Genomic DNA, 56988 nt, shown 5'->3' on the forward strand with positions numbered 1-56988 from the left:
CAGCGGCATCTCGAGGGTCATGTCGGGTGTCGGAACACCCACCAGGACAACGGTTCCGGCCAGATCGCGGGCGTAGAACGCCTGCTTCCAGGTCTCGGGCCGGCCGACCGCGTCGATCACGACGTCGGCGCCGAAGCCGTCGGTCAGGTCCTGGATGGTCTCGACGGCGTCGAGGTCGCGGGCGTTGATGGTGTGGGTGGCGCCGAACTCGCGCGCCCAGTGCAGTTTCTGGTTGTCGGTGTCGACGGCGATGATCCGCTTGGCGCCGACCAGGGCCGCGCCGGCGATGGCCGCATCGCCCACGCCGCCGCAGCCGATGACCGCGACGGTGTCGTCACGCGTCACGCCGCCGGTATTGATGGCGGCGCCGATGCCGGCCATCACGCCGCAGCCCAGCAGTCCGGCAACGGCCGGGTCGGCTTCGGAATCGACCTTGGTGCACTGGCGTTCGTGCACGAGGGTCTTGTCGGCGAAGGCGCCGATGCCCAGGGCGGGGGTGAGTTCGGTGCCGTCGGTCAGCGTCATCTTCTGGGTGGCGTTGAACGTGTCGAAGCACAGGTGCGGGCGGCCGCGCTTGCAGGCGCGGCACTCGCCGCAGACGGCGCGCCAGTTGAGGATGACGAAGTCGCCGGGGGCGACGTGGGTGACGCCCTCTCCGACCGACTCGACGGTGCCGGCGGCTTCGTGGCCGAGCAGGAACGGATACTCGTCGTTGATGCCGCCCTCGCGGTAGGTGAGGTCGGTGTGGCACACGCCGCAGGCGATGATGTCGACGACGACTTCACCGGGTCCGGGATCGGGGATGACGATGTCGACGAGCTCGACGGGCTGCTTCTTGGCCCGGGAAATCACACCACGCACTGTCTGACTCATGGCTATAACCTAATGCCTCCGGGAAGTGTTGGAATGGTGTCCATACAAATGTCTGGTTAACGGTGGCTCGGCCCGTGCCCATCGGCCCTGCGATCTGTGACAGGGTCGTGGGCGTGACCGCTCTCGAGCTGCTGGATTCCTGGCCGGTGCCGAACGCCGCGGCGGCGGTGGTGTCGCCCGCCGGTGTGCTCGCCACGCACGGACCCGTCGACCGCGCGTTCCGGCTCGCGTCGGTGACCAAGCCACTGGTGGCCCGCGCCGCGCAGGTCGCCATCGAAGAGGGCGTCGTCGAGTTGGACAGCCCGGCCGGCCCGCCCGGGTCGACGGTCCGCCACCTGCTCGCGCACACCTCGGGTCTCGCCATGCAGACGCCCGACGCCATCGCGGCGCCCGGCACGCGGCGCATCTACTCGAACGTCGGGTTCGCGGTGCTGGCCCAGACGCTGCAGCACGAGTCCGGAATCGAGTTCGCGCAGTATCTGCGCGAAGCGGTTTTCGAGCCGCTGGGGATGAGCGATTCCGATCTGCCTGGGGCAGCCGAAACCGCGGGCTACGGCGCCTGGTCCACGGTGACAGACCTGGCGGTGTTCGCCGGTGACCTGCTGCGTCCGGCCCTGGTGTCGACGCCCATGCACGCCGATGCGATCTCGGTGCAATTCCCGGGTCTCGATGGGGTACTACCGGGATTCGGATCGCAGCGCCCGAACGACTGGGGCTTGGGCTTCGAGATCCGGGACGGCAAGCATCCGCACTGGACGGCCGCGGGCAACTCGGGACGGACGTTCGGCCACTTCGGTCAGTCGGGGACGTTCCTCTGGGTGGACCCGGAGGTGGACCTGGCGCTCGTCGTGCTGACGGACCGCGATTTCGGGGACTGGACGCACACCGTCTGGCCGGAGGTGTCGGCCGCGGTCCTGCGGGAGTTCGCCTAGCGGACGACCCCGATCATGCTGTCGATCCAGCCGCGTGCGAAGAACAGCAGGAACCCGGCGGCGACGATCCACAGCAGTGGGCTGATCTCCCTGATGCGTCCCGACGCCGCGCGCAGCACGGCCCAGGCGATGAAGCCGACGCCGATGCCGTTGGCGATCGAGTAGGACAGCGGCATGACGGCCACCGTCAGCACCACCGGCAGGGCCACCGAGAAGTCGGAGAAGTCGATCTCGCGGAGCACCGAGACCATCAGGGTGCCGACGATCACGAGCGCGGCGGCCGCGACCTCGGTGGGCACGATCTCCGTCAGCGGCGTCAAGAACATGGCGGCCAGGAACAAGCCGCCGGTCACGAGGCTGGCCAGGCCGGTGCGGGCGCCTTCGCCGATGCCGGTGCCCGATTCGACGAAGACGGTGTTGGACGATGCCGACACCGCGCCGCCGACGACCGCGCCGGTGCCCTCGATGACCAGCGCGGACTGCAGGCGCGGGAAGTTGCCGTGCTCGTCGGCCAGGCCGGCCTGCCGGGACAGGCCCGTCATGGTGCCCATGGCGTCGAAGAAGTTGGTGAACAGCAGCGTGAACACCAGCATGAGCGCGGCGATGGCGCCGATCCGGCCGAAGCTGCCGAAGTCCACGTGACCGATCAGCGACAGGTTGGGCACCGCGAACGGCGAGCCGGACAGCGTCGGGACGGACAGGCTCCAGCCGCCGGCCTTCTCCGTTGCCGAGCCCAGGTGCCAGATCGCCTCGATGATGGCGGCCAGCACAGTGCCCGATATGAGTCCGATGAGGATGCCGCCGCGCACCTTGCGGGCCACCAGGACACCCGAGGTCAGCAGGGTGAACACGAAGACCAGGGTGGGGATCGCGCGGACCGAGCCGGTGCCGCCGGCGCCCAGACCCAGCGGCGGCGACGGATGTCCCGTCGACGCGACGAAGCCGGCGTTGACCAGGCCGATGAACATGATGAACAGCCCGATGCCGGCGGTGATGGCCAGTTTCAGCGGCATGGGCACGGCGTCGAAGATCATGCGCCGCAGGCCGGTGACGGCCATCGCGACGATGATGAGGCCTTCGACGACCACCAGGCCCATGGCTTCCGGCCACGTCAGGACGCCCACCACCGAGCTGGCCAGGAACGAGTTGATGCCGAGCCCGGCGGCGAACGCGAAGGGGAGCCGGGCGACGACGCCGAACAGGATCGTCATGGCGCCGGCCGCCAGTGATGTCACCGCGGAGACTTGGCCGAACGGGAGCTTGTGCCCGGCGATGTCTGCCGTGCTCGACAGGATGATGGGGTTCAGCACGATGATGTACGCCATCGCGATGAAGGTCACCGCGCCGCCGCGCAGTTCAGCGGCGACGGTGGAGCCGCGCGCGGAGATCTCGAAGAACCGGTCCAGGGCAGTCACGGCTTAGAAGATAGATGGCGCGCTGGTGCTCCGTGCGGGGGTTGGCCTGTGTCCGAGAATTGGCTGGGTCGTTGGCCAAATGTCGACAACGAGCCTGATCGCGGTGCGATTCTGTGGCCGTCCTGAGAGATTGCGCGACAGACTAGCGCAACAGGGGTCTCACGCGGCACAATAGACACGCACTAAACAACTGCAACATTTCAGCAACACCAGGTCGTTGGGGAAGACGTCCCTCGTGTAGCTGAAGGAGCAGATGATGCGTGCGTCGAACCAACTCGCCGACGCGACGACGGGCGTGGTGTATATCCATGCCTCTCCCGCGGCGGTGTGCCCGCATGTGGAGTGGGCGCTTTCGTCGACTCTGTCGGCCCGGGCGAACCTCAAGTGGACGCCCCAACCCGCCATGCCCGGTCAGCTGCGTGCCATCACCAACTGGATGGGACCCGTCGGCACCGGAGCCCAGCTCGCCAGCGCACTGCGCTCGTGGTCGGTGCTGCGCTTCGAGGTGACCGAGGACCCGAGCGCCGGCGTCGACGGACACCGCTGGTGCCACACCCCGACCCTGGGGCTGTGGAGCGGATCGATGAGCGCCAACGGCGACATCATGGTCGGCGAGCAGCGTCTGCGCACGTTGATGGAGGGCGGCGCCGACATGCTCGCCGCCGAACTCGACACCGTGCTCGGCACCGCCTGGGACGAGGCGCTCGAGCCGTATCGAGGCGGCGGCGCCGAGGTCGGCGAAGTCAGCTGGTTGAACCGGGGCGTGGGGTAGTTCCAGCGGTCTCCCTTGGCATGTTTGGCCCAGAGCCGTCAACTTTCCTTGACGTCAAGGAAAGTTGACGGCCCCAGATCGAATGTGTCACCCGGTTGGGCGCTGCCCGGAAGTACTGATCGTTCCGATCAACTCACCCGGTAGTGCTCGGGCTCCGGCTCGCTCAGCATGCTGGTGATCGTGGCGACGTCGAACGGCCACAGGTCGATGGTGCCGCCTTCGCTGAAGTACCAGGAGTTGCAGCCGGTGTTCCACACCGTCGGCTCCATGGCCTCGACAGCCGCGGCGTTGAACTCGTCGGTGGCCTCCTCGGTCACCTCGACCTCGTTGATCTCGCCACGCTCGAATCGCTTGAGCCACTTCACGATGTACCGCGCGGTGAGTTCCGCCGTGTACTGCAAAGAAATGGACCCCGTCGGCGAGTTCGGGCCCAGCACGGTGAACAGGTTCGGGAAGCCGGGAATCGCGGTCATGCGGTAGGCCCGCGGGCCCTTGACCCACGCGTCGTCGAGCGTGACGCCGTCGCGGCCCACCACCTGCATCGGGCGCATGTAGTTGTGCGCCTGAAAACCGGTGGCCAGCACGGCGATGTCGATCCGGTGGTGCTCACCCTCCGTGGTGCTGATGCCGGTGGGCGTGAACGCGGCGATGCGATCGGTGACCAGCTGGGCGTTGGGGGCCTTGATCGCCTGGTAGTACGTACCCGACAGCACCTGCCGCTTGCACAGTGGCTGGTAGTCGGGCGTCAGCTCGGCACGCAGCTTCGGATCGCGGACCTGGGCCCGCAGGCTCAGCCGGGCGTACTGCTGCACCAGCTTGCGGCGCCACGTCGGCTTGGTCACGATGTCGACGAGGACGCTCGAGCCCCACAGCGGAATGCGTTCGGCGACGGCCTGATACAGCTGCGGCATGGCGCGCAGCAACGCGGTGACGGCACTCAGCTGCGGCAATTTCATCGGTGCCCACAGCATCCACTGCGGGGAACGGGCGAAGTGCAGCAGCTTGCCGGCCGTGGGCTGCAGTGCCGAAACCACCTGCACGCCGGTCGATCCGGTGCCGATCACGGCGATGCGCTTGCCCGCGGTCTCGAGTTCGGGGTCCCACCGGGCGGTGTGCACGACGGTGCCCTCGAAGGAGTCCATGCCGGGGATGTCGGGGGTGAAGGGGTGGTGCAGCACCCCGGTGGCGCAGATGACGAAATCGGCGGTGAGCGTCTCGTGCTCGGTCGTGACGGTCCAGGTGTGTTCATCCTGGTCGTAGTGCAGCGACGTGACTTCGGTGTTGAGTCGAAGGTGGTTGTCGAGGCCGAACCGCGCGACGACGTCGCGGTGATACTCCTGAATCTCCTGGCCGCCCGCCCAGATATGGCTCCAGTCGGGCTTGGGGGCGAAGGCGAACTGGTAGATGTGCGACGGCACGTCACACGTCAGGCCTGGGTAGCGGTTCCAGTGCCAGACCCCGCCGACGTCCGAACCCTTCTCCAGGATGGTGAAGTTGGTGAACCCGGCCTGCTGAAAGGTGTATGCCGAGGCGATCCCGGCGACGCCGGCACCGATGATGACGATGCGCGGATCACGTGTGCTCATCAGGACTCCCAAGCTCGGCGCACCGTGTTCGGTGCGGTGGTCATGGCGGATTCGAACGCGGCGCGCCGTCGGCTGCGCAGCATGAAATTGGCACCCAGGCCGGCCAGATCGGCGGCGTCGGGCTGGATCAGGACCACCTCGATGCCGCGGGCCCGGGCCGTGGCCACCTCGGCGTCCAGCACGGTGGACATCGGGCGGCGGAGCAACCGGTGCTCCAGGAAGCCACCGAATCCCGGTGCGCGCACGCCGCTTTCGGAAGCCATCGGCGTGATGACGTAGATGAGGTCGGCGTCGTCATGGCTGATGAGGTCGACCGACGCCGTGGACGCGGCACCGCCGTCGACGAATTTGCGGTCACCGATGCTGACCGGCGGCATCCAGCCCGGGACTCCCCAGGACGCCCGAAGTGCTTCGCCCGCCGTGGCTTTCGGCGCACCAGGCGCGCCGAAAGCGACCCGCTCTCCGCGTTGGTAGTCGAACGCCACCATGCGGGCTCCCGGATGATCAAGCCACCCCGACTTGTTGGCGAAGCCGGATGCCAAGCGCTGCAGCCATGTTGCGTCGGCGCGCCCCGTGGGTGCGATACCCGTGACCGCGGCCAGGCCGTTCTGACTGCGCAGGAGCGATGGATTCAGCAAGCGCGGTGCCGGCAGGGGCGGCAGGCTCGGCGGGGTCGCCTCAATGTGCCGGCTCAGGCGTTCGTCGGTGCTGGTGCCGCGGTGCATCGCCACCAGGTCGTCGACGGACGCGCCGCCGCCGAGCATCGTGACGATTTCGGCGCCCGCCGAGGTGCCCTGCAACACCGAGGCTTCCCGCGGGTCCCAGCCCGTCTGCTCCTGCAATGCGTGCAGGGCCGCGACGATCCATGCGCCGCCGATCGTCCCGCCGCAGCCGATGACCAGTGCCCGCTTCATCGTCGCGGTTCCGAGTTCGACTCGGCGTCATGGTCTTTCGACTGCCGCTCGATCCGTTCCAGGTAGGCTGAACGGCCGACGGGGTCCAGGGCCGTCAGGGCGCGGCGGTCATCGATGAGCGAGCGCCCCGCGCGCTGGATGAACTCGGGGACCAGCGCGTCGATCAGTGCCCAGCCGGGCGCCACCCATTCGGGTACCGAGGTGCGGGCGGCCTTGGTGCGCAATGTCTTCAGGATGGCTTGCGCGACATCCTCTGGGTCGACAGTCGGCATGCCACCGCCGAGTTGGACGCCGGAGGAGAGTTCGGTGCGTACTGCCGAGGGCAGCACCGCGCACACCGTGACGCCCGTTCCGGCGTATTCGGTGCGCGCCGCCAGTGATGCGCCGACCGCGGCGAACTTGCTGGCGTTGTAGGTGACCATGCCCGGGACGGGGATCATGCCGGCCATCGATGCCACGTTCACCACGTGGCCGCTGCCGCGCGTGATCATAAAGGGGATCACGGCCCGCATGCCGTTCAGTACGCCGCGGACGTTGACGTCGAGGATCAGGTCGGTCGTCGCCTCGGCTTCGGTCTCGAAGGCACCGAGGGGCATGACGCCGGCGTTGTTGATGAGGACGTCGATGCGGCCGGAGTCCTTGAGGACCTGCCCGACGAACTGGTCCCAGGAGTCGCGCCGGGTGACGTCGAGGCGCGCGCTGCGACAGCGGGGGATTTTGCGGGCCGTCTGCTCGGCGATGTCGGCGTCGACGTCGCCGATCCACACGTTGGCGCCGTGCTGTGAGAACAGCTCGGCGGTCTTGGCGCCGATGCCCCTGGCGCCTCCGGTGATGATGACTGTGGCGCCGTCGAGTGACATGGCGCGTCGTGCTAGCTGCATCGATAGCCTCGTATCTGCTGGTAGGAGCCTTTCCGGCTCATTCGAATACTCACGGTATCCGAATTCTCCGAGTAAAGCTAGTACTCCCGGTATCGCAAACCACTAATATCAACGCATGCCGCGATTGACCAGGGTGCAGCGTCAGGAACAGACGCGTGCCGAGCTGCTCGACGCGGCCAAGGCCCGGTTTCTCAAGCACGGCTATGCCTCCACGAGCCTCGAGGACATCGCCGACGACGCCGGCTACAGCAAGGGCGCGGTGTATTCGAACTTCGGTAGCAAGCCGGTCCTGTGCCGGGAGGTGCTCGAGGCCATCCACCGCGAGAAGTTCGCCGAGATGTCAGAGCTGGCGATGTCGGATGCCGATGTGCCGAGCCGCGTCGAGGCGGTGAACGCCTGGCTGGAACGGACCGCCGGCGACGTGGGCTGGACGATGCTCGAACTCGAATTCGTGGTGCTGTCGCGCAACGATCCCGAGCTGGGGCAGATGGTCACGGACCTCCGCAACGAAGCCGCTCAGATGGTCGTCGATGTATTGCGTTCGCTCGCGGTCGATTTGGGGCTCGGCGAAGAGCAGATGGTCGCCGCCGGGGTGATCGACAGCTTCGACGACATCGGCAACCTCTTTCTCAGCGCCGGCATCGGGCTCGGGATCCAACGTGCCGTCGATCCGACATTGCCGGCCCGACCGGTCACCGGCGCCATCACCCGGTTGATGAATCTGCTTGCGCTGCTTGCGGCTACGCAGGACTGAAGGTCGTCGCCAGGCTACGGAACCAGGACCCGCAGCGCGTTCGGCACCGCGGACACCGTCACCGGCAGCGGGCAGACGAATTCGCCGTCGGCATAGGCGTTTATGCCCGGCACGTCGATCGTGACAGTGCGGGCCCGCCTCGTGGACACCTCGTCGAGGTGGACATGCGTGCCCTTGAACACCGTGGGGAACAGCCGGATCAACTTGGTGCGCGACGCCGAGGCCGCCATCGTGACATCGAGCAGGCCGTCGTTGAGGTCGGCGCCCGGGCAGATCAGCATGCCGCCGCCATAGCTCTTGCCATTGCCGAAAGTCGCCAGTGTCACGGGGATTTCCTGCTCGGGACCACCGTCGAAACTGACCCGCGCCGTGTGCAGCCGCAACTGCGACAGCTCGACCAGCATGGCCGCGTTGTAGCGCATCCGGCCCCGCGGCCACGTCATCCGGTTGGCGCGGTCGGTGACCAGCGAGTCGAAGCCCGCCGACATCACTGTGCCGAACCAGCGGACGGTGCCGTCGGCGCCCTCGATCCGGCCGAGGTCGATGGTGCGGGTGCGGCGCGTCGCGATGATGTCCGCGGCGGCTTCCGGGTCGTCCCGCGGAATCCCGAACTCGCGGGCGTGGTCATTGCCGGTGCCGGCGGGGATGATGCCGAGCGGCACGTCGCCCTGCGCAAGCGCCTGCAGCGCAAGGGAAATGATGCCGTCACCGCCGGACACCACGACCGCATCGGTGCCGTGGTCGAGCGCCTCGTCGAGTAATTGGCGGGCATGGGCGGCGTCGGACCCGATCAGTTCGACCACGTCGACACCGCGCCTCTGCAGCCGCACGACGGCGCGCTGCGCTGCCGCCGAGCCCCGACCCTGGCCCGAGGCGGGGTTGGTCAGGAGGGTGACTCTCATGGGATCAGCTTGCCCGGGTTGAGGATTCCACCGGGATCGAGCACGTTCTTGACGGCGCGCAGCACCTCGACACCCAGGTCACCGACCTCGGCCGTCATCCACGGCTTGTGGTCGGCGCCGACGGCGTGGTGGTGGGTGATGGTGGCGCCGCAGCGCACCATCGCCTCGGACGCAGCGGTTTTCGCCGCGCGCCACTGCTCGATGGGGTTGCCGCGCTGGCCGGCCACGACCGTGAAGTACAGCGAGGCGCCCGTGGGGTAGACGTGCGAGATGTGGCACATCACCAAAGCCGGTGTCCCGCTTTCCTGTAGCGAGCTGGTGAGAGCCTCGGTGACGGCCGCCTTCAGCGCCGGCACGTTGGACCACGTCGTCGCGGTCTCCAAGGTCTCACACAGGGCGCCGGCCGTCAGCAGCGAGTCGCGCAGGTACGGGGCGCCGAACCGGCCGTGCTGCCAGGCGCGGGCCGGGGCTTCGCCGAGCGACGTGCCACCTTGAGCGGCCAGCAGCGCACGCGTCTCGTCATGGCGGCTCTCGGTGTGCGCGGCCGAGCCCTCGAACAGGGTGATGGCCAGGCAGCCACCGGTGATGGTCTGCTCGCCGATGCTGTCGGTGGTGGCCAGGTTGATGCCGGTCTCCACCTCATCGGACAGGCGGATGACCGTCGGACCGGTGCCTGTCTGCACGACCGCGCGCAAAGCCGCTGCGCCGGTGGCGAAGTCGGGGAAGGACCAGGCCTCATAGCGGGTGGTCTCGGGCACCGGATGCACGCGCAGCCGCACCCGGGTGATGACGCCGAAGGTGCCCTCCGAGCCGACGATCAGCTGACGCAGGTCGGGCCCGGCCGCCGACGCCGGGGCGCGGCCCAGGTCGAGGACGCCGGCCGGGGTGACGACGGTGAGCCCGCGCACCATGTCGTCGAACCGGTTGTAGCCGGCCGAGTTCTGCCCCGACGACCGCGTCGCGGCGAACCCGCCGATGGTGGCGAATTCGAAGCTCTGCGGGAAGTGGCCGAGCGAAAAGCCCTCGGCGCCAAGGAGTTCCTCGGCCTGCGGGCCGGTGACGCCGGCCTCGAGTTCGGCCTCGCCGGATTCCTTGTCGAGCCCGACCAGCCGGTCCAGCCGGCGCAGGTCCAGCGACACGACGGCGCTGAAGCCGTTCCGGATCGGGTCGAGTCCGCCGACCACACTGGTGCCGCCGCCGAACGGGACGACCGCGATGCGGTGTTCGGTGCAGTAGCTCAGGATGGCCGCGATCTGTTCTTCGTTGCCCGGCAACAGGACCGCGTCCGGTGCATCCTGCTCGCCGGTGTCCTTGCGGCGCAACAGGTCCAGCGTCGACTTGCCGCCGGCCCGCAGCAGGCGGTCGTGATCGTCCGTACGGCAGAACTCGTCGCCGACGATCGCCGCGAGTGCGACGCGGTCGGCGTCTGCCAGGGCGGACGGACGCAACGTGACCTGGTCGGCCTCGAGTTCGTCCGCCGGAGCCGCGTCGATGCCCAGGGCCGCGGTCAGCAGGCCGCGGATGCCGTCGGACAGGGGCTTGGCTGCAGCGGGGTCGCCCCAGGCGTTCCACTTCATCGGCGGTTCGAGGTGGTCACGTGTCGCGGTCATGCGTTACAGTATTACACATGATGTCAATCAGTAACGATGAAGCTCGGGATTCCCTCGATGCCCGAATCATCGACGCTGCGGCTGACTGCGTGATCGCCTTCGGCGTGGATCGCGTGACGTTGGCCGAGATCGCACGTCGCGCCGGCGTCAGCCGGCCGACGGTGTACCGGCGCTGGCCGGACACCCAGGCGATCCTCGCAGCACTGCTGACGGCACGAATCACCAACGCGCTCAATGAGGTTGCCGTCACTGGCGACGACCGCGACGCGATCGTCCAGCGCATGGTCGGCATGGCCGAGCGGCTGCGCGACGACGAAGTCATCATGTCCGTCCTGAGCAGCGCACCCGCTCTGGCGATGGTCTACATCTCCCAGCGCATGGGTACGAGCCAGCAGATCCTGCTGGAAGTGCTGGCCGGCGCGCTGGCCACGGCGCAGGCCGACGGCAGCGTCCGCCCCAGCGACCCCAGGCAACTCGCCGCCATGTGCCTGCTGATCGTCCAGTCCGCCATCCAGTCCGCACAGATGGTCGCGCCCGTCCTCGACGTCGCCGCGCTGGACATCGAACTTGCTCACTCCCTGAACGGATACCTCAAGCCATGACCACCAGTGCCCTCAATGCCGCCCGCCGCAGCGCCGAGCTGACGGCCCTGGCCGACGGCGAGACCGTCGACGTCGTCGTCATCGGCGGCGGGATCACCGGCGTGGGCATCGCGCTGGACGCCGCGACCCGCGGACTGTCGACGGTGCTCGTCGAGAAACACGACCTGGCGTTCGGCACCAGCCGGTGGAGTTCCAAACTCGTGCACGGCGGCCTGCGCTACCTGGCCACCGGAAACGTGGGTATCGCCCGGCGCAGCGCCATCGAGCGCGGCATTCTGATGAGCCGCAACGCCCCGCACCTCGTGCACGCCATGCCGCAACTCGTGCCGCTGCTGCCCGAGATGAACCGGGCCTCAAGGGCTTTGGTCCGTACGGGATTCATCGCCGGCGACGGCCTGCGCCGGCTGGCCGGCACGTCGGCGTCGATCCTGCCGCGGTCGGGCCGGGTCGACGCGGCCCGCGCGGCGGAGTTGGTGCCCGCGGTCCGTCGCGACGGACTCGACGGCGCGCTGCTCGCCTACGACGGCCAACTGATCGACGACGCCCGTCTGGTCACCGCGGTGGCACGCACCGCCGCCCAGCATGGCGCCCGAATCCTGACCCGGGTGGCGGCATCCGATGCCACCGGCACCTCGGTGCGGCTGACCGACCAACTCACCGGGGAGTCCTTCGATCTGACGGCGCGCGCGGTGATCAACGCCGCCGGCGTATGGGCCGGTGAGCTCGACGCCGCGATCAAGCTGCGGCCCAGCCGCGGCACCCACCTGGTCTTCGACGCCGCGGCGTTCGGCAATCCGACTGCGGCCCTGACGGTTCCGATCCCGGGCGAGCTCAACCGGTTCATCTTCGCCATGCCCGAACAGCTCGGCCGCGTCTACCTCGGCCTCACCGACGAGGACGCGCCCGGCCCCATTCCCGATGTGCCGCAACCGACTCCGGCCGAGATCACGTTTCTGCTGGACACCGTCAACACCGCGCTGGCGACAAGCCTGGGGCCGGACGACGTGCGCGGCGCCTATGCCGGGCTGCGGCCGCTGATCGACACTGGTGAGGGCAACACCGCCGACGTCTCGCGCGATCACGCTGTCGTCGAGTCCGGCAGTGGTGTGCTCAGCGTCATCGGCGGCAAGCTCACCGAATACCGGTACATGGCCGAGGATGTGCTGAACCGGGCGGTGTCGCTGCGCGACCTGGGCGCAGGGGAGTGCCGGACGCGGAATCTGCCCCTGGTCGGGGCTCCGGAGAACCCGGTGTCGGTGGATCGTGTTGCGGCGCTGCCGGAGTCGCTCGTGGCGCGCTACGGCGCCGAGGCGCCGAACGTGTTCGCCGCCGCCACCTGTGACCGTCCCACCGAGCCGGTGGCCGACGGAATCGACGTCACGCGGGCCGAATTCGAATACGCCGTCACGCACGAAGGCGCGCTGAGCGCCGACGACATCCTGGACCGCCGGACCCGGATCGGGCTCGTCGGCGCCGACCGCGACCGCGTCGCCGCCGTGGCACAGGAATTCATCTAACTGCCGGATCGGGCGTTTGGAATCAGCATGATTCTGACCGAATAGCAGCCACGTCCGGTGGTCACGCCTGCCGCGGCAGCGTGAGCCGATTCAGCGGCAGTACCCGGAGGCAGTGCTTGCCTCTACATTTCGGAGAGAAGTCTGCATTCGCCACTGCGCTTTCTCTTGTGGTGGCATCACGTTCCCGGGAGTTGAGCCATGCCTGTTCTGACCACGACCACTCGCAACGGCAGTCGCGTCGAGTTCTCGCGGTAGACCGATGGCAATCACGTTGCACTGGTTCCTGCCGACCAACGGTGACTCGCGCACCGACCTGAGTCTCGGCAACGCGGTCGGTGGCGCAGGCAGCCGGGCGGACGCCTTCGGTGCCGATCGGGCTCCCGACATCGACTACCTCAGCCTGGTGGCCGGTGCCGCGGAGAAGCTCGGGTTCACCGGGGCGCTGACCCCCACCAGTAGCTGGTGTGAGGACGCCTGGGTGTTCACGGCAGCACTGACGCAGCGAACCGAACACTTCAAGTACCTGGTGGCCTTCCGGCCGGGCCTGCAGGCCCCGACCCTGGTTGCCCAGGCCGCCGCCACCTATCAGCGAATCTCGCGGAATCGACTGCTGCTCAACGTCGTCACCGGTGGCGATGACGTCGAGCAGCGCCGCTTCGGCGACTACCTCGGCAAGTCTGAGCGCTATGAGCGGGCCGCGGAGTTCCTCACGATCTTCCGGCAGCTGTGGTCCGGCGAGCCCGTCACCTTCACCGGCAAGCACCTGTCGGTGGAGAACGCGACGATCATCCCCGCCGACACCTGGCCGGACATCTACCTGGGCGGCTCGTCGGCCGAAGCGCTGGAAGTGGCCGCCGAACATGCCGACGTGTACCTGACCTGGGGTGAGCCACCGGCTCAGGTCGCTGAGAAGCTCGATGCCGTGCGGCACCAGGTCAAGAACCTGGGCCGAGCGCGGCGGGCGGCCGGGGACCTGCGGTTCGGCATCCGCCTGCACGTCATCAGCCGTCCCACCGAAGAAGAGGCGTGGGCACAGGCCGACAAACTGCTGGCGGGCCTCGATCCCGAGAGCATCAAGCGCGCCCAGCAGGTGCAGCGCAACTCCCAGTCGGAGGGGCAGCGGCGGATGTCCGCCCTTCACGGCGGCCGGACCGACAACTTGGAGGTGTCGCCCAACTTGTGGGCCGGCATCGGTCTGGTCCGTGGCGGCGCCGGCACTGCCCTGGTCGGCAGCCACGAGCAGGTCGCCGACCGCATCGCCGAGTACCACGAGCTGGGCCTCGACGAGTTCATCCTGTCCGGGTACCCGCACCTGGAAGAGGCCTTCGCCTTCGGTGAGGGCGTCATTCCGATCCTGGCCGAGCGTGGCCTGCTCGCTGATCGGCACGCCTGACCATGGTCCGCAGCCGGGCTCCCAGGACCCACGCCCAAGTCGTCGCAGTCGCGGAGGAGTTCGCGGTGTCGGTGAAGCCCGGTGCGGCAGAACGTGATCGGGCCGGCGCGGTACCCCGCGCTGAAGTGGCCGAGTTCGACAACCTGGGCCTGCCGGCCGTCACGGTGCCGATCGACGACGGCGGAGACGGGCTCGGGCCGCGAACGCTGGCCGAGGTCATCCGGATCGTCGCGGCCGCCGACCCGGCGCTCGCGCAGACGCCGCAGGGGCACTACCTGGCCGTCGACATCCTGCGCCTGCTCGGCACACCACTGCAGCGGGCCCGAATCCTGCCCGCTGTCGTCGACGGCGCGCGCATCGCCCCGGTGCTCGCCGAGCGCGGTGGCCACCATGCCCAAGACCTCAAGACCCGCCTCATCAAAGATGGCGCGCGGTGGCGACTCGACGGCACCAAGTACTACTGCACCGGTGCCATCACGTCGCGGTGGCTGGCGGTCAGCGCGCTCGATCCCGCCGACCGTCTCGTGCTGGCGTTCGTCGAACGTGACGCACCCGGGGTGACCATCGACGAAGACTGGGCCGCCATGGGTCAGCGCTCGACCGTGAGCGGCACCACGACGCTGGACGGCGTCGCCATCGACGGCGACCTGGTGGTGCCGTACTGGTCGGCATTCGAGAAGCCGCAACTGCTCGGTGCCCGCGCCCAGCTGGTCCACACCGCCATCGAAGCCGGTATCGCGGAAGGCGCCCTGGCCGATGCCGCCGAGTTCGTCCGCACCCGCAGCCGGCCGTTCTTCGAGGCGGTGCGATACGGCGGCGCCAACGCTGCGAGCGACGATCCGCACGTCCTGCTGCGGTTCGGCCAGCTCGCCACCCGGACGCGCGCGTCGACCCAGCTACTGCGTTGGGCCGCAGGCGAACTCGAGGACATCGGGCTCGACGTCGCCGATCCCGATGCGGCCGCGCGCGGCTCGATAGCGGTCGCACAGGCCAAGGCCTTCGCCAGTGACGTGGCCGTCGACGTTGCCAGTCAGCTCTTCGCGTTGACCGGCGCGAGCGGTACCGACCGCCGCCACGATCTCGACCGGCACTGGCGCAACGCGCGGACCCACAGCGTGCACGACCCCGTCGACTGGAAGTACCACCACATCGGCGCGTGGGAACTGTCCGGCGTGGCACCGCCGAATCACGGGCAGATCTGAACGCACTTGTGATCCGGGCGATTCTGAATGTTCAGGCGACGTCCGGTGCCCGATACCGTCGTCAGATGGCCGCGAATCTGGAAGAGGCACAGGTCGATTCGCCCCCGCGAAAGTCGCAGCCGTTCAAGCCGGCGTTGTTCGTGGCGGTGACGGCGGGGCTGGGATACGGCTTCGACTCCTACGCCGTGAACATCTACGGCCTGGTCCTGCCCGAGATCAAGAAGACCCTGCAGATCACCGAGGCCCAGGCCGGGTACATCGGGTCGATCTTCCTCGTCGGCTACACCATCGGCACCATCGGTTTCGGGATCGCCGCCGACCGGTGGGGACGCAAGACCACGCTCGGTGCGTCGATCCTGCTGTACGGCATCACCACGGCACTGGCCGGCATCACCACCAATCTGGCCGCGTTCACCGGCCTGCGCTTCCTCACCGGTGTGGGCGGCGCCGGCGAGCTGGCGGTGGGCGCCCCCTATACCGCCGAGGTGTGGCCGACCAAGACCCGGGCGATCGGTGTGGGCGGGGTGATCTTCTCGTTGTTCTCGCTCGGCTACGTCCTCGCGGCCGCTGTCGCGCTGGTGCTGGTGCCGCGGTATGGCTGGCAGGCGTCGTTCATCGTGGCGATCGTCCCGGCCATCATCTTGTTCCTTGTCCGCCAGGGCATTACGGAATCGCCCCGCTACACCGAGGTCAAAGAGGCGCGCCAGCGAGACGGCATCCCGCGGGCGAAGCTGTGGCAGCTGCCCGGCGTCCGGCGGCGGCTGATCGTGGGCTGGCTGATCTACACGGCCAACGCGGTCGGCTACTGGGGTTCGACCCTGTTCCTGACCACCTACATCGTCAAGAGATTCCATGCGTCCACCACCGACGCGATTCGCTACGCGCTGGTCTTCTTCCTGCTGCAGGTCGTCTTCGTCTTCATCGGTACCGCATTGGCCGACCGCTTCGGGCGTCGTCCCTCGGCAATTCTCGGCGCCGTCATCGAGGCCGGTTCCGCGATCCTGGCGGCCACCTCGGATTCACTGGCCGAATACCAGGTCTACGGCGCCATCTCCATCGCCACCCTCGGCTGGCTGTGGGGCGTCGGGGACGCGTACATCTCCGAGTTGTTCCCAACCGTGCTGCGCGGCACCGGGTTTGGTGTCGCCGTCGGCGGCGGCCGCATCGTGTCGATCGCCGCGCCGACCGTCGTCGGCTGGGCCATCGGACATTACGGTGTGCAGACGCCGTATCTGGCGCTGTCGGGCATCTGGCTCCTGACCGTGATCGGTTACCTGTTCGGGCCCGAGACCAAGGGCAAGGAGCTCGACGACCTCGCCGACGAGGCGCTGCTGGCACGCGCCTGACTACCCCTGCTGGGCGAGCAGCAGGTCGCGGATGGGCGAGCGGGTGTGCCGCTGCCACATGGCCTGCACGGGCACCAGCAGCGGCGGCTGGAGGTCGACGACCGTCACCCGGCCGCCCAGTACCGGCCCCACCGGGTGCGTCACGAACGCCACGGCCCCCGTCGTCAACGGCGCGGCCACCGTCGCCGCGCCCTGTACGCGGCTGACGACGTAGTCCGGCTCGAATCCGGCTCGGCGGCAGGCGCCGAGCAGGAGGTCGCTGTAGTACGACGCGCCCGGCGGTGCCCAGAGCGCGATGCGTTCGTCGGTCAGGTCGGTGAGGTCGACGGCGTCGCGCCCCGCCAGCGGGTGCGAACTCAGCACCGCCACCCGCACCGCGTGATAGCCCAGCACCGCGGTGGCGAGGTCGCGGTCGGGCACCACACCGCGGCGCAGTGCGAGCTGGATCGATCCGTCGAGAAGCGCAGGCGACAGCTGATCCGGAAACATCTGGCGGAACGTGAAGGACACGTCGGCGTAGGCGTCGATCACCGGCTCCAGAAGCGCGTACGCCTCGACGCTCTCGAGCGCGGGGGTGTGCCCGACGACGTAGTTCTCCCGCGCGGCGCTGGCCGCGCGCTGCACGTGATCGGTGACGGTGTGGGCGGCGGCGAGCAGGCTCCGGGCATCGCTGTGCAGTTGCCGGCCCGCCGGCGTCAAGGTGACCCGGCGGCCGTCGCGGTCGAAAAGCGGTGCGCCCAGCTCTTTTTCGAGCTGGCGGATCGAGCTGCTGAGGGCCTGCTGGCTCAGGTGCAGCTGGTCCGCGGCGCGGGTGAAACCACCGGCGTCGGCGACCGCGAGAAAGTGCTGCAGTCGACGCAGATCGGGATAGGGCCTGGTCATGCCGCCAACCCTATCTACAACTGCTGCTTGTGGATAGGTAGAAAAGTTTCGTTTCTATTTGTGGTTGGCCGTGGCTAGCGTGGGCGGCATGAGCAATCTCGAAGGTAAAACAGCAGTCGTCGCCGCCGGAGCCAAGAACCTGGGCGGCCTGATCAGCACGACCCTCGGCGCGCGCGGCGTCAACGTCGCGGTGCACTACAACAGCGCCGCCACCGAGGCCGACGCCGACCAGACCGTCGCCGCCATCGAGTCCGCCGGTGCCAAGGCCATCAAGGTCCAGGGCGACCTGACCGTTCCCGGCAACGTGGAGAAGCTGTTCGACGCGGCGGTCGAGGCGTTCGGCGGCGTCGACATCGCGATCAACACCGTCGGCAAGGTGCTGCGCAAGCCGATCGTGGAAACGACTGAGGCCGAATACGATTCGATGTTCGACATCAACGCCAAGGCCGCGTACTTCTTCCTGCAGCAGGCCGGCCGCCGCCTGAACGACGGCGGATCGGTGATCACCATCGTGACGGCGCTGCTGGCGGCCTTCACCGATGGCTACAGCACCTACGCCGGCGCCAAGAGCCCCGTCGAGCACTTCACCCGCGCCGCCGCGAAAGAGTTCGCGGCCCGCGGGATCAACGTCAACAACGTCGGTCCGGGGCCCATGGACACGCCGTTCTTCTACGGCCAGGAGACCCCGGAACGCGTGGCGTTCCACAAGTCGCAGGCGATGGGCGACCGGCTGACCCTCATCGAGGACATCGCCCCGCTGGTCGTGTTCCTCGCCGACGAGGGCCACTGGATCACCGGCCAGACCATCTTCGCCAACGGCGGCTACACCACGCGGTAGCCATTGCCGAGCAGACGTAAAACTGTCGTTTTCGGGCGAAAAGCGACAGTTTTACGTTCCCCCACAAGCGGGAGGTACCCCCAGCTCGCGAGTGAAGTCAGCGGCGCCAGAACAAGTGGTGGATGACGCCGCTGGAGCTGGGCACCACGTCGCAGTGGTACCGGTCGAGCAGCTCGTCGGGGGACTCCCAGAGTCGTGAGCCCTCGCCGAGCGTCACGGTGGGGGACACCACGATGTGCAGGGTGTCGATCAGGTCGGCGTCGAGGAACTCGCGGACCGTCGTCGCCCCGCCACCGATGCGGATGTCCTTGCCCTGCGCGGCTTCCCGCGCCAGTTCCAGCACCTCGGCCGGTCCCGCGTCGACGAAGTGGAAGGTCGTGTTCGACAATGTGAACGACGGCCGCAGGTGGTGCGTCATCACGAAAACCGGGGTGTGGAACGGCGGTTCGTCGCCCCACCAGCCCTGCCAGTCGAGCCGGGCCGGTCCGCGGTAGGGGCTGAACTTGTTGGCGCCCATGATCTCTGCGCCGATGTTGTGGTGGAAGTCGCGCACGAGGTGGTCGTCGAGCCCGCGGGTGCCGCCCGGATCGGTGCGGTTGGGCCAGCTGGCGGTCGCGCCGGCCCAGGCGAACATGCTGCCGGGGTCGGCGTGGCCGAAGGGCCGCTCGAAGCTCTGTCCGACACCGGCGCCGAAGCCGTCTGCCGAGACGTTGAAGTTCTGCACTTTCACCAGCTGCGTCATGTGCGTGTTGACCTCCGCGGTTGCCGAAATTCATCGCGATAAGACAAAACTGCCCCTCGTCCGAAGGCGAGGGGCAGTTTTGTGGTTGTTCGCGTGATTACAGCGCGATGTTCTTGTGGCGACCGCGGCGGGCCGGGGCCTCGGCGAGGGCCTGGGTGATCTTCGACCGGGTGTGGGCCGGGTCGATCTTCTCGTCCACCACGCCGATCTCGATGGCGGAGTCGACGCCACCGGCAATCCTTTCGTGTTCCAGCGCGAGTTCCTCATGGAGGGCCTCACGCTCGGCCGCGTCCTCGACGGCGGCCAGCTTGCGCTTGTGCAGGATGCCGACGGCGGCCTTGGCGCCCATGACGGCGACCTCGGCGTCCGGCCAGGCGAACACCTTCGTCGCACCGAGCGACCGCGAGTTCATGGCGATGTACGCGCCGCCGTAGATCTTGCGAGTCACCAGCGTGACGCGGGGGACCACGGCCTCACCGAACGCGTGCAGCAGCTTGGCGCCACGGCGCACGACGCCGCCCCACTCCTGGTCCACACCGGGCAGGTAGCCGGGGACGTCGACCAGAACGATCAGCGGGATACCGAAAGCGTCGCACAGGCGCACGAAACGTGCTGCCTTCTCGGCGCTTTCGGAGTTCAGGCAGCCACCCAGACGCAGCGGGTTGTTGGCGATGACGCCGACGGAGCGACCGGCGAGGCGGCCCAGGCCGACCACGATGGACGGCGCCCACTTGGACTGGAACTCTTCGAACGGCACGCCCTCGTCGAGCAGGGCCTCCACGATCGGGTGCACGTCGTAGGCACGACGTGCCGACTCGGGCATGAGGGCCTTGATGTCGGTGTCGCCGGCCTCCGCCTTGGTGCGGTCGAAGTGGCCCTGCTGGCTGAACAGGCCGACCAGGCGACGGCCGCGCTCGTAGCAGTCGAGTTCGTCGTCGGCGACGATGTGGCACACACCGGACTTCTTGTGGTGGGTGTCGGGGCCACCGAGCGAGACCATGTCGACGTCCTCGCCGGTGACGCTGCGGACGACGTCCGGGCCGGTGACGAAGACGCGGCCCTCGGGGGCCATGACGATGACGTCGGTCAGGGCGGGGCCGTACGCGGCACCGCCGGCGGCGAAGCCGACGACCAACGAGATCTGCGGGATGTAGCCCGAGGCCCGGATCATGGCCTCGAAGACCTGGCCGACCGCGTGCAGCGCGCGCACACCCTCGGCGAGGCGGGCACCACCGGAGTGCCAGATACCCACGATGGGGGCCTGCTCGTCGATGGCGGTGTCGTAGGCGCGGACGATGTGCGCGCAGCCGTCGACGCCCATGGCACCACCCATGACGGTGCCGTCGGTGGCGAACGCGATGGTGTGCACGCCGTTGACGGTGCCGGAGGCGGCCAGGACGCCCGACTTGTCGCGCTCGTGCAGCGGCTTGACGCTGCCCGGGTCGAAGAAGGTCGAGAGCCGCAGCAGCGGGTCGCGAGGATCAAGTGATTCGGCGGCCGTCGCCTCAGGTGCCAGGGTCGTCATTCTCTAATCTCCTTGATCTCGCGGTATGCGCTTCGTCGCTCAGTACCGGCCGAATACGAGTGCGACGTTGTGTCCGCCGAACCCGAACGAGTTGTTGATCGCGTACTTGTAGTCGCCCTGCCGCGGAGCCTTGGAGACCACATCCAGATCGATCTCCGGATCCAGGTTTTCCAGGTTCAGTGTGGGCGGTATGACGCCGTCGCGCAGCGCGAGCACGGTGAGGATGGACTCCACCGCACCAACCGCGCCCACCGAGTGGCCCAGAGCGGACTTGGGGGCGTACACCGCGGGGCGGTGGCCCTTCATGGCGTTGTTGATGGCCACGCCCTCGGCGACGTCACCGACGCTGGTGCCGGTCGCGTGCGCGTTGACGTGGTCGATGTCGGAAGGAACGAGCCCTGCCAGTTCTATGGCCCGGGTCATGGCGTAGCCGGCCTGTTCACCGTTGGGGTCCGGGGCCACGATGTGGTAGCCGTCCGAGGTGACGCTGGCGCCCATCAGGCGGGCCAGGATGTTGGCGCCGCGAGCTTTGGCGTGTTCCTCGGTCTCGAGCACCAGCATGGCGCCACCCTCACCGAACACGAAGCCGTTGCGGTCGCGGTCGAAGGGGCGGCAGGCGCCGGCCGGGTTGTCGTTGGTGTTGGACAGCACGATGCGCATCTGGGCGAACCCGGCGATCGGCACTGCCTCGATCTTGGTTTCGACGCCACCGGCGATGGCGACGTCGGCCTCGCCCAGCACCAGCTGGCGCCAGGCGTTGGCGATGGCTTCGGACCCGGAGGCGCAGGCCGAGATCAGGGTGGACACCCCGGCCTTGGCCTTGCGCTCCAGTCCGACAGCGGCCGCCGCCCCGTTGGGCATGTACATCTGCACGACCAGCGGCGAAACCGCTCGCAGGCCGCGCTCGCGCATACCGTCGTAGGCGAAGACCAGTTCCTCGGTCGAGCCGAGGCCGGTGCCGATAGACACCATCAGTCGTCGGGGATCAACGTCCGGCGAGCCTGCGTTTTCCCAGACTCGCCGGCCGATGACCGTCGACATTTTCTGCAGGTATGACAGCCGACGCAGTTCGACCCGCGTCAGTTCACTTTCGAAATCCTCGTGCAGATGGCCACCGATCCGGACGGGGAGGTCGTACTTCTCGATGAAGTCATCTTCGAGAAGGCGAATCCCACTCTGTCCGTCAAGGAGCTTCTGCCACGTGGTTTCGGCATCGGTCGCCAGGGCGGTCGACATGGCGACGCCAGTCACGACCACATTGGGGAGACCATTCCCCGTTGACAACCTGTTAGCGGTTACCCCTGCCATTACTGCTCAATGTCCCTTCGACTTAATAACGCCCAAAGGCCAGGGCGACATTGTGTCCACCGAACCCGAACGAGTTGTTGATGGCGTACTTGTAGTCGCCATAACGAGGCTCGCCCGCAACAACATCGAGATCGATGGCGGGATCCGGCGTCTCGTAGTTGAGCGTCGGGGGAATGACCCCGTCGCGCAACGCGAGCACCGTCAACACGGACTCCAGCGCACCGACCGCACCGATGGAGTGGCCGAGCGCCGACTTCGGCGCGTACACCGCGGCGCCCTGACATCCGGCAACGCGGATGGCATTGGCCTCGGCGGTATCACCGATCGGGGTGGCCGTGCCGTGGGCATTGACGTGGTCAATGTCCTTGGCGTCCAGGCCTGCGGTCTCCAGTGCACGCTTCATCGCGGCACCGGCGCGCACGCCGCCGTCGGCCGGAGCCACCATGTGGAACGCGTCCGAGGTGATGCCGGCGCCCATGAGCCGGGCCAGCGGCTTGGCGCCACGGGCCAGGGCGTGCTCTTCGGTCTCGATGATCATCAACGCGCCGGCCTCGCCGAACACGAAGCCGTCACGATCCTTGTCGAACGGCCGCGACGCAGCCGCCGGATCGTCGTTGCGGGTCGACATGGCGCGCATCATCGAGAACGCCGCGATGGGCAGCGCTTCGATGGCACCTTCGACACCGCCGACGACGGCGAAGTCCGCGTCGCCCATGACGATCTGACGCCAGCCGTGGGCGATGGCCTCAGAACCCGACGAACACGCCGACACCGGCGTGATGACCCCGGCGCGGGCGCCGAGCTCCAAGCCGGCGACCGCGGCCGCACCGTTGGGCATGATCATCTGAACGGCGAGCGGGCTGACCTTGCGGATGCCGCCCTCGTTCATGGCGTCGTAGGTTTCGACGATCTTCTCGCCGCCACCCAGACCGGTGCCGATCACGACGGCGAAACGGTCCGGATCGACCTCGGGCGCACCCGCGTTCTTCCACAACCGTCGCGCCAGTACGAGCGACATGCGCTGCACATAGGAGTTGCGGCGCAGCTCGACGCGGGTCAGCTGGCTTTCCAGGTCATCGACCAGGTGGCCACCGATACGCACCGGAAGGTCCCACTTCTCGACCCAGTCGTCCTCGAGAGTGCGGATGCCGCTCTCGCCTGCCAGGAGGCCCTTCCACGTGCTCTCGATGTCAGCAGCGAGCGCCGTGGTTGCCTCCACGGCGGTCACCACTACGTTCGGGAAGCCTCCGTTAGCAGTGGAAGGCCTGGTCACTTGCTGAACTTATCGCGCAGCGCGGCAGCAGCCTCGGGGTTCTCTTCCTCGAGCTTCTGGATGTAGGAGACGACGTCACCAACGGTGCGCAGGCCGGCCAGGTCCTCGTCCGGGATCTTCACGCCGTACTTGTCCTCGGTCTGGACGGCGATCTCGACCATTGACAGCGAGTCGATGTCCAGGTCGTCGACGAAGGACTTCTCGGGGGTCACCTCAGACGGCTCGATGCCGGTGACCTCTTCGATGATCTCGGCGAGGCCGGCGATGATTTCTTCTTGACTGGCAGCCACGATGGCTCCTTCTTTTTGTTGTGTCGGCACACCGGATTTGGTGTGCCGGGTTGGTTGTTTCGGCAAGCGGGCCTGTCAGAACTCGGCGAGTCCGTCCAGGTCTGCGGGGGTCTTGATGGCGAAGGTGGGCACGCCCTTGACTTCGCGCTTGGCGATACCGGCGAGGGTGCCGGCCGGCGGGAACTCGATGATGCCGGTGACCTCCTGGCCTTCCTGAGCGGCACTGAAGCGCTTCCGCATCGTTTCCGAGCACAGGTCCCAGCGGACCGGACGGGTCATCTGGGCGACCAGCTTGGCCATGGCGTCCGCGGCGCCGGCGACCGGCTGGCCGTCGGCGTTCGACAGCAGCGTGGTGGTCGGCTCGCTGGGGGTGACGGTCGCCGCGGCAGCCGCGTACGGCTCCTGCGCCGAACCCATGAAGTGCGTGTGGAAGGCGCCGGCGGTGGCCAGCACGCGGACCCGGGCCTTGGCCGGCGGATCCTCTGCCAGCTTCTCCAGCGCCGAGACGGCACCGGCGGCGACGATCTGACCCGCCGCGTTGCGGTTGGCCGGGACCAGTTCCAGAGCTTCGAGACGGGCCAGGACCTCGGCCTCGTCGCCACCGAGCACCGCGGCCATGCCGGTGGGCTCCAGTGCGCAGGCTTTGGCCATCTCGGCGCCGCGGGTGGCGGCGAGCTTGATGGCCTCGTCGGCGGAGATGACGCCCGCGATGGCGTAGGCGGCGATCTCGCCGACGGAGTGGCCGGCCACGATCGTGGTGGCGCCGGCCAGGAGGCCGCGCTTGGTCAGCTCTTCGTGTGCGAGCAGCGTGGCCGCGACGACCAGGGGCTGGGTCACCGCGGTGTCGGTGATCTCCTCGGCGGTCGCCGTGGTGCCCAGCTGGGCCAGATCCAGGCCGCTGATCTCCGACCAGGTGGCCAGACGGTCAGCAGCACCGGCCAGCTCCAACCAAGGGGTGAGCATGCCGGGCGTCTGAGATCCCTGCCCGGGGGCAAGCAGCGCAAGCACAGGTGTTTGAGGCACGGATTAAGAAAACACTGTGAAGCGGGTTTTATGCCGTGTAAGAGATTATGAACCTCGTCTTAAAGTTTTGTGGAATGTCTACAAAAACGCACGTTATGCAACGTTGGCGAGACCTCGCTGCGATGTGGATCACAATCGTATGTCGCAAGCTACCGGTGGGTAGGGTTGCTGTAACTGTGCTGATCAGGCCATTTACTGATTGGCCTGAGCGGGCGTACGGCTCAATCGGCCCACTGTGGAGGCCACACGGAGCACATACGCATCCCTGGGCACCATCGGATCGCGGCCGGTGAAGTCCGCGATCCGGCGCAGCCGGTACCGGACGGTGTTTGGATGAACGAACAATTTGCGGGCGCACGCTTCTATGGCGCCGCCCGCGTCGAGGTAGGCGTCGAGCGTCTCCGTCAGCGCCGGACCTGCGTCTGCCAGCGGCCGGACGACCTCGAGTTCCAGGGCCGCGATGGCCGACCGATCCCCGAGCAGTGCACGTTCCGGCAGCAGTTCACGCGCCGGAACCGGCCGGGGCGCACCCGTCCACCCGCTCACCGCATTCATCCCCGCGATGGCTTCGGTGGCGCTGTAGTGCGCGGCCGCCAGCGTGGCGGCCGTCGGCCCGATGACCACCGGGGCGTCGGCGAACACGCCCATCAGCTCACCCAGGAATCGGTCGGTGGGGGAGATCTGCCCGGACACGATGGCCACCAGCCAGGTGCCGTGGACGTCGGACAGTGCGACGCGGCCGTTGCGGGTGACGACGTCGTGCACGTCCTCACTCGCCAGATCGGCCCGGTCGGGGCGCGGGTAGCCCACGACGACGGTCGCGGGCGCGGTGGCGTCCCAGTTCAGTGCCGCGGCCTGCGACTGCAGGCCGGGCCCCACGTCGCCGCGCACGACGGCGTCGACGACGTTGGCCTCCATCCGGGTGTCCCAGGCGCCGCGGGCCTCGGCCTGGTCGGCGTATGCGCTGGCGGCGGCGAAGGCCAGGTCGCGGCTGTAGCGCAGGATGCCGGCGGTCAGTGCCGTCAACTGTTCCTCGGTGCGGGCCAGCAGCGGCACCACTTCCTCGAAGAACTCCATGGTGGTCCGCACCATCTCCACCGACTGCCGCAGCGCGATACGGCGCCGCAGGTCCTGGGGCACGACCTCGAAGGCCTCCGCGGTGTAGCTGACGTCGCTGTTGGGGTCGCGCATCCACTCGACGAAGTTGACGACCGCGGTCTGCACCACCAGATGCACGCTGGCCCGCTGCGAGGCCTCCAGTTCGGCGAAGAACGGCAGCCGCTCTTCGAGGGCGTGCACCGCCTGCGTCGCCAACGTGCCGGAGTACTGCTTGAGGCGACGCAGCACCGTCTCTGGGACGTTCTCGAGCACTTCGAGTGTCGACTTGGGCGGCACGAACCGCTTGCCGCTGGTCGCGTTGTCGGGCATGACTAAAAGCTACGCCTGATTTCTGGAGACTTCTGCCAATCCGGCCGCGCTGAGATGACGGTTTCTGACAGAAACCGTCATCTCAGCGTGCGCGGGCTCTACGCGCTGCCGGTGTCGGCGTACGACACCTCGGCGGCCGAGACGTCGTCGATCCGGTACTGCTTGGCGGCCGCGACGGCCACCGACGGGTCGATCTCGCCGTCGCGAGCCAGGGCCTCCAGCACCGCCACCACCACCGACTCCGCGTCGGTGTTGAAGAAGCGGCGGGCGGCCGGGCGGGTGTCGGAGAAGCCGAACCCGTCCGTGCCCAGCGTGACGTAGGTGTTCGGTACCCACGGGCGGATCTGCTCGGGCACCGCGCGCATCCAGTCGGATACCGCGACCACGGGGCCCGCGGTCTTCGCGAGCTGGGCGGTCACGTACGGCACGCCGGCCTGCTGGTCCGGGTGGCGCAGCGCGTGCCGGTCGATGTCCACGCCGTCGCGGTTCAGCTCGCCCCAGCTGGTCACCGACCACACGTCGGCGGCTACGTCCCAGTTCGCGGCCAGCAGGTCCGCCGCCCGCAGCGCCTCGGGCATCGAGACGCCCGACGCCAGGATCTGCGCCGTGCTGGAGCGCTTCTCCGGCGCGACGCGGTAGCGGTACATGCCGCGCAGGACGCCTTCGGGGTCGAAGTTCTCGGGCTCGGCCGGCTGGACGTACGGCTCGTTGTAGATGGTGATGTAGAAGTAGACGTTCTCGGAGTTCTCGCCGTACATGCGCTCGAGGCCGCTCTCGATGATGTACGCGATCTCGTAGGCGAACGCCGGGTCGTACGACACCACCGCGGGGTTGGTCGAGGCCAGCAGCAGCGAGTGACCGTCCGCGTGCTGCAGGCCCTCGCCGGTGAGCGTCGTGCGTCCGGCCGTGGCGCCCAGCACGAAGCCGCGGCCCATCTGGTCGGCCGCCGCCCAGAACCCGTCGCCGGTGCGCTGGAACCCGAACATCGAATAGAAGATGTAGATCGGGATCATCGGCAGGTCGTGCGTGGCGTACGACGTCGCGACCGCGGTGAACGACGCCGTCGACCCGGCTTCGTTGATGCCCTCGTGCAGGATCTGGCCGACTTCGGATTCCTTGTACGCCAACATCAGATCGGCATCCACGGCGGTGTAGAGCTGGCCGTTGCGGTTGTAGATCTTCAGGCTCGGGAACCACGAGTCCATGCCGAACGTGCGGGCCTCGTCGGGGATGATCGGGACGATGCGCGGCCCGATGTTCTTGTCCCGCAACAGTTCTTTGAAGGTGCGCACCGTTGCCATGGTGGTGGCGACGGCCTGGTTGCCCGAGCCCTTCTTGAGTGACTTGTAGACGTCGCGGGGCGGCAGCGGTAGCGGCTTGGACTTGGTGCGCCGCTCCGGCAGGAAGCCGCCGAGCGCACGGCGCCGGTCGAGCATGTACCGGATTTCCGGTGACTCGGAGCCCGGGTGGTAGTACGGCGGCAGGTACGGGTTCTCCTCGAGCTGGGCGTCGGTGATCGGCACCCGCGTCGCGTCGCGGAACTTCTTGAGGTCGTCGAGCGCCAGCTTCTTCATCTGGTGCGTCGCGTTGCGGCCCTCGAAGTGGCTGCCCAGGGTGTAGCCCTTGATGGTCTTGGCCAGGATGACCGTCGGCTGGCCCTTGTGCTCCATGGCCGCGCGGTAGGCGGCGTACAGCTTGCGGTAGTCGTGGCCGCCGCGCTTGAGGTTCCAGATCTCCTGGTCGGTCATCGGGTCGACCAGCGCCTTGGTGCGCGGGTCGCGGCCGAAGAAGTGGTCGCGCACGTACGCGCCGTCGTTGGCCTTGTAGGTCTGGTAGTCACCGTCGGGGGTGACGTTCATCAGGTTCACCAGCGCGCCGTCCTTGTCGGCATGAAGCAGGGCGTCCCATTCGCGGCCCCACACCACCTTGATGACGTTCCAGCCGGCGCCGCGGAAGAACGACTCCAGTTCCTGGATGATCTTGCCGTTGCCGCGGACCGGGCCGTCGAGCCGCTGCAGGTTGCAGTTGACGACGAACGTCAGGTTGTCGAGCGCCTCGTTGGCGGCGACCTGGATCAGGCCGCGGCTCTCGGGCTCGTCCATCTCGCCGTCGCCGAGGAAGGCCCACACGTGCTGATCGCTGGTGTCCTTGAGGCCCCGGTCGTGCAGGTAGTGGTTGAAGCGCGCCTGGTAGATGGCGTTCATCGGGCCCAAACCCATTGACACCGTGGGGAATTCCCAGAAATCGGGCATCAGGCGGGGGTGCGGGTACGACGGCAGGCCGCCGCCGAGCCCGGCATGCGAGTGCTCCTGACGGAAGCCGTCCAGGCGGTGTTCGTCGATGCGGCCCTCGAGGAAGGCGCGGGCGTAGATGCCGGGGGAGGCGTGGCCCTGGATGAAGATCTGGTCGCCGCCGCCCGGGTGGTTCTTGCCGCGGAAGAAGTGGTTGAAGCCGACCTCATAGAGCGAAGCCGACGACGCATACGTCGAAATGTGGCCGCCCACACCGACTCCCGGCCGCTGCGCGCGGTGCACCATGATCGCGGCGTTCCAGCGGATCCAGCGGCGGAAGCGGCGCTCGACCTCTTCGTCACCGGGGAACCACGGCTCCAGGTCGGTGGGGATGGTGTTGACGTAGTCGGTGGACGTCAGCGCGGGGATGGACACGCGCATCTCCCGCGAGCGCTCCAACAGCCGGAGCATCAGGTAGCGGGCACGAGCCGGCCCCGACCGGCCCAACAGGTCGTCGAACGACTCCAGCCATTCGGCGGTCTCGTCCGGGTCGATGTCGGGAAGATACGACGCGACGCCATCACGAATCACCCGGACCCGGTCGGGTTCGGCTGAGGTACTGGAGTTTTGAGCCAGGTCTTGGCGCACGAACTCAGTGGTCAACTGCCACTCCTTGGTATGCGATTTTGGGGATGCTTTTGGCACTGCCCATGGTCCCCCCATCGTTCCGCAGATTAGGCGTTGGGGTGGGCTACCGGCGAGTACGCGTTCGGATGCCTGTGATTGGCGCATCCACCCTGTACGGTCAGCTGATGATGACCAGCGCGGCTAGTGTGTCGCGGCTTCGCGCAGCCGCTTTGGTATCCGGAGGCGTGGCGGTATCCGCCATGTTGATCGTCGGCTGCAGTAAGTCCGTCGAAGGAAGTTCCACGGTCGACCAGCCCGGCGCCGCGGCGTACCGCACGTCGGTGTCGCTGTCCGCGGCAGCGTCGGCCAGTTCCAGTTCGTCGAGCGCCTCCAAGGCGGCGACGGAGGCCGCGTGCCAGACGTTCGTCGACACCGGCAAACCGGCGATGCAGGCGGTCAATGCCTACGTCGACGCCGAGAACGCCGGTGGCACCGACGCCGCCAAGCTGCAGGCCGCGGTCGACGCGCTCCACCACGCCGCGGACGCGGTGACCAAGAGCGCCACGACCGTGCAGTCCGACACCCTCAAGGCGGCGCTCGCCGGCTGGTCGGCGGCGGCCCAGTCGCTGGCGACGGCGATCAGCACCAACGCGTCGACCTCTGATTTCAATGCGGCGGTCGACTCGTTCAATAACGCCAAGTCGGCCACCGAGACCGCATGCGGGTAGCTGTCGCACATCAAAGATGTGTCTTGCGTCGAATGAATCGTCGTCGCGTGCGACTATTGGGTTCCACACACACAGACTGCAAACAAGCAGGTTAGAGGAGGACACCGGTGGCCGCGGCGGACGCGCCGAACTACGCCCAGAGACTGGGCATTCACAAAGATCAGATCGTCCAGGAGCTGGGTTGGGACGAGGACACCGACGACGACATCCGCGCTGACATCGAAGATGCGTGCGGCGGAGAGCTTCTCGACGAGGATTCCGACGAAGTCGTGGACGTCGTACTGCTGTGGTGGCGCGATGACGACGGCGACCTGGTGGACCGTCTGATGGACGCCATCACTCCGCTGGCCGACGACGGCGTGATCTGGGTGGTGACTCCGAAGACCGGCAAGGGTGGCCACGTGCAGCCTGCTGAGATCGCCGAGTCGGCGCCCACCGCCGGACTGGTCGTCACCTCTTCGGCCAACCTCGGGGACTGGATCGCCAGCCGCCTGGTGCAGCCCAAGTCGAAGGCCGCGGGCCGGCACTAGTGCGGTTGGGATTGCTCCCGCAGGTGTCGTGTACCGCGAGCCTGACTGGGTGGCGGAATTTTGGCGCCTTTTTTGCCCTGTGGTCAGGTTCGCGATCGTGATCGACGTCGGGTCCGTCGCCCCGGACTTCACTCTCAAAGACCAGCACGGTCGTGCGGTGACGCTGTCGGCGTTGCGCGGCCGGAACGTGCTGCTGGTGTTCTTCCCGCTGGCGTTCACCCCGGTGTGTGCGGGGGAGCTCGGCGAGATTCAGGAAAACCTGGCCCGGTACCGCAGTGATTCGGTGGAGACGCTGACCATCTCGGTCGGGCCGCCGGCCACCCACAAGGTGTGGGCCCGGGAATCGGGTTTCGAGTTCCCGATCCTGTGCGACTTCTGGCCGCACGGCGCGGTGTCCCAGCTGTACGGGGTTTTCAACGAGGTTTCGGGCTACCCGGACCGGGGCACATTCCTGGTCGATCGGGAGGGCGTTGTGCGGTTCGCGGAGTGCACATCGCCGGGCGAGGCGCGGGACCAGCAGGTCTGGGTCGACGCCCTGGCGGCCTTGGACTGATTTTCCCTGACCCGCCATCGGCGTGTAGCGTGCCCGGGGCGGGGCGCGTAGCTCAGTGGTAGAGCTCTGGTTTTACACACCAGCGGTCGGCGGTTCGATACCGTCCGCGCCCACCAACAAACGACCGATCAGAGGCGATTTCAGCCAGGTCACAATCGATAGCCGACCCCCGCCGGACCAGTAGCAGGTCAACGGGATAAGGCCCGGGCGGAGAGGGGGGAGCCTTGACGCTTCCGCTTTGGGACAAAGTTGACGTGTCGGTACTGGAACTTAAAGCTGAGGATTCGTCTGAGGCTAGCGGTAAGCCGCGCAAGCGGGGCTGGCGTCGTCTTTCCCTTGTTGGAGGTGTTCTCGGCGCAGTCTTTTGGGGACTTGGGCTGACTAAGTTGTTCATCTTCGACTTCGACCGCTATGTCGCAGACAAGGTTGGCCCGCCGTTCGACCTGATCGTGCAATTCCGATTCTTGGTGGTCCTCGGCCTAGTCGCCCTGCTAATTGCGGTATTCAGCAAGGCGTGGGCTTTATTGATCTATATTGTGCTCTTCCCGCTCATTTTCCTATTCTGGACCGTACCCAGCGCAGTGGTTAAATTTCGGAGTTGGAATCTGATTCTGGCTGTTATTTCTCTTGTATCTTCTTGGTTTCATCGGTTCAAGCTCAGATTTCTAGTTCGCTCGCTGGAAGTAATCGTCTGTGTTCTTGCGCTGTTCAGTTCAGTTAAATGGTTATCGATACTCTGTGCGTGCGTACTCGGTATCGCGCTCATCTATCGCTACGCCATGACCGTATTCTCTGGAATGCAGGCATCGAAGTTTTCTTTGTATCAAGAGAAACTGGTCGGGGTTGCTACGAGAATGGAGTTCAATGGCTATATCGAGCCGGAACTCAAGAGTGACGACATAGTCCGCTTCACCAAGGAACAGCTCGAGAAATTCTCCAACACTGTCTCGAATGGTCTGATACAGGTGAAAATAATGTCCTATTATGCTGATTTGTTGCGCCAGTTTCGCAAGAGTCAAGCACTAGTGTTTTTGAATCTGATATCTTATGCTTGGTTATTTGTTCAATCGGCTATTCTGCTAACGCTGATCAACCTGTCTATCTACGTGGCAGATCCCGATCAGTTCAGAATCGAAGGCAGAGCTACGCTACCCCAATTCCTCTACTACGCAACCACCGCCTTGTATGGCAACACTATTCCGCAGATAACTGCGTCTGGCGCTGCCGCTGTACTAATTGCGACCGTGACGGCTTTCTATGGGCCGATATTCCTGCTGGCGCTCGGTCTACAGGTGATCGCTAGCTTCCGGCACGCAAAAGACGATGCGGCGTTCGGCGAACTAGCCGAACGTCTGAAGTCGAAGGAAATTGAACTCTCGCGCGAGCTTCAGGCCGAGTACGAGATGTCCCCCGATGAGGTAATGCGGCGACTCCGAGAGATGAGCGACAGTACCGGCAACCTCCTCGTGCACTGGGTGTCCAAATTGCCGACCGAGCTCAGTGGTAGACGCGGCACGCGCGCGTAATGACGGGCCGATAAAGGTCCTGTGGGCTAGTCGGCAAACTGCCGCCGCGGCGCGATGTGCTCAGCAGCGCGTCTTCGGCTGAGGCCAGCGTGCAGTCGTAGACGTGAACGCGCACGTTGAGCATGATTGCCGGGTTGTGGCTAAGTCATTTCGCCGTGGTCGAGGGCGTAGTCCACCGTCCAGCAGCATAGCGCCGGCGCGGCCAACGTCGTGAAGCCGGATCGCCGGCACCCCCGGCGCCCATAGGGTGAGTGGCGCCGGTTGGGGTGAGGCAACGGTGAATCCGCGGCGGCGAGCAAATTTGAGCACCGAGCGTGTCGATCTCGTGAAAAAATGAAGTGCAATGGTAGCGTTCTGGCTGTCGGCTGAAGGAAGGGGTGGTCCTGTGGACAAGGGTCGCCGATGGGCTATCGAGACATTTGGTGAGTACGGTGTGCACATCCGGGGTCGGGTTGCTCAGCTCGTCCGTGAGCAGCACATGGCGATGGTGGATTCGCAGGACGCGTCAGGCCACCGCAGCCACGCCGTGTATGGCCTGTTCTGGCGTGGGATTCTGGAACAGTTCGAGGCGTTAGAAAACTTGCCGCATGCCACGTTGATTCGGCCGGGAAAGGCGTCCTACAAAATTGTTGTCATAAACGGTGTGGCGTTATTCCCGTGGCGCTGGGGTCGCACCCGAGGCGACAGGCTGGCTTCGGCAACGTTTGCGACTTCGGACGCGCGTGTCGCGATGTTCGCCCTGGACGATGTGCCATTCCAGGGCAAATTAGACGTTGGTATGCCTGACCCAGATCTGACCGACGAGGAGAAGGAGCTGGCCGCAGCGGTCGAGGCAGTGATTAGTGATAACTCGGTGACCACCAATAAGGTGGTCGTCGTGGCGATCTCGAGCTCGCCGATGGGCCTCCATGGAGTCAGCTGGGGTGAGGCACGGTTGACGGAAGGTGGCCACTTGGAATGGGGCTTTTCCGAGGACTTGGCAGATGTTGCTGCCCCCGGCCCGGTCGGCGTAGTCGACAGCCACAAGACGTTTACTACCGGCGAGCCGCCGAAGAAGGAGCTGCGTCACCGGTCAGAGCCAGAGCAAGATTCTGGTATTCCGGCATCAGACGATGACTGATGAGGACCAAGGCGAACTCCGGCTCTTCGGTGAGCGCGGATCAAGCCTCGACGAAATTGTTCGTGCGTTCGATTCCGCACGCCTGACGCAGGCGCGAGTGCTCGCGGAGCTTACGAAGGTCGAGCTTGCGGAACGGCTTGGTGTGTCCGCGGCCGCAGTTGGCCAGTACGAGACTGGTGCGACGAAACCACGTCACGATCTCCTGCCGCAGCTATCAAGGGTACTGCGGGTTCCAGTTGAGTTCTTCGCTGCCGGTAGGCCTATCGGCAGACTTGATGCGGCGAACGCGCATTTTCGGAGTCTTCGTTCCACACGGGCTAAGGATCGCGCGAAGGCGGCCACACATGCTGAGCAGTTGTGGGAATTGACATATGCGCTTGAAAAGCGAGTTCGCCTTCCCGAGGTTGACGTGCCAACTTTTCCAGAGGGAACCCCACCGGCCCATGCCGCGCAGACATTGCGAAAGGCATGGGGGATTGCACGTGGGCCACTACCTCACCTCGTCGCGCTAATGGAATCCCGCGGCATCGTTGTAAGCCTGATCGCGATGACAAATGAAGCGGTGAGACGTGTCAGTGCGTACTCCACCGACGCCCTTGGCCGGCCACTTGTGATCGTTACTCCCGAAAAGGCGTTCTCGGTCTATACATATCGGTTTACGTGTGCTCATGAGCTGGGCCATCTTGTTTTGCACTCAAGCCCTCTCCCCGGAGATCGCCAGCAAGAGCGGGAGGCCGACGAATTCGCTGCCGAGTTCCTTACACCACAGGCAGAAATCGGTCCGCTTCTACCGCGGACCATGCGCATGGCGGCCCTTGAGAAACTGAGTGTCGAATGGGGAGTCTCGGTAAAGTCGCTGATTCGAAGGATGGGGGCGCTGGGCGTCGTTTCGGATGTATCGGTGCGGCGCGCCTATCAGCGTCTGAGTGCAGCTGCTGAGCTGAGTCGCCACGAGCCAATCTCTGTTTACAAGGGTGAAGTTCCTTCGCTGCTCCGCGACGCGTTCACTCTCGCTGAACGCTACGGGCTCACGCGACGTGAACTTGCCATCGAGCTCGGTTGGACAGCCCACCATCTAGACGAAATGCTCGGTGATGACGATAAGCGGCCTGTCCTACGCATTGTGCGTTGACGAAATCGTTGCAGCAATGGATTGAGTCCGGTCGTCGTATTGCACATGAGGGGCACTGTGTCATTCGCGGCAAGTTTGGCGTGATCTCAGTCGACCGGGCTCATATCGTCGGCACTCCACCGCACCGCAGTCACCGCCGGCGCCTTGATGACGTCGGCCAGGGCGGCCTCGATGCGGTGGTCGTCGCGTTCGTCGGCGATGACGGTGGCGGTGATGCGGACGCCCTCGTCGTCGGGCAGGTCGACGGCCGAGATGGAGCGCACCGTGAGGTTGGGGTGCGAGATGGCATCGAAGATCAGGCTGCGGATGTGGAGCTCGGCGCTCGTGGCGCACCGCACCTCGAACCGGTATTCGGCAGAGGACTCTTCGGCGCCGGGGCGGCGGTGACGGTCCAGCGTGCGGCCGACCGGCCGCAGGAAGATGTTGGCGGCGATGACGGCGCAGCTGCCGATCACGGCGGGCAGCATCAGTCCGCCGCCGGCCAGGGCCCCGATGGCGGCGGAGGCCCACAGGGTGGCCGCGGTGTTGAGCCCCGAGATCGTGGCACCCTGCTGCATGATCACGCCGGCTCCGAGGAAGCCGATGCCGGACGCGACCTGGGCGGCGACACGCGTGGGGTCGGCGTGTTCGCCCGCGAAGGTGTAGCCGCCCATGATCACGAACAGCGCGGAGCCGAGGCTCACCAGCGCGGTGGTGCGCAACCCGGCGTTGCGGGACCGCCACTGGCGCTCCAGCCCGATCGCCGCGCCCAGCCCCAGGCCGGCGCCGATCCGCAGCGCGATATCCAGTGTGTCGATCACCTTGTGCTCCTGTTGCTTTCGTGCTCCGGGGCGCGCTCTCGGCGCGTCCACGTCTGCGACGGCAGTAGGGGCGGATGGTAGGGACAGCGTGCAAACCCAAGGTGAACGGCAGTCTTCCCGCCGTTCACCTTGGGACGTGGATATCGTTGAATCAGTGCGCTTTTCGCGATGCTGCGGTCGCCTGTGAATTACCTCCCACTGTGCTGGGACCTCAGGCGGCGGCCTGCGACGTCGACTCGGCCTTCTTGGCCTGTGTCTTCTTGCCGGACTTCGACTTCGGCTTCTTCTGGGTGGTCTGCTTCTCGGCCTTGCTACCGGTGTCCGACGTTCCCGAGCCGGCGCTCGTGTTGGTTGCCGCCCCGGTCGTGTCGGGTTTGGTGTCGGGCTTGGTACCGGAGTCGGTGTCGTGGTTCGCCGTCGAGAGAGTGTCGGGCGCCGTCGAATCTTTGGTGTCTGTCGGGTCTTTGGTGTCCGTCGGCGTGGTCGCCGTGGGCTTGGCTGCCGTCGGCGCGAGTTTGACCGTGGGCTTGACCTTCGTCGCGGTGATCTTGGGGATGGCGGTGGCCTCGACTCCGGATGCCGGCGCGGGAGTGACGGCCGCGATCGGTGCCGGTTGCGTCGCCAGCGCGTTCGCGATGGTGTTCTGCGCGAAGGCGATTCCGTCGATGACCTTCCCGGCGCCGGTATTGAGGCCCTGGATGACGAGCTTGACGCCGTCGGTGATGGCCTTGGCGAGATTGCCGAGGTTGATGGGCAGTAGCGCCGCCACGACGTTCTGGCCGGCGATGATCGCCGAGGTCGCGACGTCGTTGAACCCGCCGAGCAGGCCGGCGCCGAGTCCGATGAGCGCGGCGGGCACGGCCGCTTGCAATGCCTGCTGGACGGCCAGTTGGCGCTGGTTGCGTTCGATGACGGAGACCAGGATCGGCCCGCCGATGACGGTTACCGCGCCGATCACCCCCGCTTCGACGGTGCCGAGGGCGCCCACGAGGTCCCGGGCCAGGATCTGCTGGGCCACGGTGACCACGAGTCCCGGGATGGCGCTGATGGTCTGCCCGACGCCCTGGCCGGCTTTGGCCAAGCCGACACCGATGGTCAGGGCATCGTCGATCTGATTCTTCACCCACTGCCTGAAGGCAGGGAACTCCAGGATGTCCGCAATGGTGGCGGTCAGTTGGATATCGGGCATCTGCACGCTGTGGATCACGGGTGCCGGGACAGCCCGCAACACCGGTGGCGGGGGACTGGCGACGATGACGCCTGCGGCCATGACGGCGGCGGCGGTGGGCAGGCTCATACGGGCGGTGAGTGTATGCATGTGAAAGCTCCTGACCGAGGGGGAACTCAAGCAATATTGACGGTAGCGACAAATTTGCCTCGGGGTGGAGCTATCGCAATGTTGGTGCCTGGATCGGGTGCGCCTAGTGCTGCGGGCGGTGCTCGTCGGGGTGGAAGCTGCCCGGTGCCATTTTCGGGGCCTCGGGTTCGGCCGACAGCGTGCGGCGCAGACGCTGGCCCAATTCGTGGTTCTGCACGGGTTTGCCGACGTGCGGGGCGAGCGCGCGGGCAACGGCCTGTAGCGCGGGTTCCCGAGGCGGGACGGGAAAGAAGTGGTCGCCGATGACCAGCCAACCGTTTCCGCCGGCGGCAGCGCCACCGATGAGCTTGCCGACCAGTTCGGGAAGGTCGAAACCCCCGGACGGTACGTGCAGCTGCGCGATCACCGACACGGTGTTGTTGTACTGGTTGGTGACATAGATCCGGGATCCGTCGTGCGAAACAGCAATGGCCCCAGCGTAATTGCCGATATTGACGGTGTCTGTCACGGACATCGTGGCGGTGTCGATCCGGTTGACGTCGCCCGTCAGCTGGGTGGCGAATACCGCCGAGCCGTCAGGCGCGACGGCGATGTCGGTGACCTCCTTGCCGAGCGGGAAGGTGACACCGCCGATGATCGCGCCGGTGGCGGCGTCCACCGCGGTCACCGAGCTGGTGGTGACGCCGAACTCGACCGCGCCCATCACGTAGATGCGACTGCTGTCGGGGCTGACGACGAGTCCGGCGGCAGGCTTGCCGACGGAAATGGTGCCCGCGACGCTGTGGCTGGTGGTGTCGATGACCGCTAGCGCGTCCGCGCCGTAGCCCGCCACGTAGAGCCGGGCGCCGTTGGGGCTGACGGCCAGGTAGTACGCCTCGTCGACCTTGATGCTTCCGGTCACCGTATTGGTGGCGGCGTTGATCAGCATGACCTTCGGGTCGGCAGTGCCGTTGATATCCCCGCCCGACGCGAGGTAGATCGTCGAGCCGTCGGGGTGAATGGCCACGTTGCCGGCCCAGCCGGATGGAACCACGGCCACAACCGATTTGGTGTTGACGTCCATCACCGACAGCCCGCCGAAGTTGTTGCAGTACAGCCGCGTACCGTCCGGATGCACAACCAATTGCTGCGCGCCCGGCAAACCGACGCCTGGTCCGATGCTGTCGACCACGGTGTTGGTCGGGGTGGCGATCACGGAGACCGTCGGGCTATTGCTGTTCCCGACGTAGATCCGGTCGCCGGCCGGGCTCGCCGCCGCGGCCGTCGGTCCGCCGCTCTCCAGGATCGTTGCGATGACTGCGAGCATGACGAAAGCTCCCTTGGTCTAAAGGGATTCGATAACCCGGGTCGCGGTGGGCAGGTCGACTCCGGCCTCATCGCGGTATGCCTTGACGGCCGCGATCTTGTTGCCGGAGGCCAGTAGTTCGAGCACGCGGTTCGACACCTGCGTTTGCGCCATCGAACGCACATCGGGCAGCGGGATGCCGGTCTGCGCGTAGAGATGTCGGACCAATTGCTCCAGCGCGCCGAGCCGCTCGTAGATATCGTTCGTCGTCACGTCGCCAGTGTGGCACCTATGCGCCGGCTGTGGGCCGAAAGCGCCATCAGGTATCGGATGACTGCGGGGCGCCGTCGGCCTCAGCCGCCCACTCCTGCGTGACGCGCCGTTTCTGCTCGGCGGCAACCTGGCTCAGATGTGCAGCTTTGGGCCATCCGCAGTGCGCGGCGAATTGCAGTATCAGTTCGTCCATCTCGTCGAACGACACGTCGTGGCTCTTCAAGGCGGCGTAGACGTGGCTGACGATCGGAAACGGCGCGTCCTGGAACGCCACACAGGCCACGGTGATCAGGCGCCGTTCCTTTCGCGCCAACCCCGGCCGCAGCCACATTTCGCCGAACACGAAGTTCAGGATGCCGGCGCCTTGGAACGGGTTGTCCGGGTCGGGCGCGAACGGCAGGCAGTTGATGTCCTTGAAGCACTCCGCGCCGACGGCCAGCCGTTGGTCGGGGTCGCTGGGAGTGGAGAGCGGCAACAGTGGTTCAGGGTCGGGGACCGGCATGCCCCGCTCCTGATGGATGCGGTTCCATTCCTGGTCGACGATCATGTTGAAGCGCGAAGCCTTCGGCCAGCCGGCGTACACCGCGAAATGTAGGACGGTTTCGCGGATCTCGACGATCGTGATGTCACCGCTGTTCAGGGCGGCGTAAACATGGGCGCGCAACGGGTCTTCGGCATCGGCATCCGCGACGCAGGGGAGGGTGACGAAGCGCCGCTCGCGCCGGGTCAGGCCCGGTCTCTGCCATACGCCGGCGAAGACGAAATCCAATAGGGATTCGTCCACCGGTGTGGATCCCGGCGGTGCGGCAACCGTCATGACGTCGGCGTAGGCCGACTTGGCGCGTTCGAGACGGTCGGTGCCGATTCTCGTCATCGTCGTCCTTTCTGGCTCACCGAATCGTCACGCCGGCATCGACTTTGAGTTCCAGACCCGTGACGTATCGGGATTCGTCGGACATCAGGTACAGCACCGCGTTGCTGATGTCGACCGCCTCGGCCATGACGACCGGCAGGGCATTGGCGAAAAGTGGTGCCAGGTCAGGCCGCGTCTCCCGGATCAGGCCGTGCAGGGACGCCGGCTGCATTCCGGTCGGCACTCCGGTGGGATGTACCGTGTTCACGCGAATGCCCTGCGCGGCAAGCTCATTGGCCAGGCTCTTGCTGAGCCCCACGATCCCATGCTTGGACGCGGTGTAGGGCAGGTGCAGCGGTGTCCCCTTGGTACCGGCGGCGGAGCTGATGTTGACGATGCTGCCGCCGCGGTCGATCAGATAGGGCAGCGCGGCTCTGCACGTGTTCCAGGTGCCGATCAGGTTCACGTCGACCACCGCGCGCCACTGTTCGGTGGTGGTGGTGTCCCAGGTTCCCGCGGTGAGCACGCCGGCGTTGGCAATCGCGCCGTCGAGACCGCCCAACTGCCGCACACCGTCGTCGACCGCGGCCCGCAATGCGTCGGCATCGCGAACGTCGACGACATACGTCGCGGCACGGCGTCCGTATCCCCGGACGAGATTGGTGGTTTCGTCGAGGTCCTCGCGAGTGGCCAGCGGATACTCGAGGACCGAGAGGGACTCACAGATGTCCACGAGGATGAGGTCGGCCCCCTCCTCGGCCAGGCGCACGGCGTGGCTCCGGCCCATCCCGCGGGCCGCGCCCGTGATCAGTATCTTCTTGCCGGCGACTCGTCCAGTGATGACGTTCATAGCTTGTTGCAGAAGCCGGCGTCGACCGGAAGCGTGACTCCGGTGATGTACTGCGCGGCATCGGAGGCCAGGAAGGCGACGGCATGGCTGATGTCTTCTGGTTCGAGCAACCCGACCGGCATGGGGTTCTGCAAGTGTGGGCCGCCATCGGGATAGTTCTCCAGGAACGCCGTCATGGCCGGATTGACCGCCATCATGGTGTTGACAGCCGTCGGGTGCACGGTGTTCACCCGGATGCTCTGTGGGGCAAGCGCATTGGCCAGTGTCCGCATGAGACCGACGATGCCGTGCTTGGATGCCGCATAGCCCAGACCACCGGCCTGCGCACCGCCGAAGCCCTTCAACCCGGCAGTGGAGCTGGTGAAGATGATGGACCCGCCGCGCCCGCCGGCGAGGATGTGGGGGATCGCCGACTTGGCGGTGTGCAGGGCGCCCGTCAGATTGACGTCGATGACGTCGGTCCACATCTCGAGTTCTTCTTCGATGGTCAGTTCGCGGAATGCCATCGTGGCGATACCGGCGTTCGCGCAGACGATGTCGAGGCGGCCGAACTGCTCGACGCCGGCGTCCAGCGCCGACTTGAGTTCTGCGAAATCACGGACGTCGGCGACTGCGGCGACGATCTTGCCGCCGACGGATTCGACCAGTTCGACGGTTTCGTCGAGTTCGGCACGGCTGGCCATGGGGTAGCCGTTCGATGCGATGTCCGCGCAGATGTCCACGGCGATGATGCCCGCACCTTCTCTCGCGAGATGCACTGCGTGGCTGCGACCTTGCCCACGGGCCGCGCCGGTGATGAAGGCGACCTTCCCGTCCAACGATCCCATCTGAACTCCTTGCCGTGTAATCAAAGTTGGGTGTAAACCGTCTTGGTCTTCAGGAAGCTCTCGATCCCGTCGCGTCCCCATTCATGGCCCCAACCGGACTGCTTGTAGCCGCCGAAGGGCATCGAGTGGTCGAACACCATCTGGCAGTTCAGCGTCACGGTGCCGGCGTCGAGACGTTTGGCGAGTCGGTGCGCGCGGCCGATGTCCTTGGTCCAGGCGGTCGCGGCCAGCCCGTATTCGGAGTTGTTGGCCAGGGCCACGACTTCGTCGTCGTCATCGAACGGCAGGATCGCGACCACCGGCCCGAAGATCTCCTGCTGATACAGCCGCATACTCGGCGCGACATCGGTGAGAACCGTTGGGTGCACGAAGAATCCACTGCGATCCAGCCGGCTGCCCCCGGTGACCACCTCGACCCCGTCGCGGCGGCCGCCTTCGATGAAGCCCAGCACCTGGTCAAGTTGTTTGGCGCTGATGATCGGGCCGACCAGGACCCCGTCCTCTGTCGGGGCGCCGAGCTTCACCGAGTTCGCGATGTTGGCGACGCCCTCCACCACCTTGTCGTACACGCTGCGCTGGGCGAAGATTCGTGATCCGCTGATGCAGCCCTGCCCGGAATGGATGAAGATGCCCATCGCCGCCATCGTGATGGCGGTATCCAGGTCGGCGTCGTCATAGATCAAAACCGGTGACTTGCCGCCCAATTCGAGCGCGACCCGCTTGAGGTTGCCGCTGCCGGCAGCCTGCACGATCTGCTTGCCGACTTCGGTGGAGCCGGTGAAGGCCACCTTGTCGACACCGGGATGCGCGGTGATCGCCGCACCGACCGTGTGGCCGTATCCGGTGACGAGGTTGACTACGCCGTCCGGCACGCCGGCCTCGGCCAGGATTCGCTCCAGTATCAGGGCCGAAAGCGGGGTTTCCTCAGCAGGTTTGACGATGCAGCTGCAACCCGCGGCCAGCGCGGGCGCGAGTTTGGTGCACGCGTTGAACACCGGCCCGTTCCACGGGAAGATCAGTCCGACGACGCCGTAGGGCTCTTTGAGCGTGTAGGCGTGCATCGTGGTGAACGCGCCGGTGATGCCGCCGGTCTGCTGCACGTCGTGGGCGATGCCGTTGACCTTGGTGCACCAGCCGGCGTAGTAGCGGAACGATTCGGCGCACGTCGACATGATCGTGAACGCCTGGAAATAAGGCATTCCGGTGTTCAGGGAATCGATCTGGGCCAGTTCGTCGGCGTGCTGGTCGATCAGATCGGCCACCCGCCACAGCACTTTGGCCCGCTCGCTGCCGGGCAGCCCGCTCCACACCCCGGACGTGAAACTCTCGCGCGCACGGGTCACGGCGGCGTCGACGGCCTCGACGCCGCCGTCCCGGAATTCGGCGATCACCTCCTCGGTGGCGGGGTTGATGATCGCGATGGTGTCTCCGTTGCCCGGCCGACTCGCGATGTCGTCCAGGACCGACTGCACCGTCACTGCCGCACCTCGCTGAATTCGATGTGCAACTCGGTGAGGCCGCGCAGCAGGAACGTCGGCTCGTAGCCGTAGGTGCGGTGGCCCGGGGCGCCGTGCTTGGCCTCGCTGATCCGGATGTCGCGCGTCCGGTCCAGCAAGCGGTTGATGGTGACGCGACCCTCGACCCGGGCCAGGGGAGCACCGGCGCAGGTGTGGATGCCACGGCCGAAGGCGATGTGCTCGCGCACGTTCTTGCGGTCGAGGCGGAACTCATTGGGGTTCTCGAACTTTCGGGGATCCCGGTTTGCCGCCCCGAGACACAGCATCAGCACGGTGCCGGCCTTGATCGGCACGCCGCCCAGGGTGGTGGACTTGCGGCAGAGGCGGAAGTCCACCTTGGTGGGGCTCTCGATGCGTAGTGCTTCCTCGATGAAAGGGGAGATCAGGTCGCGGTTCTCCCGGAGGTGATGTTGGAGCTCCGGCCGGTCGCCGAGCACCTTGACCGCGGAGCTGAGCAGCTTCGTGACGGTCTCCTGTCCGGCGGCGAACAGGAACGTTGCCGGGCGCACCACCTCCAGCAGCGGCGGGACGGAGCCGTCGGGATAGGTGGCGGTGGCCAGCCCGGTCAGCACATCCTCGCGGGGGCTCTCGCGCCGGTCGGCGATGTACCCACTGAACAGATCGTCAAGGTACTGAAGGGGATTGGAACCGACGGGTTCGTGGTCCAGCGCGCCGACCCGCGAGCCCGGCGCGTTGCCGGCCCCGAGGTTGCGCCGGATCTCGGGACGGTCTTCCTCGGGCACGCCGAGCAGATCCGCGATCGCCAGCGTTGCGAACGGCTTGCCGTACTCACCGAGGAACTCGCACTGGCCGTTGGCGATGAACTCGTCGAACTGCCGGTCGGCGAGGCTCCAGATGTAGTCCGAGTTCTCCTGTAGGCGGCGCGGTGTCAACAACCGGCTCAGCAGGGATCGAGCGTTCTCGTGCTCGGGTGGGTCCATCACCACCATGTGCTCGAAGATCGGGAACTCGTGCCGGTGCGCCTCGATGAGCTCGCTGATGTCGTCGCCGTCCGGGGTGAACGGGAGCGGCGGGAACGGGCCGCCGATGGCGTTGACGGCCGAGAACGAATCGACGTCCTTGAACGCCGCCTGGACTTCCTGGTACCCCGTCACCGCGACCACGCCGTAGTGCGGTTCGCACACGACGGGCCCCTGCTGGCGCAGATGGTCCCAGTACGCGTACGGGTCCTGGGCGATTTCCGGGTTCGTGAAGTAGTCGACATCGGCGATGGCGGTCACGGTGGACTTGGGCTGCATGACAGCAACTCCTGATCGATCGATCAAAATGTTAGACTGCCGTATGCCTATCACGCGCCGCGACGGCCGGTCAAGCATTTCGGGGCGGACTCGTCGATGACTCAGGGGCGCAAATCGAAGGCCGATGACGGCGGTGCCCGGCAGCGTCTGATCGAGGCGACGGTGCAGATCATGCACGACGAGGGGTACGCCGCGGCGACCTCACGGCGGGTCGCCGCCCTGGCCGGCGTCAAGCAGGCGCTGGTCTATTACTACTTTCCGACGATGGACGACCTGTTCGTCGAGGCCTTGCGCGCCGGTGGCGAAGTGGCGCTGGAACGGCTCCGTGAGGTGCTGCTCGACGAGGACCCGCTGCGGGCGTTGTGGCGCATCAACAGCGACCCGCGGCAGACCGTTCTCAGTACGGAATTCATGGCATTGGCCAACCACCGCAAGGCAGTTGGCGCCGAATTGAAGGCGTACTCGGAGCGGGTGCGCGATATCGAAACCGCGGCGGTGACCTTGGTCCTGCGGGCCGGCGGTGTGGATCTGAACGCGTACCCGCCGGTGGTGATCTCCATGATCGTCGCCCAGATCGCGCGCAGTGTCGGCAACGAGGCCGCGGTCGGTGTCACGCGCGGCCACGAGGAGCTGCGCGACTTCATCGACCGGCAGATCGAGCTGCTCGCGAAGTCCGCCGAAGTCGTGCGCGACTGATTTCGGTCGGGTGGGCCGGTGCGCCCATCCTCTCGGGGGCTTCGGCGGCGGTCGCCGGCGTCTTCCCAACTCGTCATTGACAGCGCGGTGCGTCCGTGCCATGGTTCCTGATCGATCGACAAAATTCTGAGTCGATGAGCCGAACCGCCAGTTCTGCGGCGGCGGCGACAATCAGACAGCGAGGTGGACTCATGGCGGGACGGGTAGAGGGCAAGGTCGCATTCATCACCGGAGCGGCCCGCGGCCAGGGGCGTAGTCACGCTGTGCGGCTCGCCGAAGAAGGCGCCGACATCATCGCCATCGACATCTGCGGCCCGGTCAGCAGCAACCCGCAGATCGCCCCGGCTACCCGCGACGACCTCGCCGAGACGGCGGACCTAGTCAAGCAGCTGAACCGGCGCATCGTCACGGCCGAGGTCGACGTGCGCGACTACGCCGCGGTGAAGGCCGCCGTGGACAACGGCGTCGAACAGCTCGGCCGGCTGGACATCATCTGCGCCAACGCCGGCATCGGCAACGGTGGTCAGACGCTGGACCACACCAGCGAAGAAGACTGGACCGACATGATCGACGTCAACCTCTCCGGCGTCTGGAAGTCGGTGAAAGCCGCAGTGCCGCATCTCATCTCGCAGGGCCAGGGTGGTTCGATCATTCTGACCAGCTCGGTGGGCGGCCTGAAGCCGTATCCGCACACGGGCCACTACATCGCGGCCAAGCACGGCGTGGTCGGGCTGATGCGGACCTTCGCCGTGGAACTGGGGCACCACTCGATCCGGGTGAACTCGGTGCACCCGACGAACGTGAACACCCCGCTGTTCATGAACGAGGGCACGATGAAGCTGTTCCGGCCCGACCTGGAGAACCCGGGCCCCGACGACATGAAGGTCGTCGCGCAGATGATGCACGTGCTCCCGGTGGGCTGGGTTGAACCGGTCGACATCAGCAATGCCGTGCTTTTCCTGGCGTCGGACGAATCCCGCTATGTAACAGGTCTTCCCATGACCGTCGACGCCGGAAGCATGCTCAAGTAACCCCCTTTCGCTACAACAGAATCGCCCACAACCGAATAGGCATCAACCCAACGGCAACGGAGCCAAAGCCCATGGCCAATAACAGTTCTCGTGTCAACCCCCTGTTCGTCGCAGCCGCACCCGATGTGTCTGCCCACCACTCACCTCGGCAAGCTGCGAAGGTCGGCGGGTACGGTGGCCTGGCGGTCGCGGCCTGGCTGGTCACCGCGGTGGCGACCGGACATGGCGTGGCCGTGGCGGATACCGCCGGCGGATCGGCGAATTCGTCCACGTCGAGTTCCTCGAGCTCATCGGGTGGGTCGACGTCCTCGAGCTCGCCTGGCGGGACACCGGGTACCGCCGGCGGCACGACGTCGGGGACGACGGGAATCACTGGCGCCACCGGCGCTGCGGGGACCGCAGGAACAACCGGTTCATCATCCGCATCCGGGCCATCCGCGACACCGGGATCGACCACATCGAGTACCGAGGTGAGCTCGGGCGTGGTCGTCAGCAACACTGGCGGTGCCCATACCGGCACCTCGTCGACGACCCCGAAGGACGGCACCGACGAAAGTGTCAGGGGGAGCGGGAAACCCGGAGCGGCCAAGCCCAGCGCAAGCGGCAAGTCCGCATCGAAGTCGAGTGCGGGCACCAAGCCCTCGCTCAAGCCATCGCGCGTCGAGGCCACCAGCGCCGCCTCGAAACCCGCCGCCCAGACGGCGGTGAGCGCCGCCGCCGTCAGCACCAACGTCACCGCCAAGACTGCCACGGTGACTGCAGCGGCTGCGGCCACGACGACGCAGACGACGTCCATCGCCGCGCCGACGGCCGCTTCGGCCACGGCTGCGGTACCGCCCGTCGTGGCCGCTCAAGTTGTTTCTCCGGCAACAGGATTGGTGGGCTTCGTCAACGGTGTCGTGACCAACCTGCTCAATCCGTTCCTGAAGCCGGCGCCCCACACGCCCGAGCCGTTCGGACCCGCGGTGTGGGCGGTGCTGGCCTGGGTGCGGCGCAACGTGTTCAACCAGGCTCCGACCATCGCGTACAACCCGACCACCACGGTCCAGACCGGGCAGACCGTCACCGGCAATCTCGGCGCCACGGACCCAGAGGGTGACGCCCTGACCTACAAGGTCACGCAGGGACCGAAGTACGGCACCCTGACCATCGACCAGGCCACCGGCAACTTCACCTACACCCCGAACGACATCAATTACACGGCGGTGCAGACCGATTCGTTCTCGGTGTCGGTGACCGACGGAAAGTTCAACCTGCTGAAGCTGTTCAGTCCCCACAGCGCGAAGGCGGGTATCGACGTGTCGGTGCTCAACCCCGAGGTCGAGCGGGTGATCCTGAACCTGCCCAACACCATTGCCAGCCCGGCCAATCCGCGGTACTCGGCAGACGGCAAGTCCATCTTCTTCGCCGGCCAGCCGACTTCCGGGGGCCGCTCGGAGATCTACCAGATCAAGACCGACGGGACCGCGCTGCAATGTGTCACCTGCGGCGTCAGCGTCAGTGAGACCGGCAATCTGGCCAAACCCGTTCCCGTCGACGATGGTTCGGGCCGGGTGCTGGTGCTGGTGAACGTCGCCGGGCAGACGCCGCGGTACTCCATGCTGGAAACCGGAATCAACGGGACCGAGCTGGTGTCGATCACCACGCCGGCCGGCGGTGGATACGCCATCGACCCGCAACGCGAGATGCGGGTGTCGCCCGACGGCACCCACGTGCTGTACACCCGAATCGTGATCGGGCCCAACAATCTTCTGCAGGCCCTGCCGATCGTCGGCACGCTGACGCGCACCGATGCCGGCTACACGGTCACCGATGCCCGCGTCGTGTATCCCACCGGTGAAGGCAAACAGTGGACCCCGGATGGCAAGGGTGTGGTGATCCTCGGCGGCCAGTACGACGCCGGCAATGTGGACGACATCGAGGTCGACCTCGCCACCGGCAAGGTGACCAGGGTGACGGCCAACCTCGACTACGACGAGGACATGGACTACTCGCCCAATATGCAGTGGATCGCCATCGGCAGCACGCGCGGGCTGAATGCGCTGACACCGATGACGCGGATCATCCGGCAGAACTTCCTGCCGGTGTACGTCGGCGCACCCGTGTATCTGGAGTGGGCCGACCCGATCAACGTCTCCAACCAGGAGTGGATCGTCGCCGTCGGCGATGAGCTGAACCGGGAGAACGGTATTCCGCTGTTCGACACCGGCGACGGATACACCGCCCGAAGCATGCCGAGCTGGAATCCCGATGGCACCGCCGTCACGTTCTGGGAGTCCAGCGTCACCGATCCGACGGTGTCCCGACTGGTCATCGCGAATCTGAAGTACACCACCAGCGTCGGGCCGGTGGCGGCGGACCGGTCGACCCCGAGCTCCGATTCGTGGGCCCCGGCCCTCGGCAGCTATGTCGCCGCCACGACACCGCTGCCGGCCACCGGAACCTATGCGGGCGTCGGTGGTGGCACCGCGGTGGTGACCGAGGCGCCGGACGCGAACGATGCCACGCGCACCGTCCGCACGGTCACGTACACCAATTACGTGAACGAACTGGGGGAGATTCTCAACGGCACCGAATCGGCCGACTACAACGCGAGCCAGACGACGGTCCACTACCTGGCCGATATCACCGTCACCGGAGCCCACACCGGCTATCTGACGGCGGACGCGAACATCAACGCGTTCCAGCAGTCGCTGACCGGCACCATCACCTCCAGCGTCGACGGTGACGTGCAGTCACTGCCGGACCCAGATGCGGCGCATCAGGCACAGCAGGACGCCTAGCGGCCTTCTGGAGAGGGAATGGACCGCATGATCGGAATCGACATCGAATTACCCAGCGGTGCACTGCTTCTCGGCGGGGACCGTGTGACAGGTTCCTCCGGCGGGACGCATCATCACGTCTATCCCGGCACCGGTCGCGTGAACGCCGTCGTCGAGATGGCCGGTGCCGCGGAAGTCGACAGGGCAGTGGAGACGGCCACGCAGGCTCAGCGGAGGTGGATGTCGTACCCGCCCGACCGCCGCCGCGACATGTTGTTCGACCTGGCCGATCTCCTGGGCGAGCACCACGCCGAGTTCGCCCGCATCAACACCCACGACTACGGCGTACCGACGTCGCTGGCCGCAACGTCGATGCTGACCGAGCGGTTCTTCCGGTTCTATGCCGGGTACGCCGACAAAGCCGATGGCGCAAGCACTCCCGTGACGGGCGGGTTCGATCTCAACCTGGTGGAGCACGAACCGTACGGTGTCGTGGGTGTCATCGCGCCATGGAACGGTGCGCTCGTGGTGATCGGGATGGCGGTCGCACCCGCCCTGGCGGCGGGCAACGCCGTCGTCGTGAAGCCGTCGGAACTCGCGCCGCTGGCGGCACTTCGGTTCGGCGAGCTGTGCCTCGAAGCCGGTTTACCTGCCGGGCTCGTCAATGTGCTGCCCGCGGGCGCGGACGGCGGCGAAGCGCTCGTGCGGCACCCTGGAGTGGGCAAGATTCATTTCACTGGAGGCACGGCCACTGCCCGCAGAGTGCTGACCGCTGCCGCGGAGAACATCACGCCGGTGGTCGCCGAACTCGGCGGCACCGCTGCCGCCGTCATCTTCGACGATGCCGATCTGGATGCCGCCGCGAATCTGTCCGCGCATCAGGGGCCGATCATGCAGGCCGGCCAGAGTTGCGCCTGCAGCAGTCGAATCCTGGTTCACGACAACGTCTATGACGCCTTCCTGGACAAGTTCCTCGCCGCCGTCGAGCGGGCGCCGATCGGCGACCCGCTGCGCTCCGACGTGCTCTTCGGTCCGGTGATCAACCAGGCCGCCGTCGAGCGCGTCCTGGCGAGCATCGAGTCGGCGGTCACCGCAGGGTCCGGCGACCTCGTGCTGGGTGGCAAGCGGATCGGCGGCGAGCTGGCGTCGGGGTTCTACGTCGAGCCGACGGTGTTCGCGGACGTCGACAACCGCTCACCACTGGCCCAGCAGGAGACGTTCGGGCCCGTCGTGTCAGTGCTGCGGTTCCGCGACGACACCGAGGCGGTGGACCTGGCCAACGACACCCGGTACGGGCTCAACGCTTTCGTCCACACCACGAGTTTGCACCGCGCCCATACCGTGTCACGGCAGCTTCAGGCCGGGTCAGTCTGGGTGAACAGCCGAAGTGACATCCAACCGCAAAGCCCCTACGGCGGTTACAAACACAGTGGCATCGGCCGGTCCGGCGGAATCGAAGGCCTCCGAGAGTTCCGGCAGACCAAGAACATCCGGATCAAGGTGTCCTGAACCGTAGGTCAGGCCTCCAGCCGGGCGCGCACGCTCGCGAGGCGTTCCCGCAACTCGGCCTCGCTGATGACGCCGCGGCTGACGAGCGAGTGGGCGAGCGAGACCAGCTGACTCTCGGGGTACGGCAGGCCCGCATACACCGTGGCGGAGAGGGCGTCCTCCTCGTCGCGGCGCTCCTTGAAGCTGAGCACCTCGGCATCGCAGGCCGAATGGTCCAGTGCGTCGCACAGGCCGTCGAGGCTGGTTTTCCATGGGGGCACGGGGTTTTCGACGCCCCACTTGGCGGCCATGCGCGACCACACCTGGTCGCGCGTCACGATGTCCCGCAGCGGGGCGATGTCGCTCATCCGGCCGTCCCCGGGTGCATGGCCGGCCGCGTCGTCACGATCGCGTTGGTGGTGACACCCGGCTTCGGCAGCGCCACGCCGATCAGGCAGTCCCGCGTGATGATCTCGGCCAGTTGATCTTCGGTCCACCCGTCGGTGCCGTCGGGGCGCATCGGCATCACCATGAAGCGGTGCTTCTGGTTGGAGTCCTCGACCCGGACCTCGATGTCGTCGGGGAGGTAGAGCCCGAACTCGGCCAGCACCTGGCGCGGCCAACGCACCAGGCGCCGCCGGTAATTGGGTGTGCGGTACCACTCGGGTGAGTTCCCCAGGATCGGCCGGGGATAGCACGAGCACAGCGCGCAGACGATGACGTGATGCACCGTCGGCGTATCGGCGAGGATCTGGAACGCCACGAAATCGCTTGGCGTGCCGAAGCCGGTCGGCTCCAGCCAGTCGACGCCGACGGCCTTGCTGGCAGCCAGTGAGTCGTTGACGGCGAGTTCGGCGAACTCGGGATCGAGCCACGCGCGGGCGACGAGCCGCGCCGCCGGGGTGGGGCCGATCTGCTCGGCGAACTCGGTGAACCGCCGGTGCTCCGCGGCGGTAAAAATGCCTTTCTCGATACACAATTCGCGCAGTGCGATCTCGAGGACCTCGAAGTCGGTGATCTCGTCGACCATGGGTTTCACGGTGCGCGCGTGATCGTGGTCATGATCATGGTGGTGATCGGAGCCTGGATCAGACATGCAAATCCTTTCTGGCAAGGGTGATTCGAGCTAGGTGGCCGCTTCCAGCCAGCGTTCGGGGATTTCGGTGCGCAGGGTGTCCTGCTTGGTGCCGGTGTAGTCGTGCCACAGCTCGGACTGGTTGAACTCGACGACGTAGAACCACTCGGGCGGCGCCTCGGGGATGTCCCAGGTCTCGTCCTCCGGTGCCGGGCTCTCGTAGGCCAGCACGGCGATCTTGCCGGTCGCGCCCCGCACGTACTCCGGGGTGCGGGTGTAGAAGATCACCGGCAACTCGCGCACCCGCACGGCGTCACCGACTTTGAACTTCGGTGTCCCGGCCTTGCCGGCGTAAATCTGCGGATCCCCGATGCCCACCGCCTCGATGTGGTGCTTGTTGCGCTTGACGTTCGCGCCGTCGCCCTCGGATCTGGGCGTGGCTTCGAGGGTCTTGCCGTCGAGTCCGCCCTCGTAGCGCGCCTTGACCTCGGCCATCCGCTCCATGAGTTCGCCGAGGCTGATGTGGTGCTTCTCGATCAGGACCCGGGCGACCGACAGCAGCCAGCGGCCGTAATAGGGGAGACCGAGGTATTCCGCGCGGCCGACGTCGACGTTGCCGATGCGGCGCCGCTCCTCCGACAGCCAGATGCCGCGCCAGGCCAGCACCTCGCAGATGACGTACGTCATGTGTTCCCACAGCTCGTACTGCTTGTTGACGTACTCCATGGGCGCATCGGGCTCACCACCGACATCGTGGACAGGCTTGAGGTACGCCTGGATGCGGGCAGGGTCCAGCATGTCGGGGTAGGGCGCGTCGGGCAGCTCCGGATAGGACGATTTCAGGCGGGACACCAAGCCCAGTTGGGCTGCGCGCTCGGCCGCTGTGCTCATGACAGCTCCTCGGGTTGTGCAGACGCCACAAACTGACGCGAGGGCCGGTCCGGCATCCAACACGTACTGAGGAACGAACGCACCCCCGCGTCCTGGCTCACATGACTACGTAAGCGACCATATCCCCGCGTCGGCGCCTCCGTGCCGCTTTGTGCGATTCAGTTGAAGCCGTTGACCCTCAACCGTTTTGCGGCCAGGGCTCGATCACCCCCGCCGCCCGGCTCGTTCCGCGAAAGCGTCCAGCGCGGCAAGTACTTCGGGAGAACGCCACACTCGGTTTCGACGCCCATTGGTTGCCTCGGCAAGGAGGCCCGCATCGGTGAGCGGGTTCAGGTATCGGTGCGCGTTGGTGGACTCGATGCCCAATTCTTGGGCCACCAGTGCTGCGTTGATGACCGGACGGCGAGTCAACAGGTCGGCAACCTTCCAGATCGCCGAGTCGGACCGGGCGTTGATCACGCTGTTCCAGGACTCGCGAATGGCGCGCAGTTCGGCGACGAGTTGTCGCCCGTTGGCGATTGCCAGGATCGCAGCGTGTGAGAAACGCTCGACTATGGGCGCGGCGTCGCCATCTCGATAACTCGTCAGCGCGGCGAAGTACGCGTCGGTGTCGGCCAACAGCCCGGCTGAAACCGGCACCGTGACCTGGCGCGTGAGACCTTTGTTGCGCAGCATCGCTTGTACCAAGGCGCGGCCAGTACGACCGTTGCCGTCCGTGAATGGGTGAATGGTCTCGAACTGCGCGTGGCTTACCGCGATCTGCGGCAGCGCGGGAAGATCGTCGCGTTGGGCGAAGGCGATCAGATCGTCAATCGCCCCCGGAACCAATTCATCGCGTGGGCCGACAAATGTTGCGCCGATCGGAGTGGACCCGCCACCGATCCACACCGGCTCAGCGCGGAAATCGCCTGGCGTATGGCGCGGATCGTTGACCATCAATGCGCGGTGCATTGCGCGGATCGCCTCGGCGTCGATCGCATGCGACAGGGCGACCGCTGCCTGCATCGCGGCGGTGTTGGCAACGATCAGCTCCGCGTTTTGTTTCGCTTTGCCACCGGGCAGCTCGGCCTCACCTATTGCGCGCGCGGATGCGGTCAAGTTTTCGATCTGTGAGCTCGCAGCCGACTCCGACCGCAGCAGGACCGAAGCGAACGGCGCGATCTCGCCGCCCAATTCGGCATCGAACCGCGTCATCTCGCGGCTGGCGGACTCGGCGTCGGCCAGCACCGACGGCGATAAGTCGAGGGCCAGGTCCGCGATAGTGGTCGGTACGGCGGGGTGATAGGTGCCGTACCGCGGCCGCGCTGCACCCGCGTACGTAATGCTCTGCGGCTCCCAGCGAATGTCTTCGTAGCCGATGGGACGAAGTGAAGTCATAGCTGAAGTTTAACTTCATTTAACCCGTAAGTGAGGTTAATGAATGGAGTCAACTTCACTTACCGCATGTCCTGTGCTGACTTCGGGCGGGCGCCATATGAAACCCGGGTCCGCTCCCGGCGCCCAGCATCTTCATAACAAGATCTGAGCTGGTTCATTGCTGGGCCGGTCACTGTGGGCTCATGTCCACTACGTCTTGTACCCGGCGCTACGGCGTCGTCACCCTCGCCGGAGTCGCCGCGCTGTCCCTGGCGGCCTGCGGATCCTCGAGCACACCGTCGGCTGGCTCGACCACCGCCGGCAGCTCGTCGCCGTCGTCCGCCGCCCCCGCACCCGAAGGTCCGGGTGGCAAAGACCGGCTGTCCGGGCTGATCAACTCGGTGTCGGGCAGCACCGTGTCGATCACCGGAAAGGACGGGCCGGGCACCGTGGACATCACGTCCTCGACCCGCATCACGCAGCTCAGCCCCGGTCAGCTGACGGACGTCACGGCGGGCGAGTGCGTCGCGGTCCGCCCGGTGAAGGGCAACGACAACGGTTCCGCGGTGACGGCCGCCAACGTCCTCGTCGGCCGGCCCGGCAACGCGCAGTGCGGCCAGAAGGGCGGAAAGCGCGAGCACGGCATCAACGGCACGGTCGCCTCGGTCAACGGCAACACGATCCAGGTCACCGACGCCGACAACGCCCAGATCACCGTCACGGTGACGCCCGACACCCGCTACACCAAGACCGCCGGCGCGGATGCGAAGGCGATCGCCGCCGGGATGTGTCTGGGTGCGCGCGGCACCAAGGACGGCAACGGCGCCCTGCAGGCGACGTTCGCGATGGTGCGGCCTGCCGTCAACGGCGCCTGCGGCGGGGGCGGCGAGCGCCAGCACCGCTGACGTCACTCCGGGGGCGGCGCGAAGAACTCCAGTGCGATGCCATCGGGGTCGCGGAAGCTCAGGCCCGAGCCGTAGGGCGCGTCGACCACGCCGCCGTGGGTGATGCCCAGCGCCTCGAGCTTGGCAGCCCAGTCGACGAGCTCGGCCCGCGAGGCGCAGCCGAAACCGACGTGGTCGAGGCCGGCCCGGAACTCGCTGAACGGGCCGGGCTCGATGGCGCGGTCATGCTCGTGGATGCCGAACAACGTGCCGCCGGGCAGTGCCCACACCAGATGTCGGTAGCCGGCGTCGGTGTGTTCGTCGAGCACCGGATCGTAGCCGATCAGGGCGCGGTACCAGGGACCGCTGACCGCCATGTCGCTGACAGTGACCGCGACATGGTTCAGAGCTGCGAACGCCATGAGATGCCTCCTGATCGTGAATGTTGCGTCATACCACCGGTTTTCCGCGCCGTGCGCGGGCCCGCATGTCCCACAGGTACAGCTGGTAGCCGAACAGCCACACGTCGCGCGGAATCAGCCGGTCGGCCAGGCGCAGCGCTGTCAGCAGCCGGCCGAACCAGCGTTCCTGGCTCGGTGTCCACGCCAGTTTCATGTGGGTGCGGAACTCGGTGGGCAGGAAGCCCGTCGTCGCGAACAGGTTGAACGGCCCGGCCAGTTGCCGCAGCGGCGTGGGCAGGAATGCCAGCGACGCCACGCCGTGCAGATGTTCGCGAACGGGCTCGTCGATCTGCAGCTCGTCGAGCGTGCGTTTCCAATACTCGTCGAAGGCGACGCGATCGGCCGGCCACATGCCGTCGCGGACCTGCAGCGTGGTGCCCAGGGTGCGGGCGTCCTGATAGATGGCGTCCGCGGCCTCGGGGCTGAGCGGCCCGTACAGGAACTCGTGCTGGTCGACGTAGTAGCGGTAGAGGCACGACGCCACCCACAACTGCAGCTTCGGATCGAACGCGTTGTATTTCACCGGGCTGGACGCCGTCGACCGCACCAGCGCGTGCACCCGGTCCACCTCGCGGCGGATCAGCGCACGGTCGTCGTCGGTGCCGTACACCGCGGCCGCCAGATAGGTGCCGGTGGTGCGGGCGCGTTTGAACGGGTGCTTGTAGACGTTGCCGCTCTCCACAGGGCTCTCCAGCACGCCGTAACCCACCCCGGGCAGGGCCAGTTGCATGATCACGTTGGCCGCCGGCGCCAGCGCCGCCGCGGGGTTGATGAGGTCGACAACCCGCTTCGGGTGCCTGGGTGGACCGAGCCGCATGCTGCCGAGTAAACACCCTGTGAGACGCTGCCCGGCGTGTTTGACAGAAGCGCCCCGAGGGCGGCCGGTCTGGCGCTCGGCTACCTGGCCGATGTGTGCTGGGGCGATCCGCAGCGCGGTCATCCGGTAGCGCTGTTCGGCACTGCCGCGGCCGCCCTGGAACGCCGCACGTACCGCGACAACCGGCTGGCCGGGGCCGGTCACACCGCGGCGCTGCTGGTCGGTTTGGGCGCGCTGGGTTTCGGCCTGGAACGCCTCGCGCGCGGCCCGATGGCTAGGACATTGGTCACGGCCGCGGCGACCTACACGGTGCTGGGCGGGACGTCGCTGGCCCGCACCGGTGCCGACATGGCCGCACGGCTGGAGCGCGGCGACGTGGCCGCGGGCCGCGAGCTGCTGCCGTCCCTGTGCGGCCGGGATCCGTCAGCGCTCGACGCGGACGGGCTGGCCCGCGCCGCGCTGGAATCGGTCGCGGAGAACACCTCAGACGCGCAGGTCGCGCCGATCCTGTGGGGCGCGGTCGCCGGCGTGCCGGGCCTGCTGGTGTACCGCGGCGCCAACACCCTCGACGCGATGATCGGCCACCTCAACGCGCGCTACACCCGGTTCGGTTGGGCGGCAGCACGATTCGACGACGTCCTCAACTACGTGCCGGCCCGCGTGACGGGGCTGTGCGTCATGGCGGCCTCCGGTCGGCCCGCCGCGGCGTGGCGGGCCTGGCGCGCCGACGCGCACAAGCATCCGAGCCCCAACGCCGGGGTGGCGGAAGCGTCGTTCGCCGGGGCCCTGGGTGTACAGCTCGGGGGAGCGACGCAGTACGCGCACCGGCTCGAGATGCGGCCGACCCTGGGCGTCGGGCCCGCGCCCGTGCCCGCCGATCTGCGCCGGGCGGTGCGACTGACCCGCCGGGTGCAGGCGCTGGCGGCCGTGCTGGCCGTCGGGATCAGCGGCGCCGGCCGTAGCGGTCGGCGAGTTTCTGCTCGGTCTTCTCCTCGGCGGTGAGCGGGGCGGCCGGCTCCTCAGCGTTCGGGCCGGGGTCGGGGCCGCCGGAAGTCTCGGTGCTCGAACCGGATTGGGCCTTCTCCAGCCGGCGCTGCCGGATTTCGGCCAGCACGAAGTAGCCCAGCCCGATGGGCGCGACGATGCCGAACGCGATCCACTGGATGCCGTACGACAGAAACGGGCCGGCATCCAGGTGGGGGAGCGCGATGACCCCGAGACCGCCCGGCTGGCCCTCGACGAGCTGCAGGTATTCCGCCGTCAGCGGCACTTTGGTCAGCTGCGAAATCTGCGTCGGGGCGATCGAGTACACCTGCTGGATGCCGTCCTGCTTGAACGGTTCCTTGCCCGACATGATCGGCTCGGCGTCGCGTAGGCGCCCGGTGATCGTGACCGTCCCCGTCGGCGGTGCGGCGAACGGCGGCACGCCCGGCCCGTCGCCCTGCTTCACGTAGCCGCGGTTCACCAGCACCGTCGGGCCACCGTCGACTGCGAACGGGGTCAGCACTTCGTAGGACGGGTCACCGTCGTCGGTCCGCAGCCGAACCAGCACCTGTGCCTCGGGGCGGTAGTGGCCCGTCGCCGTCAGCCGTCGCCACTGCGCGTCCGGGGCCGACGAATCCTGGTGCGGCAGGACCGAGATGAGGGGCGCGGGGTCGGTGTTCAGCGACGACGCGATCTGGTTGTTCTCCCGCGAGGTGCGGGTGTTCTTGCCCAGCTGCCACGGCGCGAGCACCGTGAAGCACAGGTAGGCGAACGCGATCACGACGACGAACAGGGCCAGCCACTGCGGCCGGAGCAGGAACCCGAGCCGGCGCATCAGTCGCCTCGCTCCGCCAGTTGCTTGTCGACCCAGTCGTGCAGGCCCGGCAGCGAGGCCTCGATCACCGCGAAGGTCTCCTCGAAATCGTCGATGCCGCCGTAGTACGGGTCTTCGACGTCGAGCGCGTGGGCGCCCGAACGCGGGTCGAACGAGCGCATCATCCGGACCCGGTCCGGGTCGGCGCCCAGGTCGCTGAGGATGCGGGTGTGGTTGCGGCCCATGGGAACGATCATGTCGGCGGACAGATGGTCGTCGTCGATGGCCGCGG

The 56988-nt window shown here is 66.8% G+C and carries 55 protein-coding genes and 1 tRNA gene (1 of these 56 only partly in view); 22 read left to right on the plus strand and 34 right to left on the minus strand.

Features of this window, described 5'->3' with window-relative positions:
* On the minus strand, positions 1–873 hold an 873-nt coding region (locus H289_RS0128160), incomplete at its 3' end, for an S-(hydroxymethyl)mycothiol dehydrogenase (RefSeq protein WP_020104207.1).
* Positions 874–986: 113 nt separating this feature from the next.
* Between H289_RS0128160 and H289_RS0128165 the strand changes: the two genes are divergently transcribed.
* Positions 987–1805, plus strand: a complete 819-nt coding sequence (locus H289_RS0128165) for a serine hydrolase domain-containing protein (RefSeq protein ID WP_029105858.1) — start codon at positions 987–989, stop codon at positions 1803–1805.
* Here H289_RS0128165 and H289_RS0128170 read toward each other — a convergent pair.
* Entirely contained in the window at positions 1802–3220 is a 1419-nt protein-coding gene (locus H289_RS0128170; RefSeq protein WP_020104209.1) for an NCS2 family permease, read from the minus strand. The two genes, H289_RS0128165 and H289_RS0128170, sit on opposite strands and share 4 nt — an antisense overlap.
* Positions 3221–3476: 256 nt before the next feature.
* Between H289_RS0128170 and H289_RS0128175 the strand changes: the two genes are divergently transcribed.
* Positions 3477–3992: a DUF3145 domain-containing protein gene (locus tag H289_RS0128175; protein ID WP_029105859.1), complete on the plus strand. Its 516-nt coding sequence runs from the start codon at positions 3477–3479 to the stop codon at positions 3990–3992.
* 128 nt (positions 3993–4120) lie between these two features.
* Here H289_RS0128175 and H289_RS0128180 read toward each other — a convergent pair whose 3' ends face one another.
* The 3 genes from H289_RS0128180 to H289_RS0128190 are packed head-to-tail and all read right to left on the minus strand — an operon-like array spanning position 4121 to position 7373.
* Complete coding sequence (locus H289_RS0128180) at positions 4121–5578, minus strand: flavin-containing monooxygenase (RefSeq protein WP_020104211.1); 1458 nt, start codon at positions 5576–5578, stop codon at positions 4121–4123.
* On the minus strand, positions 5578–6492 hold the full coding sequence (locus H289_RS0128185; RefSeq protein ID WP_020104212.1) for a patatin-like phospholipase family protein: 915 nt from the start codon (positions 6490–6492) through the stop codon (positions 5578–5580). Before H289_RS0128185 ends, H289_RS0128180 begins: the two co-directional genes overlap by 1 nt.
* Positions 6489–7373, minus strand: a complete 885-nt coding sequence (locus H289_RS0128190; RefSeq protein ID WP_036421744.1) for an SDR family oxidoreductase — start codon at positions 7371–7373, stop codon at positions 6489–6491. The genes H289_RS0128185 and H289_RS0128190 overlap by 4 nt, the downstream gene beginning before the upstream one ends.
* A 115-nt stretch (positions 7374–7488) precedes the next feature.
* Here H289_RS0128190 and H289_RS0128195 point away from each other — a divergent pair, with 115 nt between their 5' ends.
* On the plus strand, positions 7489–8127 hold the full coding sequence (locus H289_RS0128195) for a TetR/AcrR family transcriptional regulator (protein WP_029105860.1): 639 nt from the start codon (positions 7489–7491) through the stop codon (positions 8125–8127).
* Positions 8128–8141: 14 nt separating this feature from the next.
* Here H289_RS0128195 and H289_RS0128200 read toward each other — a convergent pair whose 3' ends face one another.
* A complete protein-coding gene (locus tag H289_RS0128200; RefSeq protein WP_020104215.1) occupies positions 8142–9029 on the minus strand; it encodes a diacylglycerol kinase in 888 nt (295 codons plus the stop codon).
* A complete protein-coding gene (locus H289_RS0128205; protein WP_029105861.1) occupies positions 9026–10606 on the minus strand; it encodes an FAD-binding oxidoreductase in 1581 nt (526 codons plus the stop codon). The genes H289_RS0128200 and H289_RS0128205 overlap by 4 nt, the downstream gene beginning before the upstream one ends.
* A 50-nt stretch (positions 10607–10656) precedes the next feature.
* Here H289_RS0128205 and H289_RS0128210 point away from each other — a divergent pair, with 50 nt between their 5' ends.
* From H289_RS0128210 to H289_RS0128230, 5 genes are all read left to right on the plus strand, one after another.
* Positions 10657–11241 carry a TetR/AcrR family transcriptional regulator gene (locus H289_RS0128210; RefSeq protein ID WP_029105862.1) on the plus strand — a complete coding sequence of 195 codons (585 nt, stop codon included), beginning with the start codon at positions 10657–10659 and terminating at the stop codon, positions 11239–11241.
* Positions 11238–12758 carry a glycerol-3-phosphate dehydrogenase/oxidase gene (locus H289_RS0128215; RefSeq protein ID WP_020104218.1) on the plus strand — a complete coding sequence of 507 codons (1521 nt, stop codon included), beginning with the start codon at positions 11238–11240 and terminating at the stop codon, positions 12756–12758. The genes H289_RS0128210 and H289_RS0128215 overlap by 4 nt, the downstream gene beginning before the upstream one ends.
* 259 nt (positions 12759–13017) lie before the next feature.
* The gene (locus tag H289_RS0128220; RefSeq protein ID WP_020104219.1) at positions 13018–14151 is read left to right on the plus strand and encodes an LLM class flavin-dependent oxidoreductase; all 1134 of its coding nucleotides are present in this window, start codon (positions 13018–13020) and stop codon (positions 14149–14151) included.
* 2 nt (positions 14152–14153) lie between these two features.
* On the plus strand, positions 14154–15353 hold the full coding sequence (locus H289_RS0128225) for an acyl-CoA dehydrogenase family protein (protein ID WP_020104220.1): 1200 nt from the start codon (positions 14154–14156) through the stop codon (positions 15351–15353).
* Between the two features lie 65 nt (positions 15354–15418).
* Entirely contained in the window at positions 15419–16699 is a 1281-nt protein-coding gene (locus tag H289_RS0128230; protein ID WP_020104221.1) for an MFS transporter, read from the plus strand.
* Here the strand turns inward: H289_RS0128230 and H289_RS0128235 are convergent, their stop codons facing one another.
* Positions 16700–17581, minus strand: coding sequence for a LysR family transcriptional regulator (locus tag H289_RS0128235; protein ID WP_020104222.1), 882 nt, complete (start codon positions 17579–17581; stop codon positions 16700–16702).
* Between the two features lie 88 nt (positions 17582–17669).
* On the opposite strand from H289_RS0128235, the gene H289_RS0128240 reads away from it, so the two are divergent.
* Complete coding sequence (locus H289_RS0128240) at positions 17670–18419, plus strand: SDR family oxidoreductase (RefSeq protein WP_020104223.1); 750 nt, start codon at positions 17670–17672, stop codon at positions 18417–18419.
* Positions 18420–18516: 97 nt separating this feature from the next.
* Here the strand turns inward: H289_RS0128240 and H289_RS0128245 are convergent, their stop codons facing one another.
* From H289_RS0128245 to aceE, 8 genes are all read right to left on the minus strand, one after another.
* A complete protein-coding gene (locus tag H289_RS0128245) occupies positions 18517–19161 on the minus strand; it encodes a dihydrofolate reductase family protein (protein WP_020104224.1) in 645 nt (214 codons plus the stop codon).
* Positions 19162–19258: 97 nt separating this feature from the next.
* Positions 19259–20686 (minus strand): acyl-CoA carboxylase subunit beta, encoded by a 1428-nt coding sequence (locus tag H289_RS0128250; protein WP_020104225.1) that lies wholly within the window; start codon positions 20684–20686, stop codon positions 19259–19261.
* Positions 20687–20725: 39 nt separating this feature from the next.
* Entirely contained in the window at positions 20726–21994 is a 1269-nt protein-coding gene (kasB, locus tag H289_RS0128255) for a 3-oxoacyl-ACP synthase KasB (protein WP_029105864.1), read from the minus strand.
* Between the two features lie 22 nt (positions 21995–22016).
* Positions 22017–23267 (minus strand): 3-oxoacyl-ACP synthase KasA, encoded by a 1251-nt coding sequence (gene kasA, locus H289_RS0128260; RefSeq protein ID WP_029105865.1) that lies wholly within the window; start codon positions 23265–23267, stop codon positions 22017–22019.
* Complete coding sequence (acpM, locus tag H289_RS0128265) at positions 23264–23557, minus strand: meromycolate extension acyl carrier protein AcpM (RefSeq protein WP_020104228.1); 294 nt, start codon at positions 23555–23557, stop codon at positions 23264–23266. Before acpM ends, kasA begins: the two co-directional genes overlap by 4 nt.
* A gap of 75 nt (positions 23558–23632) precedes the next feature.
* Positions 23633–24565 (minus strand): ACP S-malonyltransferase, encoded by a 933-nt coding sequence (locus tag H289_RS0128270; protein WP_196810101.1) that lies wholly within the window; start codon positions 24563–24565, stop codon positions 23633–23635.
* Positions 24566–24772: 207 nt separating this feature from the next.
* Positions 24773–26008 carry a PucR family transcriptional regulator gene (locus H289_RS0128275; protein WP_020104230.1) on the minus strand — a complete coding sequence of 412 codons (1236 nt, stop codon included), beginning with the start codon at positions 26006–26008 and terminating at the stop codon, positions 24773–24775.
* A 98-nt stretch (positions 26009–26106) separates the two neighbouring features.
* Positions 26107–28902, minus strand: coding sequence for a pyruvate dehydrogenase (acetyl-transferring), homodimeric type (gene aceE, locus H289_RS0128280; RefSeq protein WP_020104231.1), 2796 nt, complete (start codon positions 28900–28902; stop codon positions 26107–26109).
* Between the two features lie 209 nt (positions 28903–29111).
* Here aceE and H289_RS33230 point away from each other — a divergent pair, with 209 nt between their 5' ends.
* The 7 genes from H289_RS33230 (at position 29112) to H289_RS0128315 (ending at position 34455) form a co-directional block, all read left to right on the plus strand.
* Complete coding sequence (locus H289_RS33230; RefSeq protein ID WP_155944287.1) at positions 29112–29594, plus strand: Rv2240c family protein; 483 nt, start codon at positions 29112–29114, stop codon at positions 29592–29594.
* Positions 29595–29701: 107 nt separating this feature from the next.
* A complete protein-coding gene (locus H289_RS0128290) occupies positions 29702–30124 on the plus strand; it encodes a DUF3052 domain-containing protein (protein WP_020104234.1) in 423 nt (140 codons plus the stop codon).
* Positions 30125–30221: 97 nt separating this feature from the next.
* Positions 30222–30677, plus strand: a complete 456-nt coding sequence (locus H289_RS0128295) for a peroxiredoxin (RefSeq protein ID WP_029105867.1) — start codon at positions 30222–30224, stop codon at positions 30675–30677.
* Between the two features lie 41 nt (positions 30678–30718).
* A tRNA-Val gene (locus H289_RS0128300) sits at positions 30719–30793 on the plus strand.
* 108 nt (positions 30794–30901) lie between these two features.
* Positions 30902–32203, plus strand: a complete 1302-nt coding sequence (locus tag H289_RS0128305; protein WP_155944288.1) for a hypothetical protein — start codon at positions 30902–30904, stop codon at positions 32201–32203.
* A gap of 385 nt (positions 32204–32588) precedes the next feature.
* A complete protein-coding gene (locus tag H289_RS0128310) occupies positions 32589–33323 on the plus strand; it encodes a hypothetical protein (protein WP_020104237.1) in 735 nt (244 codons plus the stop codon).
* The gene (locus H289_RS0128315) at positions 33316–34455 is read left to right on the plus strand and encodes an XRE family transcriptional regulator (protein ID WP_029105868.1); all 1140 of its coding nucleotides are present in this window, start codon (positions 33316–33318) and stop codon (positions 34453–34455) included. The genes H289_RS0128310 and H289_RS0128315 overlap by 8 nt, the downstream gene beginning before the upstream one ends.
* Before the next feature lie 86 nt (positions 34456–34541).
* On the opposite strand, the gene H289_RS0128320 is transcribed toward H289_RS0128315, so the two are convergent.
* The 9 genes from H289_RS0128320 to H289_RS0128360 all read right to left on the minus strand — a co-directional run bounded on the left by H289_RS0128320 (position 34542) and on the right by H289_RS0128360 (position 43419).
* Entirely contained in the window at positions 34542–35252 is a 711-nt protein-coding gene (locus tag H289_RS0128320) for an MgtC/SapB family protein (RefSeq protein ID WP_029105869.1), read from the minus strand.
* Between the two features lie 214 nt (positions 35253–35466).
* The gene (locus H289_RS0128325) at positions 35467–36573 is read right to left on the minus strand and encodes a hypothetical protein (RefSeq protein ID WP_155944289.1); all 1107 of its coding nucleotides are present in this window, start codon (positions 36571–36573) and stop codon (positions 35467–35469) included.
* A gap of 103 nt (positions 36574–36676) precedes the next feature.
* Positions 36677–37879, minus strand: a complete 1203-nt coding sequence (locus H289_RS31555) for a YncE family protein (RefSeq protein WP_051128627.1) — start codon at positions 37877–37879, stop codon at positions 36677–36679.
* Between the two features lie 18 nt (positions 37880–37897).
* Positions 37898–38131, minus strand: coding sequence for a hypothetical protein (locus H289_RS0128335; protein ID WP_020104241.1), 234 nt, complete (start codon positions 38129–38131; stop codon positions 37898–37900).
* 46 nt (positions 38132–38177) lie between these two features.
* A complete protein-coding gene (locus H289_RS0128340; protein ID WP_020104242.1) occupies positions 38178–39005 on the minus strand; it encodes a carboxymuconolactone decarboxylase family protein in 828 nt (275 codons plus the stop codon).
* A 16-nt stretch (positions 39006–39021) separates the two neighbouring features.
* Positions 39022–39834, minus strand: a complete 813-nt coding sequence (locus H289_RS0128345) for a mycofactocin-coupled SDR family oxidoreductase (protein WP_020104243.1) — start codon at positions 39832–39834, stop codon at positions 39022–39024.
* Positions 39831–40661, minus strand: coding sequence for a mycofactocin-coupled SDR family oxidoreductase (locus tag H289_RS0128350; RefSeq protein WP_020104244.1), 831 nt, complete (start codon positions 40659–40661; stop codon positions 39831–39833). The genes H289_RS0128345 and H289_RS0128350 overlap by 4 nt, the downstream gene beginning before the upstream one ends.
* Positions 40662–40681: 20 nt before the next feature.
* Positions 40682–42139 carry an aldehyde dehydrogenase family protein gene (locus tag H289_RS0128355; RefSeq protein ID WP_020104245.1) on the minus strand — a complete coding sequence of 486 codons (1458 nt, stop codon included), beginning with the start codon at positions 42137–42139 and terminating at the stop codon, positions 40682–40684.
* Positions 42136–43419 (minus strand): cytochrome P450, encoded by a 1284-nt coding sequence (locus H289_RS0128360; protein ID WP_029105871.1) that lies wholly within the window; start codon positions 43417–43419, stop codon positions 42136–42138. Before H289_RS0128360 ends, H289_RS0128355 begins: the two co-directional genes overlap by 4 nt.
* 114 nt (positions 43420–43533) lie before the next feature.
* Here H289_RS0128360 and H289_RS0128365 point away from each other — a divergent pair, with 114 nt between their 5' ends.
* Both H289_RS0128365 and H289_RS0128370 read left to right on the plus strand, forming a co-directional pair.
* Complete coding sequence (locus H289_RS0128365) at positions 43534–44133, plus strand: TetR/AcrR family transcriptional regulator (RefSeq protein WP_020104247.1); 600 nt, start codon at positions 43534–43536, stop codon at positions 44131–44133.
* Positions 44134–44324: 191 nt separating this feature from the next.
* Positions 44325–45164 (plus strand): mycofactocin-coupled SDR family oxidoreductase, encoded by an 840-nt coding sequence (locus tag H289_RS0128370; RefSeq protein ID WP_029105872.1) that lies wholly within the window; start codon positions 44325–44327, stop codon positions 45162–45164.
* 10 nt (positions 45165–45174) lie between these two features.
* On the opposite strand, the gene H289_RS32130 is transcribed toward H289_RS0128370, so the two are convergent.
* On the minus strand, positions 45175–45915 hold the full coding sequence (locus H289_RS32130; RefSeq protein WP_155944290.1) for a hypothetical protein: 741 nt from the start codon (positions 45913–45915) through the stop codon (positions 45175–45177).
* Position 45916: 1 nt separating this feature from the next.
* Here H289_RS32130 and H289_RS0128380 point away from each other — a divergent pair, with 1 nt between their 5' ends.
* Together H289_RS0128380 and H289_RS0128385 are read left to right on the plus strand one after the other, a co-directional pair.
* Positions 45917–47947 carry a cadherin-like domain-containing protein gene (locus H289_RS0128380; protein ID WP_231388147.1) on the plus strand — a complete coding sequence of 677 codons (2031 nt, stop codon included), beginning with the start codon at positions 45917–45919 and terminating at the stop codon, positions 47945–47947.
* 27 nt (positions 47948–47974) lie between these two features.
* Positions 47975–49435 (plus strand): aldehyde dehydrogenase family protein, encoded by a 1461-nt coding sequence (locus tag H289_RS0128385; protein WP_029105873.1) that lies wholly within the window; start codon positions 47975–47977, stop codon positions 49433–49435.
* An 8-nt stretch (positions 49436–49443) separates the two neighbouring features.
* Here H289_RS0128385 and H289_RS0128390 read toward each other — a convergent pair whose 3' ends face one another.
* From H289_RS0128390 to H289_RS0128405, 4 genes are all read right to left on the minus strand, one after another.
* The gene (locus H289_RS0128390; RefSeq protein ID WP_020104252.1) at positions 49444–49782 is read right to left on the minus strand and encodes a thiocyanate hydrolase subunit beta; all 339 of its coding nucleotides are present in this window, start codon (positions 49780–49782) and stop codon (positions 49444–49446) included.
* On the minus strand, positions 49779–50510 hold the full coding sequence (scnC, locus tag H289_RS0128395) for a thiocyanate hydrolase subunit gamma (RefSeq protein WP_020104253.1): 732 nt from the start codon (positions 50508–50510) through the stop codon (positions 49779–49781). The genes H289_RS0128390 and scnC overlap by 4 nt, the downstream gene beginning before the upstream one ends.
* A 30-nt stretch (positions 50511–50540) precedes the next feature.
* On the minus strand, positions 50541–51380 hold the full coding sequence (locus H289_RS0128400; protein WP_020104254.1) for an SH3-like domain-containing protein: 840 nt from the start codon (positions 51378–51380) through the stop codon (positions 50541–50543).
* Between the two features lie 204 nt (positions 51381–51584).
* Entirely contained in the window at positions 51585–52757 is a 1173-nt protein-coding gene (locus H289_RS0128405) for a Fic family protein (protein ID WP_020104255.1), read from the minus strand.
* Between the two features lie 182 nt (positions 52758–52939).
* On the opposite strand from H289_RS0128405, the gene H289_RS0128410 reads away from it, so the two are divergent.
* A complete protein-coding gene (locus H289_RS0128410) occupies positions 52940–53641 on the plus strand; it encodes a DUF5666 domain-containing protein (RefSeq protein ID WP_020104256.1) in 702 nt (233 codons plus the stop codon).
* Positions 53642–53643: 2 nt separating this feature from the next.
* Here the strand turns inward: H289_RS0128410 and H289_RS0128415 are convergent, their stop codons facing one another.
* Positions 53644–54042, minus strand: a complete 399-nt coding sequence (locus H289_RS0128415) for a VOC family protein (protein ID WP_020104257.1) — start codon at positions 54040–54042, stop codon at positions 53644–53646.
* Between the two features lie 28 nt (positions 54043–54070).
* Positions 54071–54898, minus strand: coding sequence for an oxygenase MpaB family protein (locus tag H289_RS0128420; protein WP_020104258.1), 828 nt, complete (start codon positions 54896–54898; stop codon positions 54071–54073).
* Positions 54899–54934: 36 nt separating this feature from the next.
* On the opposite strand from H289_RS0128420, the gene H289_RS0128425 reads away from it, so the two are divergent.
* A complete protein-coding gene (locus H289_RS0128425) occupies positions 54935–55900 on the plus strand; it encodes a cobalamin biosynthesis protein (RefSeq protein ID WP_029105874.1) in 966 nt (321 codons plus the stop codon).
* On the opposite strand, the gene H289_RS0128430 is transcribed toward H289_RS0128425, so the two are convergent.
* Together H289_RS0128430 and H289_RS0128435 are read right to left on the minus strand one after the other, a co-directional pair.
* Entirely contained in the window at positions 55842–56717 is an 876-nt protein-coding gene (locus tag H289_RS0128430; RefSeq protein ID WP_020104260.1) for an SURF1 family cytochrome oxidase biogenesis protein, read from the minus strand. The two genes, H289_RS0128425 and H289_RS0128430, sit on opposite strands and share 59 nt — an antisense overlap.
* On the minus strand, positions 56717–56988 hold the 3' portion of the coding sequence (locus tag H289_RS0128435; RefSeq protein WP_020104261.1) for a low molecular weight protein-tyrosine-phosphatase. It continues 217 nt past the right edge of the window; only the last 272 of its 489 coding nucleotides appear in the window; the start codon falls outside the window, past its right edge — the gene reads right to left on this strand; it ends in the stop codon at positions 56717–56719. Before H289_RS0128435 ends, H289_RS0128430 begins: the two co-directional genes overlap by 1 nt.

The organism is Mycobacterium sp. 360MFTsu5.1 (genome assembly GCF_000383495.1).
Taxonomy (GTDB): domain Bacteria; phylum Actinomycetota; class Actinomycetes; order Mycobacteriales; family Mycobacteriaceae; genus Mycobacterium; species Mycobacterium mucogenicum_B.

Bases quoted from the DNA above. Each gene is read 5' to 3' on its own strand.
- H289_RS0128225 (WP_020104220.1), top strand. From the start codon at position 14,154: ATGGTCCGCAGCCGGGCTCCCAGGACCCACGCCCAAGTCGTCGCAGTC.
- H289_RS0128210 (WP_029105862.1), top strand. From the start codon at position 10,657: ATGATGTCAATCAGTAACGATGAAGCTCGGGATTCCCTCGATGCCCGA.
- H289_RS0128185 (WP_020104212.1), bottom strand. From the start codon at position 6,492: ATGAAGCGGGCACTGGTCATCGGCTGCGGCGGGACGATCGGCGGCGCA.
- H289_RS0128340 (WP_020104242.1), bottom strand. From the start codon at position 39,005: ATGACGAGAATCGGCACCGACCGTCTCGAACGCGCCAAGTCGGCCTAC.
- H289_RS0128415 (WP_020104257.1), bottom strand. From the start codon at position 54,042: ATGGCGTTCGCAGCTCTGAACCATGTCGCGGTCACTGTCAGCGACATG.
- H289_RS0128405 (WP_020104255.1), bottom strand. From the start codon at position 52,757: ATGACTTCACTTCGTCCCATCGGCTACGAAGACATTCGCTGGGAGCCG.
- H289_RS0128325 (WP_155944289.1), bottom strand. From the start codon at position 36,573: ATGCATACACTCACCGCCCGTATGAGCCTGCCCACCGCCGCCGCCGTC.
- H289_RS0128365 (WP_020104247.1), top strand. From the start codon at position 43,534: ATGACTCAGGGGCGCAAATCGAAGGCCGATGACGGCGGTGCCCGGCAG.
- H289_RS0128345 (WP_020104243.1), bottom strand. From the start codon at position 39,834: ATGAACGTCATCACTGGACGAGTCGCCGGCAAGAAGATACTGATCACG.
- H289_RS0128175 (WP_029105859.1), top strand. From the start codon at position 3,477: ATGCGTGCGTCGAACCAACTCGCCGACGCGACGACGGGCGTGGTGTAT.
- H289_RS31555 (WP_051128627.1), bottom strand. From the start codon at position 37,879: ATGCTCGCAGTCATCGCAACGATCCTGGAGAGCGGCGGACCGACGGCC.
- H289_RS0128370 (WP_029105872.1), top strand. From the start codon at position 44,325: ATGGCGGGACGGGTAGAGGGCAAGGTCGCATTCATCACCGGAGCGGCC.
- H289_RS0128195 (WP_029105860.1), top strand. From the start codon at position 7,489: ATGCCGCGATTGACCAGGGTGCAGCGTCAGGAACAGACGCGTGCCGAG.
- H289_RS0128245 (WP_020104224.1), bottom strand. From the start codon at position 19,161: ATGACGCAGCTGGTGAAAGTGCAGAACTTCAACGTCTCGGCAGACGGC.
- H289_RS0128430 (WP_020104260.1), bottom strand. From the start codon at position 56,717: ATGCGCCGGCTCGGGTTCCTGCTCCGGCCGCAGTGGCTGGCCCTGTTC.
- H289_RS0128200 (WP_020104215.1), bottom strand. From the start codon at position 9,029: ATGAGAGTCACCCTCCTGACCAACCCCGCCTCGGGCCAGGGTCGGGGC.
- H289_RS0128180 (WP_020104211.1), bottom strand. From the start codon at position 5,578: ATGAGCACACGTGATCCGCGCATCGTCATCATCGGTGCCGGCGTCGCC.
- H289_RS0128315 (WP_029105868.1), top strand. From the start codon at position 33,316: ATGACTGATGAGGACCAAGGCGAACTCCGGCTCTTCGGTGAGCGCGGA.
- H289_RS0128205 (WP_029105861.1), bottom strand. From the start codon at position 10,606: ATGAAGTGGAACGCCTGGGGCGACCCCGCTGCAGCCAAGCCCCTGTCC.
- H289_RS0128250 (WP_020104225.1), bottom strand. From the start codon at position 20,686: ATGACGACCCTGGCACCTGAGGCGACGGCCGCCGAATCACTTGATCCT.
- H289_RS0128275 (WP_020104230.1), bottom strand. From the start codon at position 26,008: ATGCCCGACAACGCGACCAGCGGCAAGCGGTTCGTGCCGCCCAAGTCG.
- H289_RS0128400 (WP_020104254.1), bottom strand. From the start codon at position 51,380: ATGAGCACAGCGGCCGAGCGCGCAGCCCAACTGGGCTTGGTGTCCCGC.
- H289_RS0128230 (WP_020104221.1), top strand. From the start codon at position 15,419: ATGGCCGCGAATCTGGAAGAGGCACAGGTCGATTCGCCCCCGCGAAAG.
- H289_RS0128420 (WP_020104258.1), bottom strand. From the start codon at position 54,898: ATGCGGCTCGGTCCACCCAGGCACCCGAAGCGGGTTGTCGACCTCATC.
- H289_RS0128385 (WP_029105873.1), top strand. From the start codon at position 47,975: ATGATCGGAATCGACATCGAATTACCCAGCGGTGCACTGCTTCTCGGC.
- H289_RS0128240 (WP_020104223.1), top strand. From the start codon at position 17,670: ATGAGCAATCTCGAAGGTAAAACAGCAGTCGTCGCCGCCGGAGCCAAG.
- H289_RS0128410 (WP_020104256.1), top strand. From the start codon at position 52,940: ATGTCCACTACGTCTTGTACCCGGCGCTACGGCGTCGTCACCCTCGCC.
- kasB (WP_029105864.1), bottom strand. From the start codon at position 21,994: ATGGCAGGGGTAACCGCTAACAGGTTGTCAACGGGGAATGGTCTCCCC.
- H289_RS0128220 (WP_020104219.1), top strand. From the start codon at position 13,018: ATGGCAATCACGTTGCACTGGTTCCTGCCGACCAACGGTGACTCGCGC.
- H289_RS0128215 (WP_020104218.1), top strand. From the start codon at position 11,238: ATGACCACCAGTGCCCTCAATGCCGCCCGCCGCAGCGCCGAGCTGACG.
- H289_RS0128350 (WP_020104244.1), bottom strand. From the start codon at position 40,661: ATGGGATCGTTGGACGGGAAGGTCGCCTTCATCACCGGCGCGGCCCGT.
- H289_RS0128190 (WP_036421744.1), bottom strand. From the start codon at position 7,373: ATGCAGCTAGCACGACGCGCCATGTCACTCGACGGCGCCACAGTCATC.
- scnC (WP_020104253.1), bottom strand. From the start codon at position 50,510: ATGTCTGATCCAGGCTCCGATCACCACCATGATCATGACCACGATCAC.
- H289_RS0128390 (WP_020104252.1), bottom strand. From the start codon at position 49,782: ATGAGCGACATCGCCCCGCTGCGGGACATCGTGACGCGCGACCAGGTG.
- H289_RS0128235 (WP_020104222.1), bottom strand. From the start codon at position 17,581: ATGACCAGGCCCTATCCCGATCTGCGTCGACTGCAGCACTTTCTCGCG.